Genomic DNA, 55,034 nt, shown 5'->3' with positions numbered 1-55,034 from the left:
GAAAGACGAGCGCGGCTTCGGCGCCACCATCGACACGGTGGTGTACGACGGCGTCGTGCGCAACGGCGACCGGATCGTCGTCGGCGGGCAGGACGAGCCGATCGTCACCGAGATCCGCGCGCTGTTGCAGCCGCGGCCCTTAGAGGAGATCCGCACCGAGAAGCAGTTCGAGAAGGTGGCCGAGGTCGGCGCCGCGGCCGGGGTGAAGATCGCGGCGCCGGACCTCGACCGGGCGATGGCCGGCGCGCCGGTCCGGGTCGTCCGCGACCGACCGGAGGCGGAGGTCGTCGAGGAGGTGAAAGCCGAGCTCGCGGAGATCGAGGTAGAGACCGCCGAGGACGGCGTCGTCGTCAAGGCCGACACGCTCGGCTCGCTGGAGGCGATGGCGAACGCGCTCCGCGAGGCGGAGGTGCCAATCCTGCGCGCCGAGGTCGGCGACATCGCGCCCCGCGACATCGCCGTGGCCGAGACCGCGAACCAGGACGAGCACAAGGCGATCCTCGGCTTCAACGTCGACCTGCTGGCGAACGCCGAGACGGAGCTGGAGAACGCCGACGTGAAGCTGTTCACGAACGACGTCATCTACCAGCTGATCGAGGACTACGAGACGTTCGTCGAGGAGCGCCAGCGCGCCCAACAGGAGACGGTGCTGGACAAGGTCGTCCGGCCCGCGCGTTTCCGCATTCTCCCCGACCACACGTTCCGCCAGAACGACCCCGCGGTCGTCGGCGTCGAGGTCATTTCCGGCACGGTCCAGAACAACCGCAACGTCGGGATGTTCGAGGGCAACGAGTTCGATCGCGTCGGGCAGCTCTCCGGGATCCAGAAGCAGGGCGACGACGTCGACGAGGCGCGCGCCGGCGAGCGCGTCAGCATCGCCATCGACGGGCCCACGGTCGGGCGCGGAATCGAGGAGGGCGACACCCTCTGGACCGAGGTCCCCGAGAAGCACGCGAAGATCCTCGAACAGGAGCTGAAAGAGGAGATCACCGCCGACGAGCGCGAGGCGCTCTCGGCGTATCTCGACACGAAGCGGAAGCGGGACCCCTTCTGGGGCAAGTAGCGGTCCACAGGGGATTTTTAGCCGGACGCCGAAGGCCGACCGCATGCTCTCCCGCGAGAACGCCGTCATCCTCCTGTGTATGGCCGCCGGACTGGCGCTGGCCTACGGCGGCCGCGTCCTCACGGAACTGAGCGACACCGTCCTGATCGGAGCGCTGTTGACGGTCGGAGTCGTCGTCCCGCAACTGCTCAACGGCTACTTCGACGCCAGCGAGGAGGCGTGAGACGTCTCTGCGTGTCTTCTCCGAGCGGCCCGCGGCGGGTCGGCGCCCTCAGAGCGACTCGCCGCAGCTCGGACACTCGAGACCGCGGTCGCCCGCGACCGGCTCGACGCTGATACGGCAGGTCTCACACCACCGGCGCCCCCGGGTCTCTTCGGTCGGCACGTCGTGTGTCATGCGTTGTCACTACTCACGGACGGGTTATAATCGTTACCGCCGCCCCGGTGCGCCGTGACGGCAGCGAGGCCCGGAGTCACCGCGGTAACGTCCAGTTCACGTCGACGCCGCGGTCGGGGAACCGGGGCGTGGAGACGACCTCGAACGTCCGGTCCGCCGCGCCCTCGGTCGTCGGCGCCGCGGCCATGAGCCACGCCACGTCGGCACGCGAGACGGTTCCCCACAGCCTCGCCCCCGGCTCGGCCGTCGTGACGAGCCCCGTCCGCCGGCCGTTCGTCAGGATTCCGGGGCGGAGGACCGTGTGTCGGATCGGCGCGTCGCGGAGCGCGGCCTCCGCCTCGCCCTTGGCCTCCTGTAACGGACCGATGAACGCGTCGAAGGCGGACGCGAGCGGGCTCGACGGCTCGGGGCCGACGCCGATCGCCGACTCCATCACGAACGCGTCGACGCCGGCGTCGACCGCCGCCTCCACCAGCGCTCGGTTCCCGGCCCCGTCGACGAACGGCGGGCCGCTCCGGACGGTCGAGCTGGTGCTCCCGACGGCGCTGATGACGGCGTCGACCCCCTCGACGGCCGCGGCCAGGTCGGACGGGTCGAGGAGGTCGTCCACCGCGACCTCGTCCGCGCCGGCCGCCCGGAGGTCGGCGGTGGCGCCCGCGGACCGCGTGAGCGCGCGAACGGTGTCCACTCGCCGTCCGACTCGCCGCAGCACCTCTCGGCCCGTTCCGCCGGTGGCGCCCGCGACGAGGACCGCGTCGATGTCGGTCGGATCCATGTCTCACGTTCGAAGCGGAGCGCAAAGAACGCCCGGGTCGGACCGGTTCCGCCCGCGCCGCGCGGCCGCGTCTTCGCTGAGGCGGTGTCAGAAAAAGCCGCTCGCGTCCGCGGGTCGGAGCCGGGGTCCGACGCCGTCGGTTCGCCGCTTTTATACTCCGTTTCGGTCCCGACGCCGATCGGGACGGGCCTGAGTGCGAAACTACTCGTCGTCCGCCAGCATCTGCCGGATCTCCTCCAGCTTGAAGTAGGACGCCAGTCCGAGTATCGTGACGGGCCAGAAGCCGACGAACTGGCCGCGCTGCTTGTCGCCGCGCACGTAGTAGAAGTACAGTGCGAGGGCGACCGAGCCGACCGATGCCAGCACCGCGGGAGTGAGACCGTCGGTACCGATTCCTTCCGCGGCTTCGACCGCCGTGTCCTCAGTTGAGTCGCTCACAGATTCAGTAGGGTGCGTACATGTAAATCAGTTCCCGTCAGCGAGAACGAACGACCCGGATTCGGCGGCTCTGTCGTCGCGCTCTCGCCGCGGACGCCTTAGTCGGAGCGCGAGCGCTCCGACCTGCGGACGGCGAGGAAGATGAGCACCGAGAGCGCGATCATGACGACTGCGAACAGTCGATCGTTCCCGTCGTCGCGTTCGTCGTCTGTCGCGGGCATGATGACGATCTTTGGACGCTCGCGCACATACGTCTTCGTTCCCCGAAGCGCGCCGCGGCCGCGATCGGTCGGCCGTCGCGACCCGTACCGAACCGGAGACCGGTCCCCGCGCGCGGACCGGTCGCTCCTCGAATCGTGGCAAACGATTACACGTTTACGCCCCCACGTTGGGGTATGGACGATATCGACCCGGACGCACTGATGATCGCCGTCGGCGTCGCGCTCAGCCTGATCGCCGTGATAGAGCTTTACCCGGCCTGGAAGCGATCCAGGCAGGAGTGACCGCTCCGGCCCGTCCGGTGTCAGTCCCGCGACGGCTCGGCGGAGCCGGCGGTCGTCGCGTGTCTCACCAGCCGGGTGGCCGTCGCCTTCCACCGCACCGACACGTCGTCGCCCTCGGTGAGCGCCAGCCGGGACGCGCTCTCGGCGGTGACCAGCACGTGGAACGCCGTGCCCTCGACCGCGACGCGAACCGTGCAGACCGTCTCGCCCGCGTCGATGTCGACGACCGTCCCTCGGAGCCGGTTCCGCGCGCTCGTCGCGTCCGGGTCGATGTCGGCGTCCCCCGAGTGCATCGTCACCGCGTCGGCGCCGACTCTGACCTGCACCGCGTCGCCGACGGTCGCGTTATCGTGGAGCCCCCGAAGCGTGCCGACCGCGGTGTCGACGTCGGCCAGTTCGCCGTCGACGCTCGCGACCGTCCCGTCGAGCACCGTCTCGGGCACGCTCGCGGTCGCGGCGAGCACGGCCTGCAGTCGGTCGTAGCGGTCGAGCAGCTCGCGCCCGGCGTCGGTGAGCCGGCTGCCGCCGCCCCCCGAGCCGCCGCGCCGGCGCTCGACCAACCGGCCGAACGCCTCCTCTAGGCGCTCTATCCGCGAGAGCGCTCGGGCCCGCGAACGCCCCAGCTCCGCGGCCGCGCCCGCGACCGAGCCCGCCTCGTGGACCGCCCGGAGGAGCGCGGCGTCCCGCCCGTCGAACTCGGCGTCGCCCTCGATGAGCGCCGCGCTGCCGCGGCCCGCGCCGGCGGCGCTCCCTTCGGCGGCGCCCTCGTCGCCGCTTTCGTCCATGTCGACACCGTCGTCCCGGGGGGTGTTGGCGCTTTCCCTCCCGGTACGCCGGCGTCCCCGACGGCGACGTAACCGGTTCCAGTCGTCTTCCCCTCCGATTCCGACCGATCTCGGGGCGCGATCGGACACCGGCTCGGCTTCACCGGCGCACCTCGATCGCTCCGTGCGGGAGCGAGTAACCGATCGCGGTTATCCGCGTGCAGAAATTATATTACCTATCAGTCCATCGGTGTGTCTATGTCGATACATCGAAGACGGTTCGTCGCCGCGCTCGGCGCAGGGGCTGTCGCGAGCACCGCCGGCTGTGCGCAGTTGGGGGGGAGCCAAGAGCAGACCGGCGGCGGGGCCGCCGTGGCCGGCGAGGCCCTGACGCTCACGACCACGACGAGCACATACGACACGGGGCTCCTCGACGCGATCCACGGCGACTTCGAGGAGATGTACGGCGTGACCGTCGACGCGGTCGCGCAGGGGACGGGCGCGGCCCTCGAGTCGGCCCGGAACGGCGACTCCGACGTGGTGATGGTCCACGCCCGCGGGCTCGAAGACGAGTTCCTGCGGAACGGGTACGGAGTCAACCGCCGGGACCTGATGTTCAACGACTTCGTGATCGTCGGGCCCGAGGGCGACCCGGCGGGGATCCGGGGGATGGACTCGGCGACCGAGGCGCTCACGGCGATCGCCGAGGCGGGGGCCCCGTTCGTCTCCCGCGGTGACAACTCCGGCACGCACACCAAGGAGCTGAACCTCTGGGAGGCCGCGGGGACCGACCCCGGCGGCGACTGGTACCAGGAGATCGGCGCCGGGATGGGCGAGGCGCTCAACAACGCCAACCAGCAGGGCGCGTACACGCTCTCCGACCGCGGCACGTTCATCTCGCAGCGCTCGGAGATCGACCTGACGATCCTCGTGCAGGGGCCGATCGAGGACGGCCCGGAGATCCTCGCGAACCCCTACGGGATCATGGCCGTCAACCCCGGCGTCCACGACAACGCCAACTACGACCTCGCGATGGCGTACATCGGCTGGATCACCAGCCCCGGGGCCCAAGAGGCGATCGCCGACTACCAGATGAACGGAGAGCAGCTGTTCTTCCCCAGGGCGGTCTCCGAGAGCCCTGACTTCCAGCAGTACGTTCCGGAAGGTTGGAGTGGGAACTCCACCGACGGGTGAGCGTGCCGCTCGAATCAGTCGCACCGCTGCTGCCGATCGTTCTCGGGAGCCCGGTTACCGCTGACCTCCCGGCCCTCCTCGGGGGACCAGTCGCCGCTGACCTCCCGGCCCTCCTCGACCTTCCGTTCAGGGACGGGTACGTCTGGAGCATCATCTACGTCTCCCTGTACGTGAGCCTCACGGCGGTGGCGCTGAGCACGCTCTTCAGCATCCCGATCGCGGTCGTGATGGGATTCACCGACTTCCCGGGCAAGCAGTTCGCGAAGTCCGTGATCAACACCGGGATGGGGTTCCCGAGCGTCGTCGTCGGCCTCCTCGTGCTGTTCGCCGTCTCGAACCAGGGACCGCTCGGCGCGCTCGATCTGGTCTTCACGAAGCAGGCGATGATCATGTCGCAGTTCGTACTCGCGACGCCGCCGATCACGGCGATCAGCCTCGCGGCGATCTCCGGCGTCGATCAGAACGTCCGCGACGCCGCCCGCGTGCTCGGCGGCACGCGCGTCGACGTGGCGCTCGTCGTCCTCAAGGAGGCCCGGTACGGTATCGCCACCGCGATCCTCGCGGGATTCGGCCGCGCTATCAGCGAGGTCGGCTCCGTGCTCATCGTCGGCGGCAACATCACCGGCGCGGACGGGATATCGAAGACGCGGACGCTGACGACCGCCATCCAGCTCGAGGCCAGACAGGGGCAGTACGAGACCGCGATGATACTCGGCGCCGTCCTCGTCGCGCTCGTGTTGACGGTCAACGCCGTCGTGATCCGGCTCGGCGATCAGGGGGTGCACCGCTGATGCTCCGGCTCCGGAACGTCTCCCGCTCGTACGGCGACGGGCCGGTGTTCCGCGATCTCTCGCTGACCGTCGACTCCGGAGAGGTGGTCGCGGTGATCGGTCCGTCCGGCGTCGGCAAGACGACCCTGCTCCGGACGCTCGCGCTCTCGCTCGAACCCGACGACGGCGCCGTCGCGCTCGACGGCACCGACGTGTGGACCGCCGAGGAGTCGGAGCGGCTCGCACTGCGCCGGCGGGTCGGGATGGTGTTCCAGGAGGCGAGCCTCTTCGACGCGCCCGTCGCGCGCAACGTCGAGTACGGCCTGCGGATCCGCCGCCCGTGGGCGGACCGGCTTCAGGCCCAGCTCCGCTCGCTCGTCGGGCTGCACGAGCCCGCCGACGCCGTCGGCGACGCGCTCGACGTGGTGGGGCTCTCCGAGAAGGCGACCCAGCGGGCGGACTCGCTCTCCGGCGGCGAGGCGCAGCGGGTGTCGTTCGCCCGGGCGCTGGCGTACGACCCCGACGTCCTCCTCCTCGACGAGCCCACCTCCGACCTCGACCCGCGGAACACCGCCGTCATCGAGGACGCGATGGCGAAGGCCCGCGACCGCGGGATCGGCGTCGTCGTGGCGACGCACGACATGCATCAGGCGGAGCGTGTCGCGGACCGAGTCGCGGTGCTGCTCGACGACGGTGTCACCGAGGTCGGCCCGACCGAGCGGATCTTCGAAGACCCGTCGGACGAGCGCACCCGGAAGTTCATCTCCGGGGAGCTGGTGTACTGACGCGCATCGAGGAGTAGGTGTAGTACGTCGCGAGGAGAGTCGTTTACAGGTCGGAGCGTGGTGTTGCTGTCGACTGTTTATAAATGGTCGGCGTTGCTGCGGTGAACACTTCCAAAGCCCCAACCGGTGAGGCGGACGCACGCTCGCTACGGTCCTCAGTCGCTCGTTTCACTCGCTCCTTGCGGTCCTTGCATCGTCATCAGAACGCTTCGCGTTCTGATTGGCTCACGAGAGCGGAGCTCTCGTGAACGCCTCCGTCCGCCTCACCGGCTGCCCTTTTGAGTCCCACCTATACCGCACAGCACCTCACACTTCCCCAGCCTCGCGGTTCGCGCTTTACGAGCGCTCACCGCGTCCAGCGAGAATCGGAGATTCTCTGGCAGTCGGGCTTCGCCCGACGACCTCGCACCGTCGGCTCGCGGCCTGTCGGCCGCTCACCGGGGCGCGCCGCCGCCTCCGTCATTTATAAAATAATCTTCGCCGTCATTCACGGCTATTTAAATACTGGATCGCCGTCGCCTCAGCTGTCGAAGTCGATCTCGACCGCCTCGCCGGCCTCGGCGTCGCCCGGATCGACCACGTCGTCGCCGGCGGCGAAGCCGGCGTGGAGGTGCCCGTACGTGCGGTCGACCGCCTCCACGATGACCTTCGTCTCGCCGGTGACGGGCATGAAGTTCGTGTCGCCGTTCCACCGCGGGACGACGTGAGTGTGGAGGTGGTCGATCGACCCCCCGGCGGCGGCCCCGCCGAGGTTCTGGCCCGTGTTCACGCCGTCGGGGTCGACGTCGTGGCGCAACGCCGTCAGCGTCGCCGACTTCAGCCGTGCGTGGTCGAGGAGGGTCGCGTCGTCGAGGTCGGTCGGATCCTCGACGTGCTCGTCCGGGATCACCATCGCGTGGCCCGGGTTGTACGGGGCGTTGTTCAAGAGGACGTAGTTGCGCTCGCTCTCGGCGACGATCCGCGCCTCGCGGGCGTCCTCGCGGTCCGGCAGGACGCAGAACGGGCAGCCGTCGATCGGGTCCGACTCGCGCTCGACCCACTCGATCCGCCACGGGGCGTAGATCCGGTCCATCAGTCGTCGAAGCCGTGGATCCCGGCCGTCGTCACCTCGACGCCGTCCTCGGCGATCAGCAGGGTGTGCTCCGCCTGGCTCACCAAGGCGTCGTCGGCCTCCTTCAGGACGGGGTACCCCTTGACCGCGCCCGCCTGCTTGAGCCGCCGCAACGCCATCTCGACGCGGTCGCCCTCCAGCCACCGCGCCGCGAACGGGAGGTCGTCGAACGCCTCGATCTCCTCTAAGGCCTGCCGCGCGCGGCGGTCGCGCACGCTCGCCGACCCCTGTCGCTCGAAGATCTCCTCGTCGGTCCCCTCGCCGACCTTCCCGCGGCCGTCGGTGGCGAACGGCTCGATCGCGACCGCCTGCCCCGGCTCTAGCTCGACGGAGCGGTCGACCCCCCGGTTCGGCACCGTCGGCCCCGTGTGGGCGTCGTAGCGCTCGACGCCGTGGCCGGAGAGGTTCAGGACGGGGGTGTAGCCGTACCCCCGGATCACGTCCTCGATCGCCGCGCCGACGACGCCGACCTCGACGCCCGGACCGGCCTCGTCGACCGCGGCCTCCAGCGCCATCTCGGCGGCCTCGACGAGCTCCGGGTTCCCGGAGTGGTCCACGGTCACCGCGGCGTCGGCGATGTAGCCGTCGACGTGGACGCCGACGTCGAGACACACCATCTCCTCGCCGAACTCCGTGTCGTCGTCCCGGGTCGGGGTGGCGTGCGACGCCTCGGGATCGACGCTGATGTTGACGGGGAACGCGAGCCCGGCTCCCTGCTCGCGGACGAAGTCCTCCGTCCACTCGGCGACCTCCAAGTGCGACCGCCCCGGCTCGACCATCTCGCGGGCCTCGTTCGTCGCCTCGACCAACACCGCGCCGGCCTCCCGGTAGCTCTCGACCGCGTCCTCGTCCAGGGATCCGTGACTCATGACCGTCGGTTCGACCAGCGACCGCAAAGAGGTTGCGGAGGGACGGCGACGGCGCTAGTCGCGCACGTCCGTCGCGGCGGAGCTTCCGCCGTCTGCCCCGGCGACATTCCCGCCGTCGGCGTCGGCCGCGGGAGTGTCCTCGGCGTCTGCTTCGGCCGCGGGAGTGTCCTCGGCGTCTGCTTCGGCCGCAGTCCCGCCGTCGGCGTCGGCCGCAGGGAGCCGCATCCGCACCACCGTCCCGGTCGGGTCCCGCGTCTCGATGTCGAGCTCGCCGCCCGATCCCGTGACGATCCAGTGGACGAGCCAGAGCCCCAGCCCGCTCGCGTGCTCCAGCGCCGTCTCGCGCGCCTCCGAGAAGACCGCCCGCTCGACCGGCGGGATCCCCGGGCCGTCGTCGGCGACCTCGATCCGGTACCCGCCGCCGGCGGCCGCGACCGTGACGTCGACGGTCGGGCGCTCGCGGTCGTTGTGGACCACGGCGTTCTCCAGCACGTTCCGGACGGCGGACTCGAGGAGTTCGTCGGCGTGCGCGACGGCGGCGTCGGGAGTCGAGACCCGCACCGTCGCGTCCGGGAACGACGATTCGAGCGACTCGGAGAGCCGCTCGACCAGCCGCGCGAGGTCGATCCGCGTCTGTTCGGCCTCGTTGTGGAGCGCCACGTCGATCTCGCGGGCCTGGTCGCTGAGGTGCGTCAGCGTCTCTACCTTCCGGTCGATGATGTCCAAGTAGTCGCCGCCGTCCTCGTCGACGTGGTCGCGCAGGAGGTCGGCGTAGCCGCCGATCACGTTCGTGTCGTTCTTCAGGTCGTGTCTGAGCACGCGGTTGAGGACCTGCAGGCGTTGCTCGTACCGACGGCTCTCCGTCACGTCCGTCGCGGTGATCACGACCTCCTCGGTGTCGTCGAACAGGCGCTCGACGGTCGTCTCGAACCGGCGCCAGTTCCCGTCGGCGTGGGCGATGCGGTGGTCGAGCGGCTGCGGCTCGTCGGTCTCGAACGCCCGCTCGAACGCGCGCTGCGACTCCAACTCGTCGTCGGGGTGGACGAGGTCGACGATCGGTCGCCCCTCGACCTCGGCGGGCGAGTGGCCGAGCAGCCGCTCTATCGACGGGCTCACGTAGCGGGCGAGACCGTCGGTCCCGCAGACGGCCACGACGTTCGGCGACTTCTCGATGAGGGTCCGATACCGGCGCTGGAGAGTCTCCCGCTCGGTGACGTCCCGGAAGAGGAGGACGGTGCCGCCGGCCCCGTCACGCGGCGGCGCTCCGGCGTCAGCGCCGTCGATCGCGTGGGCGTCCACGGTCAGGAACCGGTGACTCTCCCCGTCGGTGAGGGTCACCCGGAACTCGCCCTCGCGCGACGACTCGGTCCGGGCGCCCCGCATCGCCTCGACGACGCCCGGGGCGGAGTCGAACGCCTCCACGACGTCTCGTCCGACCGCGACGGACGGGAACAGTCCCCTCGCCGGCTCGTTGACGTCGACGATACGGCCGGTCGCGTCCACGACGACGACCCCGTCGGCGAGGTTCGCGAAGACGGTATCGCGGGCGATCGGCGAGAGGTCGAGGAGACGGTGTCTGAACACGATCCAGCCGATCACCCCGGACGTGGCGGCGAACGTCACCGGCGTCAGGTCGACGAACGTCGGCCCGACCGCGCCCCAGACGCCGAGGACGCCGGCGACCGTCGGTGCGACGCCGGCGACGAGCAGCAGCGCCGCCTGCCGGCGGAACACGCCCTCTCGGGTGAGCGCCGCGTACCCGAGGACGGCGAAGGTGACCAGGTTCACGGCGTACGAGTAGGCCACGAACGCGAGGAGCTCCGGCGTGGGGGCGTACTCCACGACGAGGTAGCCGCCGACGTCGGCGAGCGACGGGTCGCGGTAGAACAGCGCCTCGGGACCGATCAGGAGGGCGCCGGAGACCACGGCCGCGGGAACGAGACAGAGCAGGGCGAACCGGCGCGGCCGGAGCCACGACGTTCGGTCGACGTACGCGAGCACGAACGCGGGCCAAGCGACCGCGAGGGTCCCGGTCCCGACCCAGACGAACCGGTTCCAGAAGAGGGTCGCGTCGAGCGCGGTCGCCGACAGTTGGGCCGCGTACGCCAGCGACCAGACCCCGCTCCCGAGCGCGACGCCGACGAACGCGCGGACGAGCGCGCGCTCCCCTCGCCCCCGACTCCTCGCGACGTACGCGGCGAAGGAGAAGGAGGCGAGCGCCGCCACGAGCAACGGGGCCGTGTACGGCGTCGGTTGCCACACCATCGATATCGTTAGCATGACAGTAGCGGATAAAAGTGGACCGGACCGAACGCCCTAAGACGCCGCCGAAACGACGGCAGGTATGCTCGATCCCGGCGATTCCGCACCCCCGATCACGCTGGCCGACCAGCACGGCGCGACCGTCACCGTCGACCCGGACGAGTCGCGGTACACGGTGGTCTACTTCTACCCGCGCGCCGACACGCCGGGCTGTACCGCCGAGGCGTGCGGGTTCCGCGACGAGTGGGACGCCTTCGAGGGGGCCGACGTCGCCGTCGTCGGGATCAGCGACGACCCCGTCGAGGAGTTGGAGCCCTTCGCCGAGAAGCACGACCTCCCGTTCACGCTGCTGTCGGACCCCGACGGCGAGGTCGCGAGCGCGTACGACTCGTACGGCGAGAAGCAGATGTTCGGCAACACCTTCGACGGCGTGTTCCGGAACACGTACGTGCTCGACGGCGAGGGGACCGTCGTCCTCGCCTACGAGGGCGTCTCTCCCGAGGACCACGCGGTCGAGATCGTCGAGGACATCGCCGCGCTCGACGGCTGAGGTCGGCGGCGACCCTCCGCGTCGCCGTCGTCGCGACGGCCCCGTCAGAACAGCCCGCCGACCCGCGAGAGGAGCCGCGGGACCTCGTCGGCGATCGCGTGCCGCTTCAGGAGCGCGAAGCCGGCGACGATGACGAAGAAGCCGACGACCGTCAGCGGCGTCACGGGCTCTAAGAGGAGGACCGCACCGGCGACCGTCGCGACGACCGGAACGACGTAGGAGACGAGGTTGATCTCGAACGGGCCCAGCCGGTCGAGCAGCGTGAAGTAGATGCTGTACGCGACGGCCGAGGACATCACGCCGAGGAACAGCAGCGAACCGACCGCGGGAAGCTCCGTGACCGGGAGCCGTTGGGTCTCGCCGAGCGCGGCGCTGAGCCCGTGGATCAGCGTGGCGCCGAACAGCATCGCCCACCCCGTGAGCGCGATGCTGGAGAAGCTCGTCGTCACGGTGCGGAGCCCGACGCTGCCGACCGCGACCGCGAGCACGCCGATCGAGATCAGCCCGACCCCGATGGTGACGCCCCCGGCGAGGTTCGCGGGGTCCGGCTGGGCGACGAGCCCGACGCCGATAAACGCGAGTACCACACCGAACGCGCCGCGCGCGTCGAGGTCAGAACCGCCGATCCAGGCGGCCGCGACCGCCGCGGTCGCGATCGGCACGAGGCTGTAGGTGATCGAGGCGATGCCGCTGGTGGTGTACTGCTGTCCGACGAACAGCAGCGAGTTGTTGGCGGCGACGGAGAGCCCCCCGCTGAAGCCGATGGCGGCGAAGTCGCCGCGCGTGCTGGGGAGCGGTCCCGTCTCCGTCAGGAGGACGTACGACACCAACACCAGCGCCGCCACGTCGAACCGGCAGGCCGCGTACAGCACCGGCGGGTAGTAGTCGAGGCCGACCTCGATGGCGACGAAGGAGCCGCCCCAGAGCGTGGCGAGGGTGAAAAACAGGACGACGTCTCGATACCGTGACACGGTCGAAGGAAGGCGACGGGGAATAAAGCGGTGTCCGTTGCGGAGGACGCCGCCGGATCGTGGCCGGACGGCCGGCGGTCCGGTCGCGGCCGTCCGACTCGCTTTCCGCCCGGTCCGCTCAGTAGCCGCGGACGATCAGGTAGTCCGCGAGGTCCTCAAGGAGGCTCCGCGAGCCGCTCTCGGGAAGCAGTTCGAGGTGCTCTTTCGACCGCGCGGTGAGGTCCTCCGCGGTCTCGCGGGCGTACGCGATGGAGCCGGCCTCCTCCAAGGCGGCCACCGCGTCCTCGATGGCCGACTCCGTGACCTCGGCCGGGGTGTCGGCGTCGACGAGGCCGTCGACGTCGACGCCCTCTTGACGCGCGTGGAGGGTGATCAGCGTCTCCTTCCCCTCGACGAGGTCGGAGCCGCGCTGTTTCCCCAGCTCCTCGGAGGGAACGGTCAGGTCGAGCACGTCGTCTTGGATCTGGAACGCCCGTCCCGAGTCGATCCCGTACTCGTACAGCGCGTCGATGACGTCGTCGGCGGCGCCGAGCAGGATCGCCGGCGTCGCCGCCGACGCCCCGTACAGGACCGCGGTCTTCAGCTCGACCATCTCGAGGTACTCCTCGGGGAGGATATCGTCGCGCGACTCGAACGAGACGTCGAGCGCCTGTCCCTCGCAGATCTCCGTGCAGGTGGACGCGAGCATCCGCATCGCCTCCAACCCGTTCTCCGGGGCCGCGCCCGTCTCCGTCATGAACTCGAAGGCCTTCGAATAGAGCGTGTCGCCGGCGAGGATCGCCGTTGACGTGTCGTACTGCTCGTGGACGGCGGGGACGCCGCGCCGGAGGTCGTCCTCGTCCATGATGTCGTCGTGGATCAGGGTGAACGACTGGATCACCTCGATGGCGACCGCCGCGCGCATCACGTCCACTTCGGTCCCGTCGAGGGCGGCGAACTCGCGGAAGTCGGCGCTCATCGGCTCGACGCCCGCGACGGCCTCGGCGGCGAGCGTCGCCACCGTCGGGCGCAGCCGCTTCCCGCCGGCCTCGAGGATGTACCGCGTCGCCTCGTAGAGGCGCTCCGGGTGCTGTACCGGCAGCTCTTCGTCGATAGCGGCGTTGACCAGTTCACGCCGCTCGCGGATGGCGTCCAGCACCCGCGCCTCCTTCGTCTCGCTCGTCATTCGACGAGTTGGATGACGCTCCCGTTCTGCGTGACGTGAATGTCACGACCGAGCTTGTACCCCTGCGACTTCGCGAGACTCACGTACGGCGAGCGGCCCTCCAGCGACTGGTGGCCGGGGATGAGGTGCTGCGGCTGGAGCGCCTGCAGCATCTCGTAATGCCCCTCCTCGCGGAGGTGGCCGGAGACGTGGATGTCGTCGTAGAGGCGAGCGCCCTGCATCCGGAGGAGCTGCTCGCTCTGGTAGCGCTGGCCCTCGTTGGTGGGCTCCGGGATGACGCTGGCGCTGAAGACGACCTTGTCGCCGTCGTCGATTTCGTACGGGGTCTCGCCGCGGCCCATGCGGGTGAGCATCGCGCGCGGCTCGCCCTGGTGGCCCGTCACGATGGGGAGGAAGTTCCCCTTCCCCTCCTTCATGATCCGCTTGAACGCGCGGTCGACGGACTTCCGGTGGCCGTACATGCCCACGTCGCCCTGGAAGTCGACGAAGTCGAGCCGCTCGGCCGTCCCGGAGTACTTCTCCATCGAGCGCCCGAGGAGGACCGGCTGACGGCCGATCTCGCGGGCGTACTCGACGAGCGTCTTCACGCGGGCGATGTGGGAGGAGAACGTCGTGGCGACGATCCCGCCCGTGTAGTCTTCCATCGAGGTCAGCGTGTCCTCGACGTGCTTCTTCGCGTACGACTCGGAAGGGGTCCGGCCCTTCCGGCCGGCGTTCGTGCAGTCCTCGATGTAACAGAGGACGCCCTCGTCCTGCCGGCCGATCTCGCGGAACCGGTCCATGTCGATCGGGTCGCCGATAACGGGGGTGTGGTCCAGCCGCTTGTCGAGGCCGTAGACGATCGCGCCCTCGGGCGTGTGGAGGACCGGGTTGATGGCGTCGATGATCGAGTGCGTGACGTTGACGAACTCCATCTCGACCTGCTCGGAGTCGCCGATGGCCATCGTGCCGCCCGCCTTCATCTTCACGAGGTCGTTGTCGACCTGGAACTTCCCCTCGTCGGCGATCTGCTGTTTGACCAGTTCGATCGTGTACGGGGAGCCGACGATCGGGGCGTCGTACCGGTGCGCGAGCTTCGGGATGCCCGCGATGTGGTCGAGGTGACCGTGGGTGGGCACGATCGCCTGGACGTCGCCCTCCAGCTCGCTCATGACGCGGTCGTCCGGGATCGCGCCCATGTCGATCAGGTCGAGGCTGTGCATGCTCTCGGTCTCCACGTTGTCGTGGATGAGGACCTTACTGAGGTTCAGGCCCATGTCGAAGATGACGATGTCGTCGCCCGCTCGCACCGCCGTCATCTGTCGACCGACCTCTTCGTAACCGCCGAGTGTCGCAATTTCGATTTCCATGGTTTGTGTATATCGAACGCCTGTACGGCGTTCATCACTGAAACCCCGCAAGGAGCCGTCAGCGCTACGTCCGACCGCGCGTCGTTGAGGCCCCGCTACGGCCGAGCCGACGTCGGCTCACCGTGTCCCGCGGGAGTGTGGTATCCCGAGATACAGGAGCCCGTCTTAAAAACACCGGGGTTCGGGGCCCACCGCGACGGCCGGTAACACGGCGGTACCCGACAGTCTCGACCGGCGTGAACGGGTTTTCACCCCGATCTGTCCTCCTCGCGTCCCGGTATTTTTATTACCGCGACGGGCGGCGATACGTACAATGAGTGGACGACCCCTCGACGTGCTCGAAGCGTCGCTCGAGGACCCGGTGACGGTACACCTGAAGGACGGGACGACTTACTACGGAGTGCTGGCCGGCTACGACCAGCACATGAACGTCGTCATCGAGCCGGAGGACGACGTCGGCGACCGCGTCGACGACGATCTCGACGCGGAGTTCGCCGTCGCGATCGAAGACACAACGATTATACGCGGCGATAACGTCGTCACCATCAAAGCATGACCGGCTCCGGAACGCCCTCTCAGGGGAAGAAGAACAAGACGGTTCACGTGAAGTGCCGCCGCTGCGGCGAGAAGTCCTACCACGTCAAGAAGGAGCGCTGCTCCTCCTGCGGCTTCGGTAAGTCCGCGAAGCGCCGCGACTACGCGTGGCAGTCGAAGACCGGCGACAACTGACGACGACGCTTTCTCGATCTCTCCATTCCGCTCGAATCCCGTAGTGTCGGGTCCGGTCGCGGCGGGTCGTCCGACCCCCACGATTCCGCCGCCGGCCGAACGCTTACTACCGGCGGTCGCCGAGCCGTGGCATGGACCTCTCCGTCGTCGACCTCTCTCCGGTCCCCGCGGACGGGACCGCCGCCGACGCCTTCGCGAACACGGTCGCGGCCGCCGAGCAGGCGGAGCGGCTCGGCTACTCGCGCTTCTGGGTCGCCGAACACCACGGCAGGACCGACCGCCTCGCGGGGACGACCCCGGAGGTGCTCCTCGGACGGCTCGCGGCGGCGACCGACGCGATCCGGCTCGGCAGCGGGGCCGTCCTCTTGAATCGCTACAGCCCGTTCAAAGTCGCCGAGTCGTTCGGGACGCTCGACGGGCTCGCGCCGGGCCGCGTCGACGTCGGCGTCGGCCGAGCGAACGGGCCGCCGGCCGCGGACCGCGCGCTCGGGACGAGCCGCCGCGTCGAGAGTCCGAACGAGGACCACGAGGAACGGGTCCGCGCGCTCGTGAGCCACCTCTACGACGCCTACCCCGACGGCCACGAGTACGCCGACCTCGACGTCCCCCGCTCCGGGGACGGTCCCCCCGTTCCGTGGGTGCTCGGGTCGAGCCCGGCGAGCGGCGAGATCGCCGGGAAACTCGGGCTTCGGTACTGCTTCGCCGGGTTCATCAGGCCCGGATTCGCGGAGCGTGCGTTCGCGTCCTACCGCGAGGCGTTCGAGCCCGGCGCGCTCCCTGCCGGCCCAGACGAGCCGACGGGGACGGTCGCGGTCAACGCGGTCGCCGCCGAGACCGACGCGGCCGCGGCCCGTCGCCGAGCGCCCGCGGAGGCGACCTTCCGGCGGATGCGCCGCGGCGACCTCGGGGACTCGACGCCGTCCGTCGCTGAGGCGGTCGACGAGCTCGGCGAGGCCCCGGAGCCGACGCCCGCGACGCTCGACGACGACGAGTGGCCGCGGTCGGTCTCCGGGAGTCCGGAGACGATATCGGGGATCCTCGAACAGCTGGCCGACCGAGCCGGCGTCGACGAGGTGATGATCCAGCACGCAGTCCCCGACCACGGCGACGCGCTGGAATCGCACGCGCTGCTGGCCGAGGCGGCCGGGCTGGAACCGAGGAACTAACGGGCTGGCGTCGGTGCCCCGCTCACTGAGGCGGGTTCCGGACGAGCGCGTCGAGCATCAGCAGCGCGCACGCCAGCGCCGCGGCGGCGGTCGGGACCACCCACCCCTCGACCATCGCCGACGCGGCGCCGTACCCGCCGGCGAACAGCAGCGGCATGCCGGCGAGGACCGCGTCCGCCCGCGACACGCCTTCGGGCACGTCGACCGGAACGCCGTCGGCGACGCTCATCAGTCCACGTACCCCAGGTCCCGGAGCCGCTTGCCGATCCGGCGGGCCTCCGCCTCGCTGATCTCGTCGTCCGACTCCATCTCCTGGACGACGACGTGTTTCACGAACTCCTTCACGGAGCCGAACGGCTCGTCCTCGATGTACTCCTCGACGTCGGCGACGAACTCCTTCCGCAGCGAGATGGTAGTGTAGTCGGCCATTACGCCAGATCAGTGGCTCCCGGGTGAAAAATCTAATTACATGTAATTACTATTTGTCGTGACTACTCCACGCGCTCGCGGGCGGCGGCGACGAGCATCGGCAGCATGACGGTCGCGTCGCCGTAGACGGAGGCGTTGCGCGCGTCCTTCTCCAGCTTCCCCCACGACCGGGCCTCTTCGAGGGTGGCGCCGGAGAGCCCGCCGGTCGCCTCCGGGTCCATCGTTATCTGGACGGCGTAGTCGTACGCCCGCGGGGTGACGAGCATCGTCTGGAGGGTGAAGTTCTTCGGGACGCCGCCGCCGACGAGCAGGCAGCCGGCGTCGTCGGCCTCGAACGCGAGGTCGGTCAGCTCCGTCATGTCGGCGAGGGCGTCGAGCGTGAAGTCGGCCGTCTGCGCGTACATCCACGCCTGCAGTCCCAGCACGGAGTCCTGCACAGCGGGGCAGTAGACGGGGACGTCGCACTCGTAGGCCGCGGCGGCGACGCCTGGGTCCTCGGCCACGTCGTCGCGGTCGTTGACCGCGGCGTTCGCGCGACCGAGCTCTCGCGCGAGGTCGGCGATGGAGACGGCGCCGTCGCCCTCGGCGTCCGGGTCGGCCTCGAGCGCCGGGAACACCTCCTCGCGGAGGTGGCCCTCGAACGCCGCGAAGTGCTCCTGCGGGAGGTAGACGTTGTAGATGCGGTCGACGCCCTCGTCGCGGAGCCCCTCGTCGTGCTCGCGGAGGCTCTTCTCCGGGTCGTGAGTCCTGCCGTGGTGGTGTTTCCCGCCGATCGCCTCGATGGCGTCGTGGGTGAGATTCGCGCCCGTGGTCACCAGCGCGTCGACGTAGCCGTCGCGGATCAGGTCGGAGACGATCCGGCGCATCCCCGCCGGGACCATCGCGCCGGCCAGCGAGAGGAAGACCGTGCAGTCCTCGTTCGCGAACATCTCCGCCAGCACGTCGCCCGCCTCGTTGACCGACGCCGCGCCGATCCCGGCGTCGCCGTACCCCTCGACCAGCTGGCCGACCGTCATGTCGGCGGTCGCCCGCGTGTGCCCGACCGGGTCCTCGTGGAACTCCTCTCGGGGCGGGTCGCCGCCGTGCTCGTCGTGTCCGTCTCCGCCGTGCTCGTCGTGGCCGTCTCCGCCGTGCTCGTCGTGGCCGTCTCCGCCGTGCTCGTCGTGGCCGTCGCTCATGTCGACTGATGCGACGGGCGACCGTTTGAAACGACCGATCTACCGGCCGATCGAGCCCCCGCTCACCGGCGGGAACAGCGCCAGCTCGTCGCCTTCCTCCAGCGTCGTCTCCAACCCCTCGTCGTGGCGGACGCTCCGCCCGTTCCGGAGGACGTTGATGTGGTCGGCCACCGAGTCGTCCTCGAGCACGCGCTCTCGGAGGTCGGGGTGGGCGTCGAGCAGGCCGTCGAGCGCGTCGCCGACCGTGTCCCCCGGCGACGCCTCTACCTCGACGGTGCGGCCGCCGGCGATCTCCGAGAGGTCCGCGAACAGCTTCCACTCCATACGTTGACCCCGTACGGACGCCTCAAGAGCGTTGCGTCCCTTCGCTCGGTTCGGCCTCGGCGTCGGCCCGGTCCCCGCCGTCGCCGTCGTCGCCGTCGTTCGCCGTGACGACCGACGGGTCCGCCCTCTCTCCGCCGGCGTCGGCCTCGAACCGACGGAGCGCGTCGGGTCGGCCGACCAGATACACGAGATCGCCGGCGCCGAAGGCGTACCCGCGCCGCGGGATGGGCTGTACCGCCCCGTCCCCGGGTCGGACGGCGGCGACGACGACCTCCACGTCGCCGACGGTGCTCTCGGCGAGGGCGCTGCCGGCCTCGACCGTGATCGCCGCCATCGTCTCGTCGGCGTTCCGGAGCAGCGAGGCGAACTCCCGGTCGGCCTGCGGCTCCGCCGGGAGCGTCACGATCCGATACGACTCCTCCTCGGTGAGCCCCTCGGCGTCGGACTCGTCGAGCGCGACGGTCGCCGCGTCGCCGGCGACGCCCCGGAGCTCGCCGGTGGCGACCCGCTTCGGCTCCGGATCGGTGCGCCACAGCTGGACCGTGTCGCCGGCCGTCGCGTTGTTCGGCGGGTCAGCGGCCACGGCGACCGCGGCGGATCCGGGCGCGAGCGTCGGTCCGAGCCCCGCCGCGCGGGAGCCGACCGCGAAGTACTCGACCGCGCCGTCGTCGGTGACGTCGACGTCCACGTAGCCGACGCCGTGGTCGGTCTTCACTCGCTCGACGAGCCGTTCGCGGAGCTCCTCGCCGGAGAGCTTCCGCGCGAACAGCAGCGTCTTCTCGGCCATCTCGGCCTTCTTCTCCGGCGACACCGGGTCGTAGGTGTCCATGTCGCGGATCTCCTCGGCCACCGGGAGCGTGACGGCCGTGAACCGGCCGACGGCCCGGACGATGCCGGTCAGCTCGCCATCCAGCTGTCTGGCCCCCGAGAGCGCGAACACGTCGACCGCGAGCCGGTCGCCGACGTACCGGCCGCCCGGTGCGAACACCGCCGCGACGCCGAGCGAGACGACGTTGAAGAAGACGCTCTCCGGTTCGAGCAGCGACGGGCTCTCGCCGGCCGCGATCGCCCCGAGCGAGGTCGTGTTGAGGTACAGCGCGACGACGGAGACGCCGAGCAGGACGGTGACCCCCTCTGGGATCTCGTCGCGGAAGTACCACCGGTACGTCAGCGCCGCCGCGCCGGCGACGAGGACCGAGAGGACCGCGAAGGTGACCAGAGTGACCGCCGCCTGCCGCGGGCGCGCGAAGCCGACGTCGACCGGCGGTGCGACGGCGGCTTTGGGTGCGACGGCGACGAGGAAGCCGACGAATCCCTGGTGACCCGCGCCGGTCGCCGCGGCCGCCGTCGCCGCCGCGATCATCGCGCGGCCTCCGCGAACCGGTCGAGGGCGTCGCGGCTCCCCACGACGAACAGTTCGTCCTCGGCGGAGAGGCGCTGCGAGCCGCCGGGAGCGATACTCCACGAGTCGTGCCGCGCCGCGAGGACCGCGACGTCGTACGCCTCCCGAACGCCCACCTCGCCGATGGTGTGGCCGTCGAGCGGGCCGCCGGGGACGACGGACACCTTACGGAACCGCTTCCCCGCGCGGCGCAGCAGCGTCGTGAGCTCGTACTCCCGGCGGGTGCCGCGGGAGAGGACGAGGACGCGCCCCCGACCCGCGCGCAGGAGCGCGCTCGCCTCCGGCCGCTCGACGGCGACCGTCACTCGCCCCTCTCCCCCGGTCGTCGTCGGCGCGCTCGCGGTCGTCGGGGCGGGGGGCGCCTCGCCGCCGTCCGTCCGCGGCCCGCCGTCCCCGCGCGGCTCCCCGTCGCTCCGCGCGGCATCGGTCCCGGGGAGGTCGTCTCCGGGCCGCCCGCCGCCGGTCGCCGGCGTCCCCGCGCCCGGCTCCGGCTTCCCGCTCGTCCTCGCGGCCAGGACGGTCCCGTCCACGCTGAGGCCGGACGCGAGCACGCGCACGACATCGCCGCGGGCGATCCCGGTCGGGACGAGCGCCGGCACCGACACCGCGCGCTTCCCCTCCGGGACCCGCTTCGACAGCGCTCCGGTCGGCGGCGCCGCGGCCACCGTCGCGTTGGCGCGTTCGTCGATCCGCACGGCGACGTCAGCCAGGTCGAGCTCGGTCCGGAGCCGCTCCGCGAACCGGTCTTCAAGCTCGACGAGCGGGAGGTCGGCCGGGAACGTCCACTCGCCGTCGACGATCGCGCCCCGGGTCTCGGCCGGCAGCGGCGGGTACCCCTCCATGTCGTTCACCTCGCCGGCGACGTCGACGGTGACCCGACCCCGACCGCCGACCAGCTCGACGACGTCCGTCGAGAGGGTCCGGTCGCGGAGCTGTTGGAGCGAGATCCGCTTCGGGACGGTGGCGCCGAGCTTGTCCCCTTGGGCGTGCGCGTACAGCGAGATCATCAGGACCACCACGATGGCCGTGAGGACCGCCGGCGCGCGCTCGGACGAGCGGATCGTCTCGTCGTTGAGCGCGAGCAGGCCGCCGTTGATGCCGGCGATCGCGAGCGCGAGGACGACGACCCCGAGCCCGGGAATTGTCACCCCGGTGACGTACTTGAACACGAATCCGAGCACCCCGGAGACCAGCGCGGGCAGGATCCCCGTGATGATCCCGAGGTAGATCCCGAAGACGACCTCGACGGGCAGTGACATACGCCCCACACTCGGCGGTGAGGTTAAACCCCTGTCGCCGCCGCCGCTCCGCCCTCGCGGGGTTTAAGTCAAGCCTCGGCGACGGGCCGGTATGGAGCTGACCCGCGACTGGGTGACCGTGCGGGCGTCCATCGCCCTGACGTTCGCGGTCGCGGTCCTGTCGATCCTCGCCGGACTCGCCCAGATCGGCGGGCTCGGCGTCGACGGGCCGCTCGCCCCTCTCGTCCCCGACGTCGTCCGCCAGACGGTCGGATTCACGGGGACGATCACCGGCTTCGCGATGCTCGGCAGCGGCTTCGCGCTGAAGAACGGCTACCGGGTGGGTTGGCACTCCACGGCGGTCCTGCTGCCCCTGACCGCGATTCAGGGGCTGATGCAGGCGTCGGTGCTGTCGTTCCCGCTGGTCGCGCTGTCGGTCCTGTCGGTGCCCCCGCTCGTCTACAACCGCGGACGATTCGACAGGCGCTTCTCCCCGTCGCCGACGCAGCTCGCGGCGGGCGCAGCGCTCGTGACGGCCGTCTCGTACGGAACGGTCGGCACGTACGCGCTCCGCGACCAGTTCAACGGGGTGGAGACGATCGTCGACGCCTTCTACTTCACCGTCGTCACCGCCTCCACGGTCGGCTACGGCGACGTGACGCCGGAGGCCGGCGCGGCCGCCGACATCGCCCAGCTGTTCGTGCTCTCCTCGCTCGTGATGAACGTCGCCGCGTTCGCGGTGGCGCTCGGGGTCCTCCTCACGCCCGCCATCGAGGCGCAGCTCTCCAAGGCGCTCGGAAAGATGACAGACAGACAGATAGACCTCCTCGACGACCACGTCCTCGTGCTCGGCTACGGGGACCTGACGGAACCGATACTCGAAGAACTCGACGAGCGCGACGGCGTCGATTACGCCGTGGTGACGCCGGACGAGACGGCCGCCCGGCGGCTCGCCGACCACGAGGTCCCGGTGTACACCGCGGACCCCAGCGACGTGGAACCGCTCGAACGGGTCAACCTCGACGGCGCCCGCGCGGTCGTCGTCGCGACCGAGGACGACGCGCGCGACGCGCTCGCCATCCTTACCGCCCGCCAGCTCAACCCAGACGTGCGGATCGTCGCGGCGGTGACGCAGCGCGAAAACGTGGACAAGCTCCGCCGCGCCGGCGCCGATCAAGTGATATCCCCGTCGACACTCGGCGGCCACATCCTCATCGACTGCGCGTTCGGGGCGGACAGCCGGGACGCGACCGAGGAGATCCTCCGCGACGTCGACCTCGAAGACTGACGGCGGTTCGCGGCACCGGTAGATCGCTGTACCGGCGGTTCGCGACGCCCCGGAATTCGGTTGTCAGCGGCTCTGCCGGCCCTTCGTCTGCCGGTAATCCCGGCTCAACACGTTCTCGCGCATGTGATCGCGAAAAGCGTCGGCCTCGGCGTCGGTCATCGACTCCGGCTCCTTCATCGGCACCAGCTCGAACCCGCGGCCGCGGATGGTCGTCGCGTGCTCGGCGTCGACGTCGAAGGAGTCGGGGCGCCGCGTCGTGTACTCGACCGCGAGTTCGCGGAGCGGCCGCTCCCCGACGGGGACGATTATCTGCGGGTTGATCATCCGGATCTCCGCGTTGAGGAACGGCTCGCAGGTGTCGACCTCGCGGTCGGTCGGCTCGCGCTCCGGGTGTCGGCAGCGCGTCAGGCTCGTGAAGAAGACGTTCTGAACGTCCGGCTCCGCCGCGTCCGGCGACGAGCGCACGAACCCGAGGTCGGCGAAAATGGACTGGACCCGCTCGCCGCCCTCCGCGCCCGTGAACGGGACGCCGTTCTCCTCGGCGGCCGCGGTCGGCCCGGTCCCGACGACGAGGAACTCGGCGCCCACGTCACCGTACCCGTGGACGACGCGCTCCCGCGCGTCGCACAGCTCGGGGCAGTTCTCGCAGGCCGTGTCCATCCCGAACGGGTTCCGGAACTCCTGTTGATTCGCGTCCACGGACGTACTGCGTCCCGCGAGCCCCTAAACGCTCCGCTGGGGGGTCGCGGAGTCTTCAGAACGCGGCGGGGCGAGGGCTCAGTTCAGCTGGTAGGATTCGCCGTCGCAGTCGACCATCCCCTCTCGCTTGAGGGTCTTCAGGATGCTGTACAGCGAGATCTTCTTCATCCCGAGCGAGTCGCCCATCTCCGAGACGGTCGCGTCGCCGTTCGTCGTCAGGTACAGGTACACGAGCTTCGCGCGGGGCGACTGCAGCTCCGACGGCAGGGCCGGCGCCGCGGTGCGTGTCTCTAACATCTTGTCCGAAGCGTCGAGTTCGACGATAATAAATCCCCTATTCAACGATCGTCGTAATCGATCGGAACGGTAACGAGACGGTTCCTATCGGCCAAAAACGACAGTTCGTCGATCGCGAGATCGCCGCGCAGAGAGTGTCGACGCCGGAACGCGCCGACTCTTTCGACCGACGACGGATAGGAGACCGTGAACGATCCGGAACGATCGTGCCCGACCCGGTCGCCCCGGGGCGACCGGGTCGGCGCGATCGCGTCGCGTCCGACGGCTCAGTACGACCGGCTCTTCGGCTCGTACGTCTTGTTCTCGCCCTCGAGGATCGTCGGCTTATACCACAGCTCCGGCTCGCCGTCGTTCCACGAGACGAGCGTGTGCTTCAGCCAGTTCTCGTCTTTGCGTTCTTGGTGTTCCTTCCGCCAGTGAGCGCCGCGGAACTCCTTGCGCGCGAGCGCGCCCATCGTGAGCGCCTCGGCGATGTCGAGGATGTTCCGCGTCTCCATCGTGTGGATCAGGTCGGTGTTGAACGTCCGTGACGGGTCGGAGACGGCGACGTCCTTGTACGCCTCCCGCGCCTCGCGGAGGTCGCCGAGCGTCTCCTCGAGCCGGCCCTCCTCGCGGAACACGTTGACGTTGGCCGTCATCGTCTCTTGGACCTTCGAGCGGATCTCCGCGTGGTTGCGGCCCTTGCGCGCGAGGAGCTCGTCGACTCGGTCCTTGGCGCGCTCGACGGTGGCACCGAGGACGCTCTCGGCGTCGGACGCCACCGCGCCGCCGTCGGCCGCGGCGGGGCCCTTCCCGCCCGTCTCGCCGACCTCGATCTCGAACTCGTAGTCGGCGGCCTCCCACTCGCCGTCTTTCCCGGTCGTGACCGTTGCCTCGCCCATGTCCTCGCCGGCGGCGTGACGACCGGCGCGCTTGCCGAAGACGATGAGCTCCGGGAGCGCGTTGCCGCCGAGGCGGTTCGCGCCGTGGACCGACGCGCAGGCGCACTCGCCGGCGGCGTACAGCCCGTCGATGGCGGTTTCGCCGTGCTCGTTCGTCTCGATGCCGCCCATCGCGTAGTGCTGACCGGGCTTGACGGGCATCGGCTCCGTGAGCCCGTCGGCGCCCTCGAAGTCCTCCGCGAGGTGGAGGATGTTCTCCAGCCGGTCGAGGATGCGCTCCTCGCCCAAGTGGCGCATGTCGAGGTGGACGTACTCGTCCTCGATGCCGCGCCCCTCGTTGACCTCGGTCAGCTCGGCGCGGGAGACCACGTCGCGGGAGGCGAGCTCGCCGTCGTTGTTCGCGTAGCCGTGCTCGAACATGAACCGCTCGCCCTCGCTGTTGTAGAGGATGCCGCCCTCGCCGCGGACCCCCTCCGAGATCAGGACCCCCGTCGACGGCAGCGTGGTCGGGTGGAACTGGATGAACTCCATGTCCTCCATCGGGACGCCGGCGCGGTACGCCATCGCGACGCCGTCGCCGGTGTTCGCGACCGCGTTGGTGGTGTGGTCGAACACCTGCCCCATCCCCCCCGTCGCGAGGATGACGCCGTTGTCGGCGCGGAAGCCGCTGACCTCGCCGCTCTGGATGTCGTAGGCGACGACGCCGTGGCAGGTGCGGTCGGCCGGGTCGTCCTCGTCGGTGACGGCGAGGTCCATCACGTGCCACTCGTCGTACACCGTAACGCCGCGTTTGACCACCTGCTCGTACATCGTGTGGAGCATCTGGTGGCCGGTCTCGGCGCCGGCGTACGTCGTCCGGGGGAACGAGAGCCCGCCGAACGGGCGCTGGGAGACGCGACCGTCCTCCTCGCGGGAGAACGGCATTCCCCAGTGTTCCAGCTGGATGACCTCCTCCGGGCTCTCCTGACAGAGCGCCTCGACCGCCGGCGCGTCGCCGAGGTAGTCCGACCCCTTCATGGTGTCGTATGCGTGGTCCTGCCAGGAGTCGGCGTCGCGCAGCGCCGCGTTAATTCCTCCCTCGGCCGCGCCCGTGTGCGAGCGGACCGGGTGCAGTTTCGAGACGATGGCCACGTCGGCCCCGGCTTCCTGTGCTGCGATCGCCGCCCGGAGTCCCGCCCCCCCGGCGCCGACAACGATGACGTCGTGTTCGTGCATTGTGGTTATGATAGTCGGTTGGTTCCGAATGCCCTTGAGAGTGTCTCCCGCCGTTACCAGAACTTCAGGTTGTTCTTCACCGCTTCGCGCTTCAGCTCCTGGATGTGCTCGGTGAGGGGGATGTCCTTCGGGCACACTTCGGTACAGGAGAACTGGGTCTGACACCGCCAGACGCCGTGCTCCTGCTCGATGATCTCCAGCCGCTTCTGTTTCATCTCCTCGCCCTCGCGCTCGTCCATGGCGAACCGGTACGCCTTGTTGATCGCGGCGGGCCCGAGGTACTCGTTGTCGCCGGCGGCGATGTTACACGAGGACATGCACGCGCCGCACCAGATGCAGCGCGTCGACATCTTCACCTTCTCGCGGTTCTCCCGCGTCTGGCGCTGCTCCTCCAGCTCCCCGTCGGGGTACTCGTCCGTCTGGAAGTACGGCTCGACGGCCTCCATCTGGTCGTAGAAGTGCTCCATGTCGACGACGAGGTCCTTCTCGACCTCGGCGTGCGGGAGCGGCTCGACGCGGATCGGCTCCTCGAGGTCGACGATCTGCGTCTTACACGCCAGCTTCTGGCCGCCGTTGACGAACATGGCGTCCGAACCGCACACCGCCTGCCGACAGGAGTGACGGAACGTGAGCGAGGAGTCGTAGTTATCCCGCGAGTACATCAGGGCGTCGAGGACGGTCATCCCCTTCGTGAAGGGAACGTGGAACGTGTCGAATCGGGGTTCCTGTTTCCCCTCCACCTCCGGGTCGTATCGGAACACCTTCAGCTCGATCGTGTCCTCGTCGGCCGCGGCCTTCTCGGCCTCCTCGGCCTGTCTGCGGGCGCGTTCCTCCGCGGCCCGGCGGCGCTTCTCGGCCCGCCGTTCGTCGCCCTTGGAGGCGACGTCGGTCTCCGCTTCGGTCTCGCTCGATTCCTCGGTCTGCTTCGGTATCTGTGTGCTCATGGTCGGTTCAGTAGAGTCCGATTCCCGCCCACGCGTTCGCGGTGCGCACGCCCTGAACGATCAGGACCGCGCTCGCGGCGACGAGGGTCCACTTGATGACGGTGCGTTTGGTGCCGGTGAGTCCCTGGTTGACGAGGGCGTTGTAGACGCCGTTGACCCCGTGGAACGTCGCCGTCACGAGGAAGAGGATCATCAGCGAGTAGTAGCTCAGGCTCTCCATCCGCCCCGAGCTGGCGAGGAACGACACCTCGTCAGCGTGGTGGACGAAGTGGAGCAGGAAGAAGTGGAACGCCAGCACGACGAGCAGGAACGCCGCCGTGACCCGCTGGAGCAGCCACATCCGACCGCCGGATTTGAACGAGGAGTAGCGCTCCGCCATCTCAGAACGCCCCCGCGATGAACGTCGGCACCGACGCGACGGTGATCGCTCCGGTCAGGATGAGTGACGCGTAGAAGCTCTTGTCTTGTGCGTCCAGGCCGACCCCGAGGTCGACGAGGAGGAGCCGGGTGCCGTTGAGCATGTGGAACACGGCCACCGCGAGCAGGCCGACCTCCAAGAGCCGCACCAACAGCAGGCTCTCGAGGCTGACGATCGTCTGGGTGTACACGTCCTCTCCGGCCATGATCGCGGCTTCGCTCGCGCCTGCCGCAGGGATACCGGTACTCAACACGGCGATGTGGGTGAACAGGTATCCGATAAGCACCCAGCCCGTGAACTTATGGAAGATCCAGGCCCACATCCCCGCCTCGAACTCCCGCCACCGACTGAAGTCCTCAATGAGGCCTCGATTGTACGACTGACTCATATCTAACGGTTCCGCACTGGGGTCGTATAGTAGTTTCTAACACGGCGGGATCGACCCCGACAGCGGCCCGCCGTATCGGGGGTGTGTTTGCTCTTGACACAGAGCCCCCGCTCGCGGAAGCCTTTTATGTACTCCTCCCGCTCTTACGGACGCAATGGCGAAAGGGAAGGTTGACTTCTTCAACGACACCGGCGGCTACGGATTTATCGAGACTGACGACGCGGACGAGGACGTGTTCTTCCACATGGAGGACGTCGGCGGCCCGGACCTGGAGGAAGGTCAGGAAGTCGAGTTCGACATCGAGGAGGCGGACAAGGGTCCGCGCGCCACGAACGTCACCCGTCTGTAACCGCTGACGTCGACGTTTCGAGGTTGTATCGGCTTTTCGACCGTTCTACGCCCGTGAGCCGCCGGTCCAGTCGCGGCCCGGCGGTCGACGGTCGGGAAACGCGGCCCGACGGGCAGCGAGCGGGGGTCGGCAGTCGACGAACGGGGACCGAAGGCGACCCGCGAACCGGCCGTTCGAACCCCGACCGATAGGGATTTACCGGTCGCTGACTGACCGGTCAGTCAATGAGCGATCAGCCGAGCGCGGCCGAGGAGATCATGGACGGGGTCTACCGCGCGCTCCGCGCCCACGGCTACGCCGACGTGACGATGCAGGACATCGCCGACGAGTGCTCGAAGAGCAAGTCCCTGCTCCACTACCACTACGACACGAAGGAGGACCTGCTCGTCGCGTTCCTCGACTACGTCATCACCGACTCCGAGGCTCGGATCCGAGCTCACGCCGACGAGCCCCCGATCGAGCGGCTCGCGGGGTTCGTCGGCTGGTTCGTCTTCGAGGCCGACGCCGTCGACCGCGAGGCGTTCCACATCGCCCTCCTCGAACTCCGGACGCAGGGGCCGTTCAACGAGCGGATCCGGGAACAGCTGGTCAGGAGCGACCGCCTGCTCCGCGGCACCGTCGCCGACATCCTCGAATCGGGGATCGAGAACGGGACGTTCCGCGAGGTCGACGTCGAGGAGACGGCGGCGCTCGTGGTCGCGACGCTCGACGGCGCGCGGACCCGACAGATCACGCTCACCGGCGGGGACGGCGACGGGGCGGGCGATAGAGACGAGGCCGACGGGGCGGGCGATGGAGACGAGGCCGACGGGGCGGGCGATAGTGACGAGGCCGACGCGGACGGTGACGGCGCTACCGCCGAGGGCGGCGACGCGACGGCCGTCGACGACCTCCCCGAGCCGACATACACCCGGCGGGTCGCCGAGGCGACCCTCCAGCGGATCGTCGCGCCGCTGCTCGCCGATGGGGTGGCGCTCCCCTCGCTTGAGGACGGGATCGCCGCGATGAGCCGCGACGACGAGACGGAATGACCGCGACACCGACGCGGTCGGGGAACGGGTCGGCGCCGGAACGGCGCGAAGGAGACGCGGCGTCCCCGCGAGGTGTCTGAGATGGGACGGTTCGGCTTCGATCGCCCGCCCACCGTGCTGCTCGCTGTCATCGCCAGCACGTTCTTCGTCGGGTTCGGCGGCGGAGTCGTCTTCCCGATCCTGCCGAACCTCGGCGCCGTCCTCGGAATCTCGGCGTTCATGGTCGGCGTCATCCTCTCGGCGAACCGCTGGGTGCGGCTCGTCGCGAACGGGCCGGCCGGCGCCCTCGTCGACAGGTACGGGACGCGCAAGCCGTTCGTGTACGGACTGCTGGTCGAGGGAATCGCGACGCTCGGGTACGTCGTCGCGCTCGCGATGCCGCCGGCCGAGTCGCTCCGCCCGCTCGCGGCGGCGCTCCCGCGGGCCGCGGTCGGCGCCGTCGCGATCGGCCCGGACTGGTGGCTCGCCCCGTTGTCTGTCTTCGTCGCGCCGGAGACGTGGTTCCTCCTCGCGCGGGTCCTCTGGGGGTTCGGCTCCGCCGCGGTGTTCGCGACCGCCTACACCATCGCCGCCGACCTCTCCGACAGCGGGTCGCGCGGGACGAACATGGGCGTCGTCCGCGGCGGGATCACGATGGGGTTCCCGGCCGGGCTCGTGCTCGGCGGGGTCGTCTCGTCACTGGCGGGCAACGCGGCCGCCTTCGCCGTCGCCGCCGCGTTCGCGCTCACCGCCAGCGTCGTGGCCCACCGGTACGTCCCGGAGACGCACGTCACGGGCGACCGCTCGGGGGACTCGATCAAGCCGTGGGACGTCGACACCTCGGTCCCCGCGCTCACCGTCGGGCTCGTCAACTTCGGGCTCCTGTTCGCGTACATCGGCGCGCTGTTCTCCACGCTCGTGCTGTTCCTCGGCGAGAACGACATCTCCCTGTTCGGGCTCGCCCCGCAGGGGACCTCGGGGCTGTTCATGGCCGGCACCGTCGTCTCCGCCTCCTTCTTCATGATCGTCGGCGGTCGGATATCGGACACGCGGGAGTCGCGCACGCCGATCCTGTTGACCTTCCTCGTCGTTTCGTTTGTCGGGTTCCTGCTGCTCGCCCGGTCGGGATCGGTCGTCGACCTCGCGCTCGCCTGCGTCTTCATCGGCGCCGGACAGGGCGGAACGAGCGGCCCGATGATGGCGCTGCTCGCCGACCTGACCCCCGACGAGCGGATGGGGCGGGCCTCCGGGACGAACAACGTGTTCGGCGACATCGGCGGCGGGCTCGGGCCGATGGTGTCGTTACCGCTGATCGAGACGGTCGGCTTCGCGCCGATCTACGCCGCCTGCGCGGTCATGCCGCTCGCCGCGGGGGTCGCGCTGCTCGTCGGCGTTCGCCGCGAGACCGGGACGTTCCTCCCGGGGCGTACCGCCGACGACTCGGTGGACGCCGTCGACGACGCGATCGGCACGGAGTCGTAGTCGACCCCGAACTCTCGTCCGGTCCGACTCGTCAGGGATCACGGCACTCGGTCGAACGTGAGGCGGTCGAACGCGACCTCGGCCGAACCCGCCACCGTGACGCGATCGGCCCCGCGTCGATCGGTGGGAGCGAAACCGATCGTTCGGTCGGCGACGTGTTTTTATACGTCCGGTGAGGCGGATACGCCAAGACGATGCCACGCGAACAGTACCAGTCGAAGCTGGAGGAGCTCCGCGCCGACGTGCTCTACATGAGCGAGGTCGTCGCCGAGCGGCTCCGGATGGGCCTCGACGCCTTGGAGCGCCAAGACGGCGATCTGGGCGACGAGGTCATCGCCGGCGACGCCGAGATCAACGACCTGTACCTCGAACTGGAGGGGCAGTGCACCGACCTCATCGCGCTCCAGCAGCCGGTGGCGGGCGATCTGCGGTTCATCGCGGCCTCGTTCAAGATCATCACCGACCTCGAGCGGATCGCTGACCTGGCGACGAACCTCGGCGAGTACGCGAAGCAGGCCGACCGCGAGGTGTTCCCCGACGTCGACGTCCAGCGCATCGGCGACGACACGCTGACGATGTTGGAGGAAGCGATGGAGGCGTACGCGGATTCGGACCCGGACCTGTGTCACGCCGTCGCTGAGGCCGACGACGACGTCGACGCCGCCTGCGTGGCCGCGAGCGACCTCGTCGTCCGCGACCTCATCGAGCGCGACGAGCTCCGCGAGGACGCCGACGTGGAGGGAACGATGCAGAACGTCTCGCGGCTCCTCCTCACGATCCGCGACCTCGAACGCGTCGGCGACCACGCCGTCAACATCGCCGCGCGGTCGCTGTACATGATCGAGAACGACGACGAGCTGCTGTACTGACGACGCCCCCATTTCGATCGATCGCCGTCGGGATCGGTCGGCGACCGCTCCCGACGCCTACATACCGCCTCCCGCGGACGACCCGACATGAGCACGTTCACGACCGAGATCGACGTCCGCTTCCGCGACATCGACGCGATGGGTCACGTCAACAACGCCGTCTACGCGACGTACGTCGAACAGGCCCGGACGGAGTACTTCCGAGACGTCCTCGACGCCGACCTCTCCAGCGTGTCGACGGTGCTGGCGTCGCTCTCGCTCGACTTCCGTCGACCGGTCGAGCTGGCAGACGGGGCCGTGACGGTCGCGCTCGACGTGGTCGAGCTCGGCCGATCGAGCGTGACCATGACGCACGAGCTGCGAGTCGACGGTGCCGTCGTCGCCGAGGGCGAGGCGACCCTCGTCAGCCTCGACCCCGACTCCGGCGAGCCCGCGCCGGTCCCGCCGGCGTTCCGCGAGGGGATGGCGTCGTACCATGACCTGTAGCGTCTCGCGAGCGGCGACCGACTCGTCGGTCGGCGGACGGTCCCCCGCCGACACCGTACCTTCTTGCCGCCGCGCGCCGATCGGTCGAGCATGGCGATTCGACTCTACGCGCTCGACGGGTGTCCGTGGTGCGAGAAGGCGGCCGACGCGCTCGACGAAGCCGGGATCGAGTACGAGACCGAGTGGGTCGACGCGCTTCACTCCGACCGCGACGAGGTGAAGCGGGTCAGCGGCCAGCGCGGCGTCCCCGTCCTGATCGACGAGGAACGCGGCGTGACGATGGCCGAGAGCGCGAACATCGTGGAGTACGTCGACCGGACCCTCGCATGACCATCTACACCGGACGCGGCGACCAGGGCGACACCGACCTCCGCGACATGAGCCGCGTGTCGAAGTCCAGCCCGCGGATCGAGGCGTACGGGACCGTCGACGAGGCGAACGCGCTGATCGGGACCGTGCGCCCGACCGGGTACGACGACCTCGACGAGCTGCTGGAGACGGTCCAGAACCACCTCCACGTGGTACAGGCCGACCTCGCGAACCCCGATCCGGACCCGGACGACCCGCAGGTCGAGCCCGAGTTGGTCGAAGCGCTCGAAGACCGGATCGACGGCTTCGACGAGGAGCTGGAGCCGCTGACCTCGTTCGTCCTGCCCGGCGGCGGCGAGTCGGGCGCGCGCCTCCACCACGCCCGGACCGTGACCCGCCGCGCCGAGCGACGGGTCGTCGAGCTCGCGCGCTCCGAGGCGATCAACGAGGCGGTGGTCTCCTACCTCAACCGCCTCTCGGATCTGCTGTTCACGCTCGGCCGGGTCGCGAACGCGCGCGACGGCGAGCCCGAGGAGTCGCCGTCGTACTGACGCTCGCGACCACTTTCTCGTGCCGTCCGCAGCGCCGCCCCGAGAGCGGACGCGCCGCGTTCCGAGCGGCCGCACCTTCCTGTCGCCTCGAAAGAGCCACAAAGAATATATCCGTCGGCTTCCAAAGGACAGATATGAGCAAGCACTTCGAAGACGCACGGTACTACCTCGGTCGCGCGGCGGAACACGCGAAGGCGGGCGTAAAAGAGGAGCTGGAGCCCGTCGAGGCTCGCGTGAAAGAGTTCGTCGGCGCCGAAGAGGAGGAGCCGGAGCCCTCGCGGCTGGACCGAATTCAGGACGACCTGAAGAAGCTGGAAGAGCGCGCGGAGGGCGAGGCCCGCGAGGCGGTCGCCTCGGCCCGAGCGCGCGTGAAGGAGTACCGCGGCCACGACGCCGCCGAGGAGTAACGGTTCAATTTTCGGCGGGCTCCGTCCCGACGGTGAGCCGCTCGTCGGCCGGCACCACGGAGTACTCGACCCCCTCCCGCTCGAACAGCGCCCGGACGCGATCGATCCCCTCCTCGGCGTCGACGTCGTTCGCTCGGTAGTGGCGGATCGGATGGCGGATCCACGACGGCTCCCAGTGCGCGTACACGTCGGTCGTCGAGCGGTCCGGCCCGATGTACAGCGAGAGGTGGAGCTGTGAGTCGCTCCCGAGGGCCCCGTCCGGGTACCGAACCCAGCTGGCGACGGACGTCTCCTCCGGCGTCGCGTAGTCCCGGAACTTCAGCGAGGAGACGAGGTTGCGCACGAAGCCGAGCCGATGCAGCCTCGCCTCGACGATAGTGTACGGGTCGCGGAGCGTGAGCGCGTACTGGTCGCGGGGCGTCTCCCGCTCGGCGTACAGGCCGATCGCCGACAGCGGGAGATGTAACAGGCCCGTGAGGCCCTGCCGGACGCGTTCGAGGAACCGGAGCTTGTGAGTCATAGCCGTATCGTGGGACGCCCGGGGAATGAATCCCCGCGACAAAGTAACGCTTAAGTCCGGAGGTCGGATACCTCGACACGAGCGGGTTGGTGGTCTAGCCAGGTTATGACGGCTCCTTCACACGGAGCAGGTCGGCGGTTCGAATCCGCCCCAACCCATACGCGCTGCGCGCTTCTGTGAAGTAGCAAACCGCATGACGGGGAGGCTTTCGCCTTCCACCCCCTCAGCAATTCACTAAGTCACCGGCTACTTTTGTCCCAAACCGCCATACGTAGCGGGGTTCAGTAAAAAGTAGTAGCTACAACCACTAATAACTGCCTGCTATCGGACATGAGTCAACAGAGGCAGGGCAGTGGGAGGTTACCTTTGGGTTTCCCTCTGTTGTGACGCCGACTCCAATCGTATGAGGTGGAACATTCCTCCCTCAAGTGGATCAACTTTCCGGACTTCGGGTTGGTCATTGCGCGCGACAATCCAATATTGGCGACAAGATGTGGGCGAAGAGAAGTAAATCCGCGTAATGAAGAAGTGGTTAACCTCACAAGAGCATCAAGAAGACGCTCTAATAACGTGTGAGTCAATTAAAACGGGGCCAAAGACAGTGGATCGGAGGTAGTGATAGGTAGGAACCATCAACCTTGCAAGTTACCCCTGATATTCTTTGCAAGATGCACCACTCTTATACAATAACACACAGATATAGTCATTAATGTTCTGACCAGAAGATACATTTATTATGATCCCGATGTTGTGTGTTACACATGTACAAACTAGATCACCTGGAGGTGGGTGTCGCGGTAGTCACATCATCCTTCTATGACTAGACTCGAACTTCCAGCGGTCTGGCGGAGCGGTGAAGATCTCCAAGACATCATCATTGAGGCATATGAGGATAGATTCTCTGCCAACTGGAACAGCAATATCTTGTTTAGTGAATTTGTAGTTATCAGCAGGGAAAGGACGCCTGGTCACAAAGAGGTCATGCTGGAAGGTAAAGAAGACTCTGTTGAGGGCGAAATCGATGAAATTGAAGAAGCACAGATAGATGATGCTGAATTTTTTGTTGTTTACGGATCTGACCATAGCTTGAGATGGAAACGAACATCCAATGAGGAGTATCAGAGTAAAATCGGTGTAGCCGCCAAAGAACCAAACACAGACCTAATTGAACTCGTATACTCAGACACAGAAAGAAAGAAGCTACCACCTGAAGTGGTCGAAGACATTGACGATTTCTTAGGTGATCATGTCGACAGCTGATTGCGAGGCAAACCCAGGTTCAAAACAGACACCTCTGGGGATCGATTGTTATATCAAGACCACATCCGGGAACACGCCAGAGTGTAATGTTCCTCCTGCATCAAGATACCACCTGAAGATTACAAATCATAATGGGCACTGCGTAGGGGTGAAAGTTGAGTGCGAGAGCGTTGATGGAGATGTAGAATTCAACGGCAGTAGCAAGGAGTGGGAAGATTCAATCTTTATAAAGCCAGGGGTAACTAGCCCAGAAACAGAAACTGTTGACATTGATATTCAGGCTGCACATAGCCAGAAAACCTCTGAAGATATTAGAACAAAAATAAAATGTTATAAAATTGTCATAAGTGCCGACCCTGATATTGACGAAACAATAGAGGTGAATGTAAACTGAATAGATGAACTGAAAATGGTAATTATAATAAAGTCTATTCCATTTATATCCTCAATTCTGATTGAATTTCTTTCTCCAGTTTTAACATGCGTTTTCATGAAATATTTTACTGAGTGGATGGATGAAATACGTGAAGATCAGATGGGAAATGGGGCAAGAAATCAGGTGAAGGAGTTCGCAGAATACGCTTTTGATTTTCTTCAGATGTATACCGGCGCAGCGATAACAGTCATAGCTGGTATTCAATTATATTTGCAACAAGATTTGAGTTCTCTTGCATTTTGTGGAGTGGTGATTATTTCAATTATTATTATAATAGTGGCAACAACGAAAGATATATTGCAAGATCCAGCAAAATATATAACATACAAGAGGATGTATAAAATAGCTCCGCTCTCTATTCCAGTAATTTTTATTAATATTATATTTATATTAGTTTTAGTAATAGAAAAAATTTATTAGAAATGTAATTAAATAACTACAGACCATACGATCAGTCAATTAATATTTACATATCATATTTCATGTTTCACGTCTATATCAAGATTGAATTTGACTTTATCCGAATTGTTTATCCATTCCCTCTCTTCAACCAGAGTATCACCGATTCCAGTCTGCTAAATCAATCTAAACAACTGACCCTTGATGCCATTCGTAACCGTCTCGATGAATCCATACACCAAGCGTTCAAACAAGGGGGTACCACTCTCGTTGAAGCTCTCCCTGCAATGGGAAAGAGCTACCACGCCGTCAAGTGGGCTGAGAGAACGGGTAATCCACTGACGATCTTCACTTCTCGACGAGAGTTGTACGGACAGTACGAGAAGTGGTGTGGGGAACAAGGATTAGACTACCTCGTACTACCGGCGTTTCAACATGAGTGCGAAACCATTGGAGAGGATCATCGCATTGAGGCGAGAGTCAATGAACTGTATAAGTCCGGTATTTCAGGAGCAGAGATCCACCGAGAAGCACAACGGTACTTTGGCAGAGATCTCCCGTGCCAGCTCGACGGACCCTGTCGGTACATGGAGAAACGGGAGTTTGATCCTGAGAACTACGACGTACTGATCGGTCACTACCTCCAAGCTCACAATGGGGACTATCTCGAAGACCGCTATGTCGCTATTGACGAGTTCCCTGGAGACTCTTACTTCTTTGAGCCGACTCACAACGATGCGACGAGGGCGGTGAGTAACTACCTGAAAAGTGAGGATGCTTTTCCCTTCGAGAACTGGAAAGACCTCCATCATCGGCATGATAACGATGAACACGAAGAAGTTGTCTCCGAGTGGAAGGAGGACTTAGGATTCTATTCCCACCGGGATACACGAGTTGTCCTCCAACAGAGTCCTCACTTCCATGCTCACGCTCCACTGCTAACTCATGCTGCTATCGAGTTCGAACTCTTGGAGAACGAGTGGGAATATGCTGAACTCGGTTCCGGCCGAGTAGCAGTCAGAAGTCCCGAAGACGAGTGGACTGTTCTAATTCCTCCACCGTTCTACGCCGCAGAGAGTGTTGTCGCTCTGGATGGCACCCCTACTATCTCGAAGTGGCGAATGGCCCTTGGAAAGAACTGGATAGAACATGAGGAGGTATTGGACTCGGAGGAGGAGAAGCGAGCATACCTCCAAGAAGTCCTTGGTCTCGAAATAAAACAGACAGACGCTGGAGCAAAGCCGTATCAGAGTGGATCTCACGTCAATGTCGATTCTGACGGCGCACTCTTAGAGAGCATCCACGAGGAGGAAGGCTCCCGGCCAGCTGTCATCACCTCCAAGCAAGCAAAGGAACGGTACGAATCGACTGGCGTACAAGAACATATTGAGGTGGCGGAACACTATGGGAACCTCAAAGGGAGTAACAAGTTCGCAGAAACACGGCTTGGAGTCGTTATTGGTAGTCCTCACCCTCCGGAGGGAGAAGCCGTAATCCGATGGGGAGCGATCGATGGTAGAGCAGTTTCACGAGAAGAGGACGAAGACGGGAATGTGATGAAGGGTATGAACTTGAACTTCGGAGGCTTCGGGAACGCACTCTTCGGAGACGTCGTCGAGAAAGAAGTCCTTCAGGCGATCATGCGCTTCGGGCGGACTCAAAGTGATGGGGAAAAAGGTGCGACAGTGTACGTTCATACTTCGCGTTTGCCTTGGTGGGTGGAAGCTGACGAACGCTTGGAGGTCAACACATGGTCCAAAGGGATGGTCCAAGTTGTGAACGCGATCCGTTCCTCAGAGGAGTGGCCTGATGGAGAGTGGAAGAACGACGAGATCGCGGCGGATACCTCAGTTGGAGATCGACAGGTGGGCGAGCTGATGAAGGAACTGGACGAAGAGGGATACGTCACTTATCGTCGCGGCGGGCGCGGGAACGCGTATCATTGGTCGAATGAGCGGCTTGATAAGTTCTCGCGATACGGGCGCGTGGTGTAGGGTTTCCGAACTCTGGCGTACTAAAACCATACGTGATACCTCAGAAATATCGATTGCGAGTAGTAACGCATTGAGTCGCACTACTCTCTTCTGTAGGTGCCTTTGTACGTCTCTAAGGATTACTGATTACGACGCCACTCTTCGTAGTGTTCACGAGGAACTTTGTGGACAGTGCCGCGTCCAGGAGCTGCCGAACCGTGATGAACATACGCGACATGGCTCAGTTTGACTTTTACTGCAGGCTCTCCACAATGTGGACACTCGTACTCCGGCTCCTCGTCAAGATCTTCGGGGAAGATTCCATCCCATTCCGCAGCTTCCCAACAGTCACCACAGAGGTTCGAGTTGCTACCGAGAAGTACTGACCACTCTCCCGCAGAGATATTTTCGACTGGCTTCAGAGAATCTGCTGTCGATACGTTAACCCCGTAATTACACAGCGCTTCTCCGCCATCTACAATATGATCACGAGGGCTGGGATTGAGAGCAGTCCCTTTTCGATAATAGACATGGTAGCCTTCGACTGGTGGGCATACCTCATTATCTGGGATCTGGTTCTCTTTCTGCTCATCCTCTACGAACTGTTCGGGGACAATCTCTCCCCGTACTGCGAACTTCCGACACGAGGTACAGAGGTCGGAATTGGAGTTGAGAAGTGATGACCACTCTTCGTTCGAGATATCATCGAATGGCGTCAATGAACTGTCTTCGGGGACGTCAACCGAGTGAGAACAGATAGACCGGCCATCAGATACGACGTGGTTAGCACGGTCATCCTCTGTATCGCGGTAATAGACACAGTAATCAGCGGTCTGATCTAACCGGAAGAACATACCATTGATACGTGCTTCACCCAATTAATACCTATCAAATAAATTACTAAAGAATTAAAGAGGTCGTCTTAATTCATTGATTCTTACTCGCTTTCTGGCTGAACATTATATGATTCTGAATCGCAAGCGTTGCTCGCGGATAGTTTCGCATTGAGTCGGCATATCCCCTTCCGTGTTCACCGCCGAGATCTCTATTATAACACGTAACTACCAGAATTAAATAATACAAATTATTCTGATAGGTATGCGGATGACACTCATATTGTGCTTCGTCCGTGGCTGGCAATTGTCTGAATACAACTTCTGCGTGAGTGAGTTCCATACAATCACCCGTAGTTACGCTCCTTTGAGTCGGAGTACTGTCGTAGGCATCTCACACAGCATACTGGGGCCGTGATAGCATTACTTAATGACACCACACCGCTGGCCCGCGCGCGGTGCGGCACAACAACAGCAGCGCCCGCACGCACACGCTACTACAGCGACAGCTACTACTACAGCAACAGCTACAACACCACTCCCTCCCCTCAATGCGTTATAATATACAATTCATACTACGGTACACTATTACACTAACAAGTTACGTCCACTACTTCCTCCCCTCAATGCGTTGTAATATACGATTCATACTACTGGACAACTAATAGTAGGACAATTACAGTCGGTACTTAATCCGACTCAATGCGTTGAAGTCTGGAATGAGGATCTAATAATAGATACTTGTAGGTAGGCCGGTCGAGATCCTGTCAAGTGTAGCTCGCAACCACGAATCTGATTGCGAGGAGTGACCTATACCTCAGAGCGATTCTCCGATGCCTGACAGGCCCGCAGTTGGATACCACCGTGGTCTGAAAGGTTATGTTCGTCACGGTGTGAAAACCGCTCCTGAGTAGTCTGAGAGCATCGGCCCGCAGACCGGCTGCCAGATATATTAAACATATCTTATATTCTGTACGTCATACCAAATAACATAAACTAAGTTGGAACATTCGTCGATCTTCTGAGCGCATTAATAAGTGGCCGCCTCTCTAAGATTTTTGGTGTGAGGTGAGAAAATTAGGGTTGCTTGAACGGCCAATTTCTGGGACTATTGAATCGTATGGAACCGAGCGCATGGGAGGTCTCTCAACAGACGGTAGTACTGCTCGGTTGGTACTATTACTTCCAGATGAAGTCAAGCGGTTTTGAATGGTAGAAATATGTTATATATTCGAATCACGGGATCAGTTCACATTAGAAATTCTGCCCATATACTGCTTCTTTGACCCTAATAGGCAGTATTAAGTATCTACGGCACGTCTATTAACTGTAGACAGTTCTTTGATAGATCTGCCACTATTGGCGGGTGGATTTTGTAGCTGTCCTGATTGTTATGTCTATATCTACTACCCCAGCCGCAGGCTCAGAATCTGATTCAAACACCGTTCCTACTGCTCCCTCAAAGTGGGTTCCTCCTGAGGAAAGACCGCCAACAGAAGCTGAGGAAGCACAAGCTCGGAAGCAGTCTCTGGAAGAGGGTAATCGAACCGAGATCGCCTACGATTCGGAGGGGAAAGTGTACGACCCTCGCCAGCTCTCATATAGGCAGAGACAGCGGTACGCAAAGCTGGATAAGCATAATCGAGACAATCACTGGAAGAATCGAGACGATATAGATGATATTGGTGGGGATTATGACCGCCAGCTCAAACTAAAAACGACACAGGGAATATCGTCCCAACTCGGGTTGTCTGAGTTCCATACGCAAGTGGTTGTAGATCGCATATTCGAAATCGATGGTCAACGCTTTGGACAACGAACCGAAGCAGTCGCCTTCTGTCTTTGTGCTGTGGTAATTAACGAGGACGCCCGAGATCGGTATGATAGCGAGAAGGTGTATCACCCAGCCCGCGGAGACGCGAACAACGATAGCCAGTATGTACGCATGGAAACCGAACTGATCGAAGCTTTCGATCCGATTACGAAGTCACGACTGCAGAGTATCTACTCGAAGCTCACCCAAGGTACTCCTCCGACAAAGCTGGATAAAGAAACCTCTCGATTTGTAGCTGATAACTCAGTCGTACAACGTAACTCGTCTTTCGCTCCCGACTATGCTCTCCCTCAGTCATCGGGAGACCAATAGCACCACACCCCCTATATAAACCCTATCACACTACTAATGATGTAGGGGTTTGGGAGAAATCATTTACAAGATTCAATCGTACGAAGGAATCCTTGGAGGCGGAGGAACTTGTCCGCTCTAATTGAAGGCTGGAATAAGCGGTGAGAACTTGCGGCGGCAGCGGGCACTCAAAGGAGTCCAATATGAAGTCAACTTAGTGGCTGACAGCGGATTAAGAACTACTTGAGGACGATTCCTGGAGTAGCGGAGAGTTATTAGAGGGTGTCAATTAGTGTGGGGAGGTTTATAACAAGAAGACCAATATCGTTTGTAGACAAAGAATCTGTGTAAAACTCAACAGAAGGAGTGGAGACTGCGCACGGAGCGATTATTTCAGTTCAATTTTGGCGTTGAGATACAGCTGGTGCTACCTCACCTCAAAGGATTGATTTTCCAGAGAGGGTGCTATAGAACACTTCACAAACCATTATTTTACAGGTTTAGTGAGGGTGTCATAGAAGTCTTCTCACACCTACACAGGAATCGCTCAGTACAGAGCGTAGAGTCAGTAGCTGTTCGGAATGAATAAATACAATCATAAATATGGCAAAAGAACATTTTGTTGATATATAAAATTACAAATATTTGGACATAAGAGGTATATTATGGCAGATACGCGACCTCCTCAGAGTCGTATCAAGAGGGTACGAGAGGAGGATAATTACACCTGTCAAAATTGCCAGAGAAGTTCATACACCGATAATGTAGAATTACATGTACACCATATTGTTCCTCTCAAGGATGGTGGTTCAAATAAAAAATCTAACCTCACTACGTTGTGTAAAGAGTGCCACAACGCGATTCATACAGGTGCTGACGCTCCTACTTCTCATTCAAAATCTTCAGACGAGAGTGAGTTTGTGAAATATTTTGCATACGCTTCAGTTTTAGTTGCAGGGAAATACCCTGTAGTACTGATGCTGGGTGTAACTGTTATAACGCTCATATTTTTTGCTGCTGGTCAAGTACTCATTCCTATTCTGTTTTTCATGTCTTCTTCTGTGTTTGTCGGGATAATACAACACGCAAAAGCGAATGGTGAAGGTGGCAAACTCAATTAGCACGCTGGCTCTGACAGTTGATTCATCGAATCGCAGATGAAATCAAACCCTTGCGAATATTTCTATCACACGCTCAGTCTTTTGCTGACCTGGTGCGATTGGCGTCTGGGATTTTATTTTCCGTGGAGTAGCACATAGTTGTCCCAAAAACCAGAATTACCCTATAACCTACCAATATTTCCCCTCCAAGGTTAGCTGTTTCCCAGCCAAATTATAAGATACCCGAACAGTTATACAGCTATCATGTGTTGTTTGTGAGCGGATGGCACCCCAGACACAGACGATAACTGTTGACCGCGTCAGCAACAGCGGCAACGCCATCGCTCACCAGCAGCACGCTGGTAAGACCGTCCTCGTTCCTGCCGGAGAGGTCGGTGTAGAATACGACGTGCGGTTGGTCGATCAGGGATCTCACTTCGAGGCCCAACTTGTCGACCGTACTGAGCAGACTCAACCCTCGCAACCGAGCATTAGTCCCGACACGAGTAACCTCGGGAAGGGACGCGGGAAAGACTCTCACTCTCATACGATCCAGTCGTCGCCAGCTGGTGGGCGACTGCGTGGGATTCCTGGTGGGTCTGGGAAGAAGCAGCGTCGACGTATGTCTCAACGGAAGAAGTAGAGACTGCGAGCGGTGCGATTATTTTTTAGTTCATTTCTGACGCCGAGCTACAGCTGAAACTACATCGCCTCAAAGGATTGATTCTCCGGAGAGGTTCCTCCCAAATCGGCTGTCCAAAGACAAAGATCGGTCTTTAATTCTTTATATCAATAATTTTATATTACTGTGGATACTACTATCTGGTAATGATGGAACCAGACGATCCACGGCTGGACAACGTCGACCAGAGCGATGTGATCCTCACAGATGATATGATTGGATACAACATATTGATCGGGGGAGATCACCTCGGAGCAATAGAGGGGATGCCGGGTCAGATAGAGCATCTTGTCGTTGAACCACAGTACCAAAATAATGGAGTGGCACGAGCTGCCCTCAATGCGTTCATTCGTCGAAGTCGATTAGAGGGAGCCTCTGAGGTCACGACGAACAACGTGATCCATTCTGCGATGGAACACATCCTTGAGACGGAAGGATTCGAGAAACGAACCGACGAGATCGGATGGGTGAAAGAGATCTGAGAGCGTACCGCAATCAACGCATCAGAATAGGTCTACGGATTCTGGATCGGTAACACGCGAATCGGAATTAGCTGATACTTCTGAAGCGGGAGTGTAGTCGTCATCGAACTGGCTGGGAGCCTCGTCATTCTGCGCGATGATCCTCTCGACGGTACGGACCATCGAGTCGATCTTGGAGGTCGATTGACTGTCCATCTGCCAAGTCTTTCGAATGTGGTGGCCTCAAAGTACCGAAACTCGATCCCACCCTCTGCTGCTACTCGAAATCTTCCCGGGTCACCGACTCACCTGCGGTAAAATCTTTCCATGCCTCGGGGTTCTGGTAACCCATCATGTCAGTCATACTGACTCCGATACCCCCAACACCGAAGGCAAAAATCGGGATTGATTGTAAGTACGCTCCAAGGAGTGCGATACACGGAAATATGAGAACGCCCCCAGCAGTTGCCTTGACCTGTCGGTTACTCATCTCGTGTGGTGTTCGAAAATCCACCTGAGTCGGAATCCCAAACCAATATCGAGAGAAGAACGTATTTCCTCCGAATATACGCCCGAATAGAAAATGGACCAACTCATGAGCAAACAGACCGGCACCAGACAATCCAAGTATGACAGCCACGTCCTGAATGAGTCCGATATTCATTGGGCACTTTCTATAACGAACTCTTCTATCTAATACCCGGAGGGTGTTTGGGGGGTAGACCTGTTGTTAAAACACTTCCAGATAATCCTCGATAACCTCTCTCTCGTCCACAGTCAGATCAAACAGGTCGTACACAGTCTCGTCGATTTCCGCTTCCAGCTCTTCGATACTTGTCTCTTCGACAGTTTGCCGATCTGTCTCCAGCGCCTCAATGAGTTCTTCCACACCGTCGCGAGAACGTGGGATAGGAATCGTCTGTTCTTCTCCCTTCTTCATGTTCCGACCATCTACAGCGGTGTGGACATACTGCGCTCGAAGCTTCCGCTCCTCACGGTCACCTCGATCCATGAGCGGATCGGTAATCTCGTCGGAGCGACCAGCGGTAACAGCAAAACACCCCTCTGTTCCTTTCTCCTGAATGTCTGCGTTCACCGGATAGCGTCGTGTCTGCCACTCGTAGTCGATGTACCCGAGGTTACCGTCGAAATCTCCGAGATAGGCTTCGGGGAAGCGGTCAGTCCTACTCTCTAAGTCGATGCTATCGGTAATCTCTCCGGCCCGCCCCCGAAGGGTGTTGAACTCCCTATTCGGTTCCGAAGTTATACACGGAAGCTTTTCGACGTACTGCGAACGGTACTCGTAGTAACCACCAGCTTTGACTGTCGTGATGTGTTTGAAGTAGAAGTCGAGAGCCTTCGAGTTCAATTGGCAAGCGATCTCCTGTGTCTTCTCTCGGAAATCCTCAGTTAGGAGAACACCATAGGCGGTTGTGAAGTACCAAGTCCCTGGCTCGTCTATCATAAAGGTTGCATCTTCCGAAATGTGTGCTTGGACTATCTTTGGATTCTCGAACTTGCCGAGGTTCTTTGGGTAGATGTAGCCGTACCAGTCATCACGTCCCTCCATCCGTCCACCCTCCCGAGCTTCAAGCGCCTCTTGATGGTCCGTGAAGAAGTTCCATGTCTTTGGAAGGTTCTCCTGTAGATAATCCTGCGAGTAGAGTCCCGCATCGAGATCTCCGTTGTCGTCTTTCTCGGCAAAGTAGGGGTGAACAACGTGTAGACCTGACCAATCTCCCCGCCAGCGTTTCACTTCGTCCCCTTGCAGGAATGGTCGAAGAAGGTCTGTCTCAATCTCGTACTGCTTCGACTCACCAGTAGGAACGACGGTTACAACGTCGCCAGTATCGTCTGACTCTATCCGGTCAGCATCCAGAACGTCAACGATGTAGATCTTGTTTGCGCTCGTCCGTATCCCCTGAAACACGGCGTCAGTAACCGACTCAATGCGGTCGTCAGCTTCGTTTTCGAGCTTCCGGAAAACCTCCAACTCCTCCGGGGGCATCATCGACCAGTATCCATCGCCAAGTTCCCCTTGGGGGAAGTCGAACACGTCGATGAACTCGTCCGAGTACCCCGGATCTCCGCGGTGGTCGCGCACAGCGGCGACGATCTCCTCGTCTAATGCCCTCCCTGTGTCCTCATCGACGTTCGCCTTCACCCGGACACACCGAATCTGATTCTCCTCACGAGTGTCTTCGTCCGGTTCGTCTTCCGCAATTACGATAGCCGGATAGTTCGTCGCGTCTTTGAAAACGCCTGAATCTCGGAAGTCGTACACTTCATCGAGAGCGGTTTCTTCTCGAAGGACACGACGAAGCCCGTCCCCGTAGTCAGTCACCATGAACTGGTTTGGGGTGATATATCCGAGCTTTCCCGTTCCTTCTTCGAGCCAGTCAATTCCCCGCTCATAGAACGGACAGTAGAGATCGTAGTTCCCTGTGGTGGAGTCGTACAGTTCGTCGAGGATCGCTTTCTGCTGATCGGGAAGGTTCTGAATACGGACGTAGGGAGGATTGCCGACGACGTACTGGTACTCCATGTAGTTCTTCACGACGAGCGCGAGAACGCTGTCCTCGAACATCTTGAACAACCGACCGTCACCGTGATCCTCTCGGAGGTAGCGAACCGTCGCAAGAATGTCGTTGACGTACGGCTCAAAGAACTCCTCAACGCCCTCATACTCACGAGTCGTGTAACGATGGATTCCCTCTTCGAGGCCACCACCGTACTCCCACCAACTCTCCTGCATGTGGAATTTCACCACGTCGAGGACACCCTGTAGGGCCGCGTAATACTCCCCAAAGTTCCGAACACCGGCGTTCACTTTGGCCGTATCGTATTTTGGCATCCGCACTCGCTGGACGAGAAAACCGTCCTCAAGTTCGGAGTCAGCTACCTCATCCTCATCGACCTCAATGGGTAGGGGCACGGGGATCTTCACGTCCTGACTGTCCTCCGTGATCGAGTCAAGCGTCATCTGAGTCTGCCCGTCGTCGCCGAGATCGATCCCCGTCAGCTCACGCTCGTTCCGCAGGGAGTCAGTTCGGAAGATCGGAAGCCGTCGAATGGTGAAGTTCTCAGTCTCTTGCTTCGCCTCCCGATACTCGGGAAGGATAGCGACCATGAAGCGAATCTGCGCCATCAACACCGCGAACGGGTGAATGTCGAGTCCGACGATGTGTGGCGTCGTACACAGTTCGGTGAGATGTTCCGACCAATCAGGGTCGTCGTTGTACCGGCGTACGTCGTCGAGGTAGCGATTGACTGCTTCGACGAGGAACGTCCCGGAACCGCACGACGGATCAATAAGACGCTCCTCTGAGACGCCGACATTGTAGTCCACGCCGTCCATGATATAGTCGATGACTGGCTGTGGAGTGTAGAACTCCCCAAGCGCTTTCCGGGTCTCGGGGTCGAAGTACCGCTGATAGAGATCGCCGAGCGGGTCGCCTTCGATCTCCGCGAAGTCGAACTTGAGGACCGCGAAAGAGACGTGAGCGATAGCGCGACTGAAACGCTCACGGGTTGCTGGACTTACCCTGCTTACCTCGCTCCCTTCCTTAGCCACGTCACGGAAGCGGTTATACGGGTTCTCGTGTTGACTCGCAGTTTGTTCGCCGTAGCCGTCCGTCCACCAGATGAAAATGTCGTCCTCGAACAGACTCTGGACGAGCTGATTCCGCATATCCTCGATCATCCCGTTCGCCGCGACAGGATAGGCGTCAAGTTCGATGTTCCCGCTGAAACCACCGAGTTCATCGAAGTACCGACGAAGTCCCTTGTTGTTCGGGAAGAAGTCGTGATCGTCGGTGGCTTTCGCTAAGAGGAGACGTGCGAGAAGGGCATGACCGGACTCCAGACAGAACATGAAATCCCGGAGGGACTGGTCACCCTCAATGAACGGTTCCCACGAGTCGGGTGTCTCGTCTGGTTCGCTGGCGTAGCTTGCCTCCCAGAAGTCGTATGCTCCTTTCACGAACTTCGCTTCCTGTTCGTCCCTTAGTTCGACGAGCAAGTCCATCATCGCCGTCACGAGATTAGCGAAGGGACTGTCCTCCTCCAAGCGGAACGTCTCGAAGAAGTGTTCCTGTCCAAGCTGGCCGTCGAGTTCCACTTCGTCGAGGCCGTCGAGGAACGCTGTAACGCTCTCGGGGTCAGTAATGTCCCATTCCGGTTTTCGGAGTGCTGCTTCGAGATCGGCGGCATCACTCTCTGTTGCGTCTTCGAGAGAGATGGTTAGAAGCCGCGAGTGTTCCTCCCGCCGATAGATTCGGAGTTCGTCTCCGTTAGTGAGAACACCGTAGTCAGCTTTGAGTTCGTCTACGTAGTGGAACAGTTGATCTTCGTGGGGACCGAGTTCACGACCACTCGTTTTGAACTCGTAGACTGCCGTGACTGACTCATTACTGTCGAGAGTGACGTAATCCGGACGACGGTTGTCAGGCAGTGTCCACTCGCTTCGGAGATCGTGTCCGGCTCCCTCGTATCCAAGGAGGGTGTAGAAGTCTTCATTGAGGAAGGTGTTCTCCACGTCCTTCTCGCTCATGTCCTCGTTCAGACGAGAGGAAATTCCATGGAGGGCGTCGAGAATCCCCGAGCTATCAGGCATATCACAGCCGACACATTCGGTAGTGAAAAGTGTTCACGACGCGATGCGAGGAGGAATCTTTCAGGACCGTTCGCAAGATACAGAGATCGTTAGTTTTGCTGTTCTTTCTTCCGTTGTAACTCCTCCTCAATGCGTTCTAACACAGAGGAGGCATGACTTCGATCCTCAGAGTCTCGGTCCTTTGAGTCGACTATCTTCTCCATTTCATGCTCAAGGAAGACAAGCTGACGGAGAGTGAGATCCATATAAAGAATAGGGATCGTGGATTTATAAAAGTCGGTGAAGTACTATTCCATATCGAACATCTCTCGGCGAAGATCTCGCTTCTCGGATTCTGTCCGGGCGTCGTAGTGTTTGTCCAGCGTCGGGATGCTAACGTTCATCCGGTCGCTGATTAGCTCCTTCCGGTGGCCTTCATTGAGCCAATGGGTGATAGCTCCACGTCGGATAGCGTGAGGCTTGTGAGAGCCGGGACATTGCGCCGCCTTGTTATACTCCTGCACGGCGACACACTCGGACTGTTCTCGATCGTGAGGACACTCTCCGGTGTAGTGACACGGACGGGTGAGACGTCGAATGTGTGTCCGGAGATTAGACAACGCCATACGACCATGCTTTGAGGTGAAGAGTGGGGTCCGACCGTGATCGTCTTCCACCTCGATATGGTTCATCCGTAGATAATCGTCGAGGATTTCGCACGTCCAATCGTGGAGATTTACTTCTCGTTCGGCAGGCTCCTTGTTTTTCTGTGGAGTACCTTCGTCGGGATCGTGAGACACCTCAATGTATTTCTCTTCGGGATAGTAGTCGTCAATATCTAACGACCGAGCGTTTCCGAGACGCATACCAGTATCCCACAGAACGGCAAAGAGAGCATGGCGAGCTGTCGCGTATTCGAAGTCGTCTAAGTATTCGAGAATCTGGTTCGCAGTCTCCGGTTCAATCTTCTCGGAGCGAACCTTCTCGTCGGGGTCATTGAGGACCATGTTCTCCACGACCCACGACTCAATGAGTCCCATCGAGTTGGACCACTTGAGGAAGCTACGGAGTGAGCAGAGGTCGTTGTAGAGGGTCATTTCATTGACGCCGCCTTCCTCTCGGCGGTGCTTCTTGAAGTCGGAGATGTGGAAGCCGTCTATATCGCAGAGATTGTCGAGGTCGGTTTCCTCGCAGAAGTCGAGGAATAGCCCGAGGGACGAGGCGTTGTTGTAGTAGGTCGACTCAGCCCATTCGGGTTTCTTGTCGGTCAGGTAGCGTTCGATCGCGCGTTCCGGAGCCATCTGAGTTCGGGATTCGGACATGGTTGAATCGAACCCCGCGATGGTGGCTTGGGAGAGTATGAGTAGCCGAGTTCACACTCCTGCGGTGCTGCGCCGGAGCGCGTGTGGATTCGCGCGACGGCGGGCAGGTCGGCGGTTCGAATCCGCCCCAACCCATGCACTTTCCTGCGACTCCTCAAGTAGACCACATTTCTCACGTCAGGCGATTTCGGGGTGGATCTCCTTTCACTCACATTCGGCCGAGGCGTCCCGGTCTGTCACGCGCAGTGGTTACGATAACGTAGAAATGTGACCAACTGAGTGGCAATAGATCCTTCGAGGATGTCCGCTGAATGCCAGGTTCCAATTGAACTGCCTAAGCTTATATCAACTACAACGGGGGACTCAAATTCATTCAGGCGATAAGAGGATGTCTGCTCGCTCCGGTCACCAGAACCACTTTACGTGTGACGGATTATATCCGGTGCATGTCGTCGTCGGGCCCTCCGAGAGACGTCTACGCTGAGACGCTCGCTGTCTTTGACAAGCGCGATGATCCCACTGAACCCCTCACGACGCCGGAGGTGGCAGACTCCCTCGATGCGGACCGGCGAGCCGTCCATGACCGCCTCGAACAACTGGTCAGCCAGGGCGACCTGGGGGCGAAAGTCGTCGGTACCAATACTCAGGTTTGGTGGCGACCGCACTCTGACGGCGCGTCGGGGGTCGGTATCTCGGAAGCGACCGTCCGTCAGCTGTTCGAGAACGTCCCCGACCCTTACCTGATCGTGGAACCGGACGAATACGAGATCGTCGCCGTCAGCGACGCGTACTTGGAGGCGACCATGACCGAACGAGAGGCGATCCTCGGCCAGACGCTGTTCGAGACATTCCCCGCCGACCCCGACGACCCGAGCCCGGAAGGCGTCCCTCGGCTGCAGCGGTCGCTCAACAGGGTCACCGAGCAGCACGTGGAAGACGTCATGCCGGTGACGCACTATCCGGTTCCGGCTCAAGACGCCGCCGATGACAAGTTCGAAGACCGCTGGTGGAGTCCGGTCAACACGCCGCTGTTCGATTCAAACGACGCCCTCTCGTACATCATCCACCACGTCCAGGACGTCACGCCGCTCGTCGACGCGTTCTTGCGGGAGGATGAAATCGACCTGAGCGACGAACTCGACATCGACGCATCCCACCTCACGGCGGACATGCTCCTCCAGACTCGGAGACTCTACGAAGCGAGAGAGGAGGCGTACGAGCGGGAACGACAGCAACAGGCGGTCGCCGACCTCGGGCAGTTCGCCCTCGAGGTCGACGACCTCGACGCCCTTCTCGACGCGGCCGCCCGCAGGCTCTCCGACGCGCTCGACGCCGAGTACTGCGGCGTCTTCGACCTCCACGAGGGCTCTGAAACGCTCTTGATCCGGCAGGGGGTCGGCTGGGACGAGGACGTCGTTGGGGACGTGACGGTGTCGGCCGCTGACGCGGAGTCGCAGGCCGCGTACACCCTAGAGAACGAACATCCCATCGTCGTCGAAGACTTGCCGACCGAACCGCGGTTCAGCGGGCCGGAGTTGCCGACGGACCGCGACGTTCGGAGCTGTATCAGTACGGTCATCGGCTCACCCGATGATCCGTGGGGCATCCTCGGCGTGTACGACTCCGAGACGCAGGCGTTCAGCGAGGACGACGTCTCCTTCGTGGTCAGTGTGGCGAACGTCCTCGCGGAGGCGATCGAGCGAAAACAGTACGAGTCGGAGCTCGAACGGTCGAACGAGCGCCTCGAACAGTTCGCGTACGCCGCCTCACACGATCTCCGGGAACCTCTCCGGATGGTGTCGAGTTACCTCCGGCTCATCGAAGATCGCTACGGTGACGACCTGAACGACGAAGCTCGGGAGTTCCTCGACTCCGCCGTGGGCGGGGCCGAACGGATGCGGGATACGATCGAGGGGCTGCTGCAGTACTCCCGCGTGGAGACGGAGGGAGAGCCGCTGTGTCCGGTTAACCTCGACGACGTGGTCGCGGACGTCTTGCGGGACCTCGAAGTCCAGATCGGCGAGTGCGACGCCGATGTCGAGGTCGGGGAGCTCCCCCGAGTGATGGGGGACGCGAGCCAACTCCGACAGGTCTTCCAGAACTTGCTGTCGAACGGGCTGCGGTACAGCGGAGACCGGCCGCCGCGAGTACGCATCTCGGCCGAGCGGGACGGTCGGGAGTGGGCGGTGTCGGTCGAGGACGAGGGGATCGGAATCGATCCGACGGACCAAGACCGGGTGTTCGAAGTGTTCCAACGGGTAGAACCGCGCGACGACTACGACGGGTCGGGCATCGGGTTGGCGATGTGTAGACGCATCGTCGAACGCCACGGGGGCGAGATCTGGGTGGACTCCGAACCCGGTGAGGGCGCGACGTTCTCCTTCACTCTCCCCGGGGTCTCGGGGTCGGAGTGTCGACTCTCGTGACACCCCGCGAGAGGCGATTCCCAGAACGCCACACCACCGAGAGGCGAGGAGTGCGGCGTCCGTACGGCCGACACCTCGATCGGCGCGTGAAGTCGGCGTCGCGGTTCCGAGCCCGCGTTCCGCTCGGGGTTCGCTGATCGGGCCGACGCTCCGGTGGCGGATCGAGGCCTCGCGTGTCAGACGCGGTAGACGTGGCATGAGAGTTATGGGTGGGTCGGCGTGTGCCGCGATGATAGCTACTGGGATGTGGACTATTGAGCGGTATGTGCCTGAGAATCGCGCCGAGGCGGGTTGTCAAACGGCGTGACGGGTACTCAAACCCGGTCGCTCGAATCCAGCAGCCCCCGCCGGGTCTGCCGGCCTTTTATACCCGTACCCGCTACATCGTCCACCGCGACTCATGGCCCTCGGAGATTCGGTGCGGCTCCTGCGCGACGCGGAGTTCGGGTCGCTGGCCGGCACCGCCTTCGCGCGCAGTCAGGCGTACTCGACGATCCTGATCGCGCTGGCACTGTACGCGGACCTGTTCGGGACCACCGGGTTCGTCGAGGGCCTGTTCGGCACCGCCTTCGCGGTCGTCCAACTGATCGTCGTGCTCCCCCTCGGGCGCGCGGTCGACACGGGGAACGCGAAGCGGTACCTGCTCGCCGGCTTCCTGATAAACGTCGCCGTCTTCGTGGGGTTCGCCTTCGTGGGCAACCCGGTCCACGTCGTCTTAGTCCGGATGGTGCAGGGGCTCGGGGCGAGCCTGCTCTGGATCACGGGTGCGACGGTCATCGGCGAGATCAGCCCCGACGACGACCAGGGGCTCTGGCTCGGCTCGTACAACCAGTTCGCTTCCGTCTCCTCGCTCGCGGGCGACCTCCTCGGCGGCTACCTCCTGTACGCCTACGGGTTCACCGAGGCGTACGCGGTCCTCTCGCTCATCACGCTCGGCGCGTTCCTGCTGGTGTGGCGCTTCCTCCGCGACGATCCCGGCGGTCAGAAGAGCCCGGAGGAGTCGGGCGGGGTCGAGACGTTCCGGTCGCTGCTCGCGCTCCCGATGCTCCGGTCGCTGGTCGTCTTCCGGTTCACGTTCAGCGTCGGCAAGATGGCCGTGATCATCTTCCTCCCGATATACGCGCGGACCTCGTTCGGCATCTCGGCGTTCGCCATCGGCTGGATCATGGCCGGCGGGAAGGCGACGAAGGCGGTCACGCAGGGGTTCGTCGGCGGGCTCACCGACGAGTACGGCCGCCGCCACGGGTTCGTCGCGCTCGGCGCGCTCCTGTACGGCGTCGGCACCGCGGCCATCCCGCTGGCGGCGTACTTCGACGGGACGGTCGCGCCGGTGACGGTGTCGTACCTCGGCGACTCACAGACGCTCGGCGGCGCATTCTTCGCGCTGTTCGGCGCGTACTCGCTGCTCGGGATCGCCGACTCGATCCGGCTGCCCGCGAGCATGTCTCTGTTCGTCGACGAGGGCGAGCGTCGCGAGTCGGTCGCGAGCGCCATGTCGCTGCGCTCCATCTCTTGGAAGGTGGGACAGGTCGTCGGTCCGGTCATCGTCGGGACGACGATGGACTTCACCACGACGGAGACCGGATTCCTGCTCGCGGCCGGGTTCATCTGCTTCGCCACGGCGCTGTTCGTCCTCCAGTCGCGCCGCGCCGCGGCGACCGGGGTTCCGACGGGTCGGACCGCCGACTGACCGACGCGGCCGCGGCGTCGGCCGCGTGGCCCGCGCACGTCCCCTGGCCCACGCACGTCCCGTGGCCCGCGCACGTCCCCTGGCCCACGCACGTCCCGTGGCCCACGCACGTCCCGTGGCCCGTGTACGCCGCGTGATTTTACGTCGCTTCGGCGGCAAGGGGCCAACCGATGTCGCCGTACGCGACCCACATCGACGGACTCGTGCACGAACCGACGCAGACCGAGGGCGACGGCGTCGACCTGACCGTCGCCGAGGTCTACGAGATAACCGGGCCGGGACGCGTCGACTTCGGCGGGGGCGAGCTCGAGGCCGCGAGCGCCGAGCCGCACGAGCGAGAGAAGCGCGACCCCGAAGACGAGTACGAGTGGTGGTCGCTCGACCCGGGCACGTACCTTATCGAGCATAACGAGTCGATCGCCGGGAACGACCTTCGGTTCGCGGTCCAGACGCGGGACGCGCTGCTGGAGCGGGGCGCCTTCCACCCGACGCTCCGCGTCACGGAACTCCCGCGGGTCCCGCTATCGGTCGGCGGCGCCGGGATCCGGATCAAGGAGAACGCCCGCGTCTCGACCGTCCTCGACGCCGACCCGGCGTGAGCCGTCCGCGCCGGGATTGGCGGCTCGGTTCGCCTCGCGCCGCCGTCAGACCTTAGCCCGCCGCGCCCCCGGGATCGGTCATGGACTCGCACGCCGGGTTCCACTCGCTCCGCGAGGAGACCGACGCGTCGGTTCCGGTGCGCGGCGACCTGCCCAAGTGGCTCCGGGGGAGCCTGATCCGGAACGGCCCCGGGGCGTTCTCCTTCCCGGGCGGGAGCGAGGTGGACCACTGGTTCGACGGGCTGGCGATGCTGTACCGATTCACCTTCGACCCGGGCGACGACGCCGGTTCGGTCGCCGGGGGCGACGGCGGCGCCGTCCACTACCGCAACCGCTTCCTCCGGACCGACGCGTACGAGGCGGCGACGAGCGGCGAGTTCGAGGGCGGATTCGCCACGGGCGAGACGACCCTCCGCTCGCGGCTGGCGACGTTTCTCACGGAGCCGTACGACAACACGAACATCATCGCCGAGCGCGTCGGCGACGCGTACGTCGCGCTGACCGAGTCGCCGAGGGGGGTCGGGTTCGATCCGGACACGCTCGAAACGACGGGTGCCGTCGACCGCGACGGCGACGCGCCGAGCGGACAGCTCTCGTGCGCCCACTTCAAGCGCGACCCGGCGACCGGCGCGCTCGTCACCGTCGACACCGAGTTCGGTCGGACCAGCCGGTACCACGTCACCGCGTGGACCGCCGACGGCGATCGGCGCCACGTCGGGAGCGTCGAGACCGACCGTCCGGCGTACATGCACAGCTTCGCGCTCACGCCACGGTACGTCGTGTTGACGGAGTTCCCGCTTCGGCTCGACCCGCGCCGGTTCCTGAAGCCCGGCCGACAGCCGCCGTTCATCGAGCAGTTCGAGTGGGAACCCGAGCGCGGGACGCGGATCGTCGTGCTCGACCGGACGACGGGGGCGGTCGTCGCGGAGCCGACCGCGGACCCGCTCTTCGGCTTCCACCACGTCAACGCCTTCGAGCGGGAGGGCGGGGCCGAGGTCGTCTTCGACCTGGAGACGGTCCCGGACGCGGCCGCCATCGACTCGTTATACCTGGAGAACGTCCGCGCCGGCGAGATGGACGCCATCGCGGGTCGGATCGAGCGGTTCACCGTCGACCTCGGGTCCGACACCCGTACGGGGAGGTACGGCGGCGGTTCCGACGCCGACGTGGCTCGCGAGACCCTCTCCGCCGAGGGGAGCGCGCTGCCGACGTGTTCGCCCGCGCGGTGGTGTCGAGAGCATCGGTACGTCTACGCGATGGGCATGGACGCCCCGGTCACCGAGTGGGCGCGCCGGGTCCTGAAGCTGGACGCCGAGACGGGAACCGTCCGGACCTTCGACTCGGGCGGCGACTACTTCGGCGAGCCGATATTCGTGCCGGCCCCCGACGGAGAGAGCGAGGACGACGGGGTCGTGCTCACGGTGGCGCTCGACGTCGACGCCGACCGGTCGCGTCTGCTCGTCCTCGACGGCAAGACGCTCGCGGAGCGCGCCCGGGCGACGCTGCCGCACGCGGTCCCCTTCGACTTCCACGGTCGGTACTTCCCGGAACTCCGGGCGGCCCACGGCGATTGACATCCTCCCGCGCCT

Annotated in this window: 57 protein-coding genes and 1 tRNA gene (1 of these 58 running past the window's edge); 29 read left to right on the top strand and 29 right to left on the bottom strand. The window is 63.9% G+C overall.

Annotation, left to right across the window (positions count from 1 at the left end; translation table 11 throughout):
- Both infB and DJ81_RS17085 read left to right on the top strand, forming a co-directional pair.
- Positions 1-1,063, top strand: partial view of a translation initiation factor IF-2 gene (gene infB / locus DJ81_RS17090; protein ID WP_094523634.1) — the 3' portion only. Its footprint begins 731 nt before the window's first position; the window shows 1,063 of its 1,794 coding nt (coding positions 732-1,794); its start codon lies beyond the left edge, outside the window; its stop codon occupies positions 1,061-1,063.
- 43 nt (positions 1,064-1,106) lie between these two features.
- A complete protein-coding gene (locus DJ81_RS17085) occupies positions 1,107-1,286 on the top strand; it encodes a hypothetical protein (RefSeq protein WP_094523636.1) in 180 nt (59 codons plus the stop codon).
- 48 nt (positions 1,287-1,334) lie between these two features.
- Here the strand turns inward: DJ81_RS17085 and DJ81_RS19845 are convergent, their stop codons facing one another.
- The 5 genes from DJ81_RS19845 to DJ81_RS17070 form a co-directional block, all read right to left on the bottom strand.
- On the bottom strand, positions 1,335-1,460 hold the full coding sequence (locus DJ81_RS19845) for a hypothetical protein (RefSeq protein ID WP_254921645.1): 126 nt from the start codon (positions 1,458-1,460) through the stop codon (positions 1,335-1,337).
- Positions 1,461-1,536: 76 nt separating this feature from the next.
- On the bottom strand, positions 1,537-2,235 hold the full coding sequence (locus DJ81_RS17080) for an SDR family oxidoreductase (protein WP_094527157.1): 699 nt from the start codon (positions 2,233-2,235) through the stop codon (positions 1,537-1,539).
- Positions 2,236-2,436: 201 nt separating this feature from the next.
- The gene (locus DJ81_RS17075) at positions 2,437-2,673 is read right to left on the bottom strand and encodes a hypothetical protein (protein WP_094523640.1); all 237 of its coding nucleotides are present in this window, start codon (positions 2,671-2,673) and stop codon (positions 2,437-2,439) included.
- Between the two features lie 98 nt (positions 2,674-2,771).
- Positions 2,772-2,894, bottom strand: coding sequence for a hypothetical protein (locus DJ81_RS19840; protein WP_275542435.1), 123 nt, complete (start codon positions 2,892-2,894; stop codon positions 2,772-2,774).
- Positions 2,895-3,196: 302 nt separating this feature from the next.
- Entirely contained in the window at positions 3,197-3,961 is a 765-nt protein-coding gene (locus tag DJ81_RS17070) for a TOBE domain-containing protein (protein WP_094527156.1), read from the bottom strand.
- A gap of 237 nt (positions 3,962-4,198) precedes the next feature.
- On the opposite strand from DJ81_RS17070, the gene DJ81_RS17065 reads away from it, so the two are divergent.
- The 3 genes from DJ81_RS17065 (at position 4,199) to DJ81_RS17055 (ending at position 6,689) form a co-directional block, all read left to right on the top strand.
- Positions 4,199-5,134, top strand: a complete 936-nt coding sequence (locus DJ81_RS17065) for a substrate-binding domain-containing protein (RefSeq protein WP_094558113.1) — start codon at positions 4,199-4,201, stop codon at positions 5,132-5,134.
- Positions 5,135-5,283: 149 nt separating this feature from the next.
- Complete coding sequence (locus DJ81_RS17060; protein WP_394338186.1) at positions 5,284-5,925, top strand: ABC transporter permease; 642 nt, start codon at positions 5,284-5,286, stop codon at positions 5,923-5,925.
- On the top strand, positions 5,925-6,689 hold the full coding sequence (locus tag DJ81_RS17055) for an amino acid ABC transporter ATP-binding protein (RefSeq protein ID WP_094523645.1): 765 nt from the start codon (positions 5,925-5,927) through the stop codon (positions 6,687-6,689). The genes DJ81_RS17060 and DJ81_RS17055 overlap by 1 nt, the downstream gene beginning before the upstream one ends.
- Positions 6,690-7,209: 520 nt before the next feature.
- Here DJ81_RS17055 and DJ81_RS17050 read toward each other — a convergent pair.
- From DJ81_RS17050 to DJ81_RS17040, 3 genes are read right to left on the bottom strand one after another with little or no spacing between them, the layout of a single operon-like run.
- The gene (locus DJ81_RS17050) at positions 7,210-7,761 is read right to left on the bottom strand and encodes an HIT family protein (RefSeq protein ID WP_094590759.1); all 552 of its coding nucleotides are present in this window, start codon (positions 7,759-7,761) and stop codon (positions 7,210-7,212) included.
- Positions 7,761-8,669 carry a type II methionyl aminopeptidase gene (gene map / locus DJ81_RS17045; protein ID WP_094590757.1) on the bottom strand — a complete coding sequence of 303 codons (909 nt, stop codon included), beginning with the start codon at positions 8,667-8,669 and terminating at the stop codon, positions 7,761-7,763. Before map ends, DJ81_RS17050 begins: the two co-directional genes overlap by 1 nt.
- Before the next feature lie 54 nt (positions 8,670-8,723).
- The gene (locus tag DJ81_RS17040; protein ID WP_094590755.1) at positions 8,724-10,934 is read right to left on the bottom strand and encodes a histidine kinase N-terminal 7TM domain-containing protein; all 2,211 of its coding nucleotides are present in this window, start codon (positions 10,932-10,934) and stop codon (positions 8,724-8,726) included.
- 79 nt (positions 10,935-11,013) lie between these two features.
- Here DJ81_RS17040 and DJ81_RS17035 point away from each other — a divergent pair, with 79 nt between their 5' ends.
- The gene (locus tag DJ81_RS17035) at positions 11,014-11,481 is read left to right on the top strand and encodes a peroxiredoxin (RefSeq protein ID WP_094523653.1); all 468 of its coding nucleotides are present in this window, start codon (positions 11,014-11,016) and stop codon (positions 11,479-11,481) included.
- 44 nt (positions 11,482-11,525) lie between these two features.
- Here DJ81_RS17035 and DJ81_RS17030 read toward each other — a convergent pair whose 3' ends face one another.
- The 3 genes from DJ81_RS17030 to DJ81_RS17020 all read right to left on the bottom strand — a co-directional run bounded on the left by DJ81_RS17030 (position 11,526) and on the right by DJ81_RS17020 (position 14,966).
- Positions 11,526-12,452, bottom strand: coding sequence for a DMT family transporter (locus DJ81_RS17030; protein WP_094590753.1), 927 nt, complete (start codon positions 12,450-12,452; stop codon positions 11,526-11,528).
- Positions 12,453-12,570: 118 nt separating this feature from the next.
- A complete protein-coding gene (gene idsA3, locus DJ81_RS17025; RefSeq protein ID WP_094590751.1) occupies positions 12,571-13,617 on the bottom strand; it encodes a geranylfarnesyl diphosphate synthase in 1,047 nt (348 codons plus the stop codon).
- Positions 13,614-14,966, bottom strand: a complete 1,353-nt coding sequence (locus DJ81_RS17020; protein ID WP_094523659.1) for a ribonuclease J — start codon at positions 14,964-14,966, stop codon at positions 13,614-13,616. Before DJ81_RS17020 ends, idsA3 begins: the two co-directional genes overlap by 4 nt.
- Positions 14,967-15,279: 313 nt before the next feature.
- On the opposite strand from DJ81_RS17020, the gene DJ81_RS17015 reads away from it, so the two are divergent.
- The 3 genes from DJ81_RS17015 to DJ81_RS17005 all read left to right on the top strand — a co-directional run bounded on the left by DJ81_RS17015 (position 15,280) and on the right by DJ81_RS17005 (position 16,861).
- A complete protein-coding gene (locus DJ81_RS17015; RefSeq protein ID WP_094523661.1) occupies positions 15,280-15,522 on the top strand; it encodes an LSM domain-containing protein in 243 nt (80 codons plus the stop codon).
- Complete coding sequence (locus DJ81_RS17010) at positions 15,519-15,695, top strand: 50S ribosomal protein L37e (protein ID WP_094523663.1); 177 nt, start codon at positions 15,519-15,521, stop codon at positions 15,693-15,695. The genes DJ81_RS17015 and DJ81_RS17010 overlap by 4 nt, the downstream gene beginning before the upstream one ends.
- A gap of 131 nt (positions 15,696-15,826) precedes the next feature.
- Positions 15,827-16,861, top strand: coding sequence for an MsnO8 family LLM class oxidoreductase (locus tag DJ81_RS17005; RefSeq protein ID WP_094590749.1), 1,035 nt, complete (start codon positions 15,827-15,829; stop codon positions 16,859-16,861).
- A gap of 22 nt (positions 16,862-16,883) precedes the next feature.
- Here DJ81_RS17005 and DJ81_RS17000 read toward each other — a convergent pair whose 3' ends face one another.
- The 6 genes from DJ81_RS17000 to DJ81_RS16975 form a co-directional block, all read right to left on the bottom strand.
- Entirely contained in the window at positions 16,884-17,090 is a 207-nt protein-coding gene (locus DJ81_RS17000) for a hypothetical protein (protein WP_094581147.1), read from the bottom strand.
- Positions 17,090-17,290 (bottom strand): hypothetical protein, encoded by a 201-nt coding sequence (locus DJ81_RS16995; RefSeq protein ID WP_094523669.1) that lies wholly within the window; start codon positions 17,288-17,290, stop codon positions 17,090-17,092. The genes DJ81_RS17000 and DJ81_RS16995 overlap by 1 nt, the downstream gene beginning before the upstream one ends.
- A 62-nt stretch (positions 17,291-17,352) precedes the next feature.
- Positions 17,353-18,468, bottom strand: coding sequence for a deoxyhypusine synthase (locus DJ81_RS16990; RefSeq protein WP_094590747.1), 1,116 nt, complete (start codon positions 18,466-18,468; stop codon positions 17,353-17,355).
- A gap of 39 nt (positions 18,469-18,507) precedes the next feature.
- Positions 18,508-18,792: a ubiquitin-like small modifier protein 1 gene (locus DJ81_RS16985; RefSeq protein WP_094590745.1), complete on the bottom strand. Its 285-nt coding sequence runs from the start codon at positions 18,790-18,792 to the stop codon at positions 18,508-18,510.
- Positions 18,793-18,814: 22 nt separating this feature from the next.
- Complete coding sequence (locus tag DJ81_RS16980; RefSeq protein ID WP_094590743.1) at positions 18,815-20,155, bottom strand: potassium transporter TrkA; 1,341 nt, start codon at positions 20,153-20,155, stop codon at positions 18,815-18,817.
- A complete protein-coding gene (locus DJ81_RS16975) occupies positions 20,152-21,453 on the bottom strand; it encodes a potassium channel family protein (protein ID WP_094590741.1) in 1,302 nt (433 codons plus the stop codon). The genes DJ81_RS16980 and DJ81_RS16975 overlap by 4 nt, the downstream gene beginning before the upstream one ends.
- Before the next feature lie 91 nt (positions 21,454-21,544).
- Between DJ81_RS16975 and DJ81_RS16970 the strand changes: the two genes are divergently transcribed.
- Complete coding sequence (locus DJ81_RS16970; protein ID WP_094523678.1) at positions 21,545-22,720, top strand: NAD-binding protein; 1,176 nt, start codon at positions 21,545-21,547, stop codon at positions 22,718-22,720.
- A gap of 63 nt (positions 22,721-22,783) precedes the next feature.
- On the opposite strand, the gene DJ81_RS16965 is transcribed toward DJ81_RS16970, so the two are convergent.
- From DJ81_RS16965 to sdhC, 6 genes are all read right to left on the bottom strand, one after another.
- Positions 22,784-23,419 carry a uracil-DNA glycosylase family protein gene (locus tag DJ81_RS16965; protein ID WP_094523680.1) on the bottom strand — a complete coding sequence of 212 codons (636 nt, stop codon included), beginning with the start codon at positions 23,417-23,419 and terminating at the stop codon, positions 22,784-22,786.
- 78 nt (positions 23,420-23,497) lie between these two features.
- The gene (locus DJ81_RS16960; protein ID WP_094523682.1) at positions 23,498-23,716 is read right to left on the bottom strand and encodes a helix-turn-helix domain-containing protein; all 219 of its coding nucleotides are present in this window, start codon (positions 23,714-23,716) and stop codon (positions 23,498-23,500) included.
- Between the two features lie 266 nt (positions 23,717-23,982).
- Positions 23,983-25,812, bottom strand: a complete 1,830-nt coding sequence (locus DJ81_RS16955; protein ID WP_094590739.1) for an FAD-binding protein — start codon at positions 25,810-25,812, stop codon at positions 23,983-23,985.
- 53 nt (positions 25,813-25,865) lie between these two features.
- Complete coding sequence (locus DJ81_RS16950) at positions 25,866-26,756, bottom strand: succinate dehydrogenase/fumarate reductase iron-sulfur subunit (RefSeq protein WP_094590737.1); 891 nt, start codon at positions 26,754-26,756, stop codon at positions 25,866-25,868.
- A gap of 7 nt (positions 26,757-26,763) precedes the next feature.
- Positions 26,764-27,135 (bottom strand): succinate dehydrogenase, encoded by a 372-nt coding sequence (locus DJ81_RS16945; protein ID WP_094523688.1) that lies wholly within the window; start codon positions 27,133-27,135, stop codon positions 26,764-26,766.
- Between the two features lies 1 nt (position 27,136).
- On the bottom strand, positions 27,137-27,562 hold the full coding sequence (gene sdhC / locus DJ81_RS16940; protein ID WP_094523690.1) for a succinate dehydrogenase, cytochrome b556 subunit: 426 nt from the start codon (positions 27,560-27,562) through the stop codon (positions 27,137-27,139).
- Between the two features lie 154 nt (positions 27,563-27,716).
- On the opposite strand from sdhC, the gene DJ81_RS16935 reads away from it, so the two are divergent.
- From DJ81_RS16935 to DJ81_RS16900, 8 genes are all read left to right on the top strand, one after another.
- Positions 27,717-27,911, top strand: a complete 195-nt coding sequence (locus DJ81_RS16935) for a cold-shock protein (RefSeq protein ID WP_092566404.1) — start codon at positions 27,717-27,719, stop codon at positions 27,909-27,911.
- Between the two features lie 224 nt (positions 27,912-28,135).
- On the top strand, positions 28,136-28,942 hold the full coding sequence (locus DJ81_RS16930) for a TetR/AcrR family transcriptional regulator (protein WP_094590735.1): 807 nt from the start codon (positions 28,136-28,138) through the stop codon (positions 28,940-28,942).
- 81 nt (positions 28,943-29,023) lie between these two features.
- Positions 29,024-30,403: an MFS transporter gene (locus tag DJ81_RS16925; protein WP_094590733.1), complete on the top strand. Its 1,380-nt coding sequence runs from the start codon at positions 29,024-29,026 to the stop codon at positions 30,401-30,403.
- A 194-nt stretch (positions 30,404-30,597) separates the two neighbouring features.
- Entirely contained in the window at positions 30,598-31,272 is a 675-nt protein-coding gene (gene phoU, locus DJ81_RS16920) for a phosphate signaling complex protein PhoU (protein WP_094524680.1), read from the top strand.
- An 87-nt stretch (positions 31,273-31,359) separates the two neighbouring features.
- Positions 31,360-31,758 carry a thioesterase family protein gene (locus DJ81_RS16915; protein ID WP_094524679.1) on the top strand — a complete coding sequence of 133 codons (399 nt, stop codon included), beginning with the start codon at positions 31,360-31,362 and terminating at the stop codon, positions 31,756-31,758.
- A 90-nt stretch (positions 31,759-31,848) separates the two neighbouring features.
- On the top strand, positions 31,849-32,088 hold the full coding sequence (locus DJ81_RS16910) for a glutathione S-transferase N-terminal domain-containing protein (RefSeq protein ID WP_094524678.1): 240 nt from the start codon (positions 31,849-31,851) through the stop codon (positions 32,086-32,088).
- Entirely contained in the window at positions 32,085-32,618 is a 534-nt protein-coding gene (locus DJ81_RS16905; RefSeq protein ID WP_094524677.1) for a cob(I)yrinic acid a,c-diamide adenosyltransferase, read from the top strand. The genes DJ81_RS16910 and DJ81_RS16905 overlap by 4 nt, the downstream gene beginning before the upstream one ends.
- A 134-nt stretch (positions 32,619-32,752) precedes the next feature.
- On the top strand, positions 32,753-33,025 hold the full coding sequence (locus DJ81_RS16900) for a hypothetical protein (protein WP_094590731.1): 273 nt from the start codon (positions 32,753-32,755) through the stop codon (positions 33,023-33,025).
- Positions 33,026-33,029: 4 nt separating this feature from the next.
- Here DJ81_RS16900 and DJ81_RS16895 read toward each other — a convergent pair whose 3' ends face one another.
- Positions 33,030-33,545: a hypothetical protein gene (locus DJ81_RS16895; protein WP_094590729.1), complete on the bottom strand. Its 516-nt coding sequence runs from the start codon at positions 33,543-33,545 to the stop codon at positions 33,030-33,032.
- An 83-nt stretch (positions 33,546-33,628) separates the two neighbouring features.
- Between DJ81_RS16895 and DJ81_RS16890 the strand changes: the two genes are divergently transcribed.
- The 5 genes from DJ81_RS16890 (at position 33,629) to DJ81_RS18935 (ending at position 37,634) form a co-directional block, all read left to right on the top strand.
- A tRNA-Val gene (locus DJ81_RS16890) sits at positions 33,629-33,703 on the top strand.
- A 658-nt stretch (positions 33,704-34,361) separates the two neighbouring features.
- A complete protein-coding gene (locus DJ81_RS18950; protein WP_141212610.1) occupies positions 34,362-34,805 on the top strand; it encodes a hypothetical protein in 444 nt (147 codons plus the stop codon).
- Complete coding sequence (locus tag DJ81_RS18945) at positions 34,792-35,199, top strand: hypothetical protein (protein ID WP_141212609.1); 408 nt, start codon at positions 34,792-34,794, stop codon at positions 35,197-35,199. The genes DJ81_RS18950 and DJ81_RS18945 overlap by 14 nt, the downstream gene beginning before the upstream one ends.
- A gap of 117 nt (positions 35,200-35,316) precedes the next feature.
- Positions 35,317-35,661: a hypothetical protein gene (locus tag DJ81_RS18940; protein WP_141212608.1), complete on the top strand. Its 345-nt coding sequence runs from the start codon at positions 35,317-35,319 to the stop codon at positions 35,659-35,661.
- A 266-nt stretch (positions 35,662-35,927) separates the two neighbouring features.
- Complete coding sequence (locus DJ81_RS18935; protein ID WP_141212607.1) at positions 35,928-37,634, top strand: hypothetical protein; 1,707 nt, start codon at positions 35,928-35,930, stop codon at positions 37,632-37,634.
- Between the two features lie 119 nt (positions 37,635-37,753).
- Here DJ81_RS18935 and DJ81_RS18930 read toward each other — a convergent pair whose 3' ends face one another.
- Positions 37,754-38,467, bottom strand: coding sequence for a hypothetical protein (locus DJ81_RS18930; protein WP_141212606.1), 714 nt, complete (start codon positions 38,465-38,467; stop codon positions 37,754-37,756).
- 2,769 nt (positions 38,468-41,236) lie between these two features.
- On the opposite strand from DJ81_RS18930, the gene DJ81_RS16860 reads away from it, so the two are divergent.
- Together DJ81_RS16860 and DJ81_RS16850 are read left to right on the top strand one after the other, a co-directional pair.
- Entirely contained in the window at positions 41,237-41,692 is a 456-nt protein-coding gene (locus tag DJ81_RS16860; protein WP_094590717.1) for an HNH endonuclease, read from the top strand.
- Between the two features lie 807 nt (positions 41,693-42,499).
- On the top strand, positions 42,500-42,835 hold the full coding sequence (locus DJ81_RS16850) for a GNAT family N-acetyltransferase (protein WP_094590713.1): 336 nt from the start codon (positions 42,500-42,502) through the stop codon (positions 42,833-42,835).
- Between the two features lie 256 nt (positions 42,836-43,091).
- Here the strand turns inward: DJ81_RS16850 and DJ81_RS18925 are convergent, their stop codons facing one another.
- The 4 genes from DJ81_RS18925 to DJ81_RS16835 all read right to left on the bottom strand — a co-directional run bounded on the left by DJ81_RS18925 (position 43,092) and on the right by DJ81_RS16835 (position 48,709).
- Complete coding sequence (locus DJ81_RS18925; RefSeq protein WP_141212605.1) at positions 43,092-43,478, bottom strand: hypothetical protein; 387 nt, start codon at positions 43,476-43,478, stop codon at positions 43,092-43,094.
- 66 nt (positions 43,479-43,544) lie between these two features.
- Positions 43,545-47,429 carry an Eco57I restriction-modification methylase domain-containing protein gene (locus tag DJ81_RS16845; protein ID WP_094590711.1) on the bottom strand — a complete coding sequence of 1,295 codons (3,885 nt, stop codon included), beginning with the start codon at positions 47,427-47,429 and terminating at the stop codon, positions 43,545-43,547.
- Between the two features lie 89 nt (positions 47,430-47,518).
- Entirely contained in the window at positions 47,519-47,674 is a 156-nt protein-coding gene (locus tag DJ81_RS16840) for a hypothetical protein (protein WP_212589852.1), read from the bottom strand.
- Positions 47,675-47,716: 42 nt separating this feature from the next.
- A complete protein-coding gene (locus DJ81_RS16835; protein WP_170938355.1) occupies positions 47,717-48,709 on the bottom strand; it encodes a tyrosine-type recombinase/integrase in 993 nt (330 codons plus the stop codon).
- 563 nt (positions 48,710-49,272) lie between these two features.
- On the opposite strand from DJ81_RS16835, the gene DJ81_RS16830 reads away from it, so the two are divergent.
- The 4 genes from DJ81_RS16830 to DJ81_RS16815 all read left to right on the top strand — a co-directional run bounded on the left by DJ81_RS16830 (position 49,273) and on the right by DJ81_RS16815 (position 55,019).
- Complete coding sequence (locus DJ81_RS16830) at positions 49,273-51,156, top strand: ATP-binding protein (RefSeq protein WP_212589851.1); 1,884 nt, start codon at positions 49,273-49,275, stop codon at positions 51,154-51,156.
- A gap of 400 nt (positions 51,157-51,556) precedes the next feature.
- On the top strand, positions 51,557-52,846 hold the full coding sequence (locus DJ81_RS16825; RefSeq protein ID WP_094590704.1) for an MFS transporter: 1,290 nt from the start codon (positions 51,557-51,559) through the stop codon (positions 52,844-52,846).
- Positions 52,847-53,016: 170 nt separating this feature from the next.
- Entirely contained in the window at positions 53,017-53,445 is a 429-nt protein-coding gene (locus tag DJ81_RS16820) for a dCTP deaminase (protein WP_094524672.1), read from the top strand.
- A gap of 80 nt (positions 53,446-53,525) precedes the next feature.
- Positions 53,526-55,019 carry a carotenoid oxygenase family protein gene (locus DJ81_RS16815; protein ID WP_094590702.1) on the top strand — a complete coding sequence of 498 codons (1,494 nt, stop codon included), beginning with the start codon at positions 53,526-53,528 and terminating at the stop codon, positions 55,017-55,019.
- The last annotated feature ends 15 nt before the right edge of the window (positions 55,020-55,034 follow it).

Source organism: Halorubrum sp. Hd13 (assembly GCF_002252755.1).
Taxonomy (GTDB): Archaea; Halobacteriota; Halobacteria; order Halobacteriales; family Haloferacaceae; genus Halorubrum.
The sequence above is the reverse complement of the archived record's forward strand: the minus strand, read 5'-3'. Positions and strand labels throughout refer to the sequence as shown.

Bases quoted from the DNA above. Each gene is read 5' to 3' on its own strand.
- DJ81_RS16900 (WP_094590731.1), top strand. From the start codon at position 32,753: ATGAGCAAGCACTTCGAAGACGCACGGTACTACCTCGGTCGCGCGGCG.
- DJ81_RS18945 (WP_141212609.1), top strand. From the start codon at position 34,792: ATGTCGACAGCTGATTGCGAGGCAAACCCAGGTTCAAAACAGACACCT.
- DJ81_RS16820 (WP_094524672.1), top strand. From the start codon at position 53,017: ATGTCGCCGTACGCGACCCACATCGACGGACTCGTGCACGAACCGACG.
- DJ81_RS16995 (WP_094523669.1), bottom strand. From the start codon at position 17,290: ATGGCCGACTACACTACCATCTCGCTGCGGAAGGAGTTCGTCGCCGAC.
- DJ81_RS16910 (WP_094524678.1), top strand. From the start codon at position 31,849: ATGGCGATTCGACTCTACGCGCTCGACGGGTGTCCGTGGTGCGAGAAG.
- DJ81_RS17015 (WP_094523661.1), top strand. From the start codon at position 15,280: ATGAGTGGACGACCCCTCGACGTGCTCGAAGCGTCGCTCGAGGACCCG.
- DJ81_RS17085 (WP_094523636.1), top strand. From the start codon at position 1,107: ATGCTCTCCCGCGAGAACGCCGTCATCCTCCTGTGTATGGCCGCCGGA.
- DJ81_RS16815 (WP_094590702.1), top strand. From the start codon at position 53,526: ATGGACTCGCACGCCGGGTTCCACTCGCTCCGCGAGGAGACCGACGCG.
- DJ81_RS16980 (WP_094590743.1), bottom strand. From the start codon at position 20,155: ATGATCGCGGCGGCGACGGCGGCCGCGGCGACCGGCGCGGGTCACCAG.
- DJ81_RS16860 (WP_094590717.1), top strand. From the start codon at position 41,237: ATGGCAGATACGCGACCTCCTCAGAGTCGTATCAAGAGGGTACGAGAG.
- DJ81_RS16970 (WP_094523678.1), top strand. From the start codon at position 21,545: ATGGAGCTGACCCGCGACTGGGTGACCGTGCGGGCGTCCATCGCCCTG.
- DJ81_RS16850 (WP_094590713.1), top strand. From the start codon at position 42,500: ATGATGGAACCAGACGATCCACGGCTGGACAACGTCGACCAGAGCGAT.
- DJ81_RS16895 (WP_094590729.1), bottom strand. From the start codon at position 33,545: ATGACTCACAAGCTCCGGTTCCTCGAACGCGTCCGGCAGGGCCTCACG.
- DJ81_RS17010 (WP_094523663.1), top strand. From the start codon at position 15,519: ATGACCGGCTCCGGAACGCCCTCTCAGGGGAAGAAGAACAAGACGGTT.
- DJ81_RS16975 (WP_094590741.1), bottom strand. From the start codon at position 21,453: ATGTCACTGCCCGTCGAGGTCGTCTTCGGGATCTACCTCGGGATCATC.
- DJ81_RS18930 (WP_141212606.1), bottom strand. From the start codon at position 38,467: ATGTTCTTCCGGTTAGATCAGACCGCTGATTACTGTGTCTATTACCGC.
- idsA3 (WP_094590751.1), bottom strand. From the start codon at position 13,617: ATGACGAGCGAGACGAAGGAGGCGCGGGTGCTGGACGCCATCCGCGAG.
- DJ81_RS16935 (WP_092566404.1), top strand. From the start codon at position 27,717: ATGGCGAAAGGGAAGGTTGACTTCTTCAACGACACCGGCGGCTACGGA.
- DJ81_RS17070 (WP_094527156.1), bottom strand. From the start codon at position 3,961: ATGGACGAAAGCGGCGACGAGGGCGCCGCCGAAGGGAGCGCCGCCGGC.
- DJ81_RS16950 (WP_094590737.1), bottom strand. From the start codon at position 26,756: ATGAGCACACAGATACCGAAGCAGACCGAGGAATCGAGCGAGACCGAA.
- DJ81_RS16960 (WP_094523682.1), bottom strand. From the start codon at position 23,716: ATGTTAGAGACACGCACCGCGGCGCCGGCCCTGCCGTCGGAGCTGCAG.
- map (WP_094590757.1), bottom strand. From the start codon at position 8,669: ATGAGTCACGGATCCCTGGACGAGGACGCGGTCGAGAGCTACCGGGAG.
- DJ81_RS17055 (WP_094523645.1), top strand. From the start codon at position 5,925: ATGCTCCGGCTCCGGAACGTCTCCCGCTCGTACGGCGACGGGCCGGTG.
- DJ81_RS17035 (WP_094523653.1), top strand. From the start codon at position 11,014: ATGCTCGATCCCGGCGATTCCGCACCCCCGATCACGCTGGCCGACCAG.
- DJ81_RS16915 (WP_094524679.1), top strand. From the start codon at position 31,360: ATGAGCACGTTCACGACCGAGATCGACGTCCGCTTCCGCGACATCGAC.
- DJ81_RS18950 (WP_141212610.1), top strand. From the start codon at position 34,362: ATGACTAGACTCGAACTTCCAGCGGTCTGGCGGAGCGGTGAAGATCTC.
- DJ81_RS18940 (WP_141212608.1), top strand. From the start codon at position 35,317: ATGGATGAAATACGTGAAGATCAGATGGGAAATGGGGCAAGAAATCAG.
- DJ81_RS17065 (WP_094558113.1), top strand. From the start codon at position 4,199: ATGTCGATACATCGAAGACGGTTCGTCGCCGCGCTCGGCGCAGGGGCT.
- DJ81_RS17050 (WP_094590759.1), bottom strand. From the start codon at position 7,761: ATGGACCGGATCTACGCCCCGTGGCGGATCGAGTGGGTCGAGCGCGAG.
- DJ81_RS16945 (WP_094523688.1), bottom strand. From the start codon at position 27,135: ATGGCGGAGCGCTACTCCTCGTTCAAATCCGGCGGTCGGATGTGGCTG.
- DJ81_RS16825 (WP_094590704.1), top strand. From the start codon at position 51,557: ATGGCCCTCGGAGATTCGGTGCGGCTCCTGCGCGACGCGGAGTTCGGG.
- DJ81_RS16905 (WP_094524677.1), top strand. From the start codon at position 32,085: ATGACCATCTACACCGGACGCGGCGACCAGGGCGACACCGACCTCCGC.
- DJ81_RS19845 (WP_254921645.1), bottom strand. From the start codon at position 1,460: ATGACACACGACGTGCCGACCGAAGAGACCCGGGGGCGCCGGTGGTGT.
- DJ81_RS16835 (WP_170938355.1), bottom strand. From the start codon at position 48,709: ATGGCTCCGGAACGCGCGATCGAACGCTACCTGACCGACAAGAAACCC.
- DJ81_RS16845 (WP_094590711.1), bottom strand. From the start codon at position 47,429: ATGCCTGATAGCTCGGGGATTCTCGACGCCCTCCATGGAATTTCCTCT.
- DJ81_RS16985 (WP_094590745.1), bottom strand. From the start codon at position 18,792: ATGGAGTGGAAGCTGTTCGCGGACCTCTCGGAGATCGCCGGCGGCCGC.
- DJ81_RS18925 (WP_141212605.1), bottom strand. From the start codon at position 43,478: ATGAATATCGGACTCATTCAGGACGTGGCTGTCATACTTGGATTGTCT.
- DJ81_RS16925 (WP_094590733.1), top strand. From the start codon at position 29,024: ATGGGACGGTTCGGCTTCGATCGCCCGCCCACCGTGCTGCTCGCTGTC.
- DJ81_RS16840 (WP_212589852.1), bottom strand. From the start codon at position 47,674: ATGGATCTCACTCTCCGTCAGCTTGTCTTCCTTGAGCATGAAATGGAG.
- DJ81_RS17020 (WP_094523659.1), bottom strand. From the start codon at position 14,966: ATGGAAATCGAAATTGCGACACTCGGCGGTTACGAAGAGGTCGGTCGA.
- DJ81_RS17000 (WP_094581147.1), bottom strand. From the start codon at position 17,090: ATGAGCGTCGCCGACGGCGTTCCGGTCGACGTGCCCGAAGGCGTGTCG.
- DJ81_RS17005 (WP_094590749.1), top strand. From the start codon at position 15,827: ATGGACCTCTCCGTCGTCGACCTCTCTCCGGTCCCCGCGGACGGGACC.
- DJ81_RS18935 (WP_141212607.1), top strand. From the start codon at position 35,928: ATGGGAAAGAGCTACCACGCCGTCAAGTGGGCTGAGAGAACGGGTAAT.
- DJ81_RS17080 (WP_094527157.1), bottom strand. From the start codon at position 2,235: ATGGATCCGACCGACATCGACGCGGTCCTCGTCGCGGGCGCCACCGGC.
- DJ81_RS16955 (WP_094590739.1), bottom strand. From the start codon at position 25,812: ATGCACGAACACGACGTCATCGTTGTCGGCGCCGGGGGGGCGGGACTC.
- DJ81_RS17040 (WP_094590755.1), bottom strand. From the start codon at position 10,934: ATGGTGTGGCAACCGACGCCGTACACGGCCCCGTTGCTCGTGGCGGCG.
- DJ81_RS16990 (WP_094590747.1), bottom strand. From the start codon at position 18,468: ATGAGCGACGGCCACGACGAGCACGGCGGAGACGGCCACGACGAGCAC.
- sdhC (WP_094523690.1), bottom strand. From the start codon at position 27,562: ATGAGTCAGTCGTACAATCGAGGCCTCATTGAGGACTTCAGTCGGTGG.
- DJ81_RS19840 (WP_275542435.1), bottom strand. From the start codon at position 2,894: ATGCCCGCGACAGACGACGAACGCGACGACGGGAACGATCGACTGTTC.
- DJ81_RS16930 (WP_094590735.1), top strand. From the start codon at position 28,136: ATGAGCGATCAGCCGAGCGCGGCCGAGGAGATCATGGACGGGGTCTAC.
- phoU (WP_094524680.1), top strand. From the start codon at position 30,598: ATGCCACGCGAACAGTACCAGTCGAAGCTGGAGGAGCTCCGCGCCGAC.